A 57,671-nucleotide genomic window follows, 5' to 3' on the forward strand; every position below is an offset into this window, starting at 1 on the left:
TAGAGGTCGTCGAGCTGGCTCGGCAGCGGAGGAATTAGGTCGAACTGGGATTCCGATGGTTCCCCGAGGCATCGGCCAGACAGTCCTGAGCGGAGATCCCGGAGGCGGTTCCGTTGGTTTTCCAGAGTCGCTATCTGCTGATTGATGGCGTCTTCCGTGGCCTGGAGTTCCCGTGCTACATCGATACCGTCATCCGCGATGAGGTTCTGGATTGACGCGAGCGACAGACCCGATCTGCGCAGGTGACGTATCCTCTCGACCCTGATGAGATGTTCGAGGCCGTAGTCCCGGATGCCAGCCCCATCGGGTACGGGGAGCAGGCCTATCTGGTGGTAGTAGCGGATTGTCCGCACTGTTGTGTCGGTGTATTCGGCCAGCTCCTTCACTCTCATGGCTCAATGGAACACTGTGACGCTACGTCACTGTCAAGAGGCCGAGAACAATGTGATGAAGCAGGCAGCACGTTAGATGGCGGTGGAGCAGGATGAGCTAAAAGAAAGCCCCATGTTTCACGTGAAACATGGGGCCCTCGGTGCTGGGTCTATCGCCGCGTTGCGGCTTTCATGCCCGCCGTGAAATCACGCAGCTCCCCGAGGAGAGCCGGGAGGTTGTCGACGGTCCGGGTATCCGGGGAGGTACCCACGCAGTGGTTCTCGATGATCCGCGTGATCGCCGAACCGGAGATTGCGCCGGCTGCACCTGCGTCGATGGCAGCCCGGACATGATCGGGAGTGGAAATGCCGAAGCCCAACAGGGCGGGTGCTCCACCAAATCTGCGCAGGTTCGCGACGACATCAGCCAGCCCGTCGGTACTCGAGGCAGTTTCGGTTCCGGTCACACCCACGCGGGAGACTGCGTAGATGTATCCCCGGGAATGGGCCGCGACCCCGGCGAGTGTCCGCTCCGAAGCGTGGGGCGGGGCGATGAAGATTTGGTCTATTCCAGCAGCCTCCGCATCGGCGGAGAACGCCGCCCCCTCCCGGACGGGAACGTCAGGGATGAGCACCGAGTCGGCGCCGGCTTCCGCGACAGCGGCATAGAATTCGCGGCTACCCCGGGCGAAGGGGACATTGCCGTAAATGAGCAGGCCAATGGGGAGGTCGGGCCAGGTGTCACGAACACGACGGATGATAGAGAATGCAGAGTCCACATCCACGCCGGCGTCGAGCGCACGGATGTGTGCCGCCTGGATCGTGGGGCCGTCGGCGACCGGGTCGGAGAACGGCACACCCAGTTCGAGGGCGTCCGCTCCGCCGTCGACGAGCGCACGGATGATCTCGAAGGAGGTCTCCGCGTCCGGATCGCCGAGCATCACGAAGGGGACGAAGGCTCCCTCTCCGGCGGCGGCGAGGCGCTGGAACAGTGCGGGATAGCGGCTCATCGGTTGTCCTCCATGACGAGTTCGGGGTGATCGGCGAGGGTACGGCGGACGTGATCGACATCCTTGTCCCCTCGTCCGGATAGTGAGACGAGAATCGTGATCTCCCGACCGTCCTCCTCGGCGGCTGCGGCACGCTTGAGGGCGTACGCGAGTGCATGGGAGGACTCCAGGGCGGGGATGATCCCCTCGTAGCGGCTGAGCATCTGTAATGCCTCCAGCGCTTCGGCATCGGTGATGCCGACGTAGGTGGCGCGACCCGATTCATGTAGATATGCGTGCTGTGGGCCGACACCCGGGTAATCCAGTCCGGCGGAGATGGAGTAACTCTCCTCCACCTGACCGTCCGAGGTACGCATGAGGTACGAGCGTGCGCCGTGGAGAATACCGATCTTCCCGGCGTGGATCGGCGCGCCGTGACGTCCTGAATTGAGGCCCTCCCCCGCCGGCTCCACGCCGACGAGTTCCACGGAGGGTTCATCGATGAAGTCGGCGAACATTCCGATGGCGTTCGATCCGCCGCCGACGCAGGCCGTCACCACGTCCGGCAGCCCGCCGGTCCGTTCGAGCATCTGGGCCTTCGCCTCGGTGGAGATGATCCGGTGAAACTCACGGACGATCGTCGGGAAAGGATGGGGCCCGGCGGCGGTCCCGAGCAGGTAATGCGACTCGTGGAACGTGGCGGTCCAGTCCCGCAATGCCTCGTTGACGGCGTCCTTGAGCGTGCCAGCCCCGGAAGTCACGGGAACGACCTTCGCGCCCATCAGCTCCATCCGGTAGACGTTGGGCTGCTGGCGTCGGACATCCTCGGCACCCATGTAGATGACGCACTCGAGGTCGAGCAGGGCGCACGCGAGCGCCGTGGCCGTGCCGTGCTGGCCGGCACCGGTTTCCGCGATGATGCGGGTCTTGCCCATCCGCTTGGCCAGGAGCGCCTGGCCGATGACCTGATTGGTCTTGTGGGCACCACCGTGCACGAGATCCTCTCGTTTCAGGAAGATCCGCGCCAGGCCGCGCCCCTTACCCGCCAGCGGAAGGTTCGAGCATTCCGTCAGCGGAGTGGGGCGGCCGAGATAGTCGCGGAGATAGTCGGCGAGTTCCGTCCGGAACCCGGGGTCATCCATCGCGTCGACGAAGGCCTTCTCCAGCTGGTCGAGCGCCGGGATGAGGAGCTCGGGTACGTACTGTCCGCCGAACTGACCGAAATAGGCGGGCAGAATGGTCGCTCCCCCGGATGTGTCCGGAGTGGTCGAATCGTGATCGGGAGGGGTCATGACGCTACCGCCTGTTCGTTGTTGAAGGTTCGTATCATGGTGAATGCCTGCCCCAGTCGGGCGGTGTCCTTGTGGCCGGACCAGATAGCCGCATCCGGCCTGTATTCGAGTGCCGAATTCAGGTCGACTCCCGCGCAGCCGACGGTGAGGGCAGCGTTGAGATTTTCCACACCGATTCCCCCGGCAAGTAGTGAATGCCGCTTCACGGTCTCCGGGATCGTCGACCAGTCGAAGGATGTGCCGCTGCCCCCCGCACCGGAATCCAGGACGAATCGGTCGACGGGCGAGTCCCCGTCCACGAGTGCCGCGAGGGTGTCGGCAGCTCCGGGCGTCGACATGGAGAATGCACGCCACAGTTCCACGTGGGCGGGTAGCTCACCCCGGAGGCGTCGAACCAGTTCTGCTTCCTCTTCGACCGTACCGAGGGGGCAGTGGACCTGCACGGCTGCCACACCGTCGAGGCACAGGGCGTCGTAACCCGAGCTGCGCCGACTGACCGCGACGTATTTCAAACCGGGTTCGGCCGCGATAATCGCGGATGCGGTGGCGGCGTCCAGCGCGCGAGGTGATGCCTCTTCGAAGATGAGCCCACCGTAGACCGCACCGGCGGCCCGAGCGGCCTGGGCGGCATTCGGCGTCCTCAGTCCGCACACCTTGTTCGGACCGTAGACGAGCTCCCGCGCGGCAGTGTCGATGTCGGGTTGGCCGGTCAGTTGGGAGCCGACGAGGAACCCGTTGACATGCCGCCCTATACGACGGACGGTGGAGTTATCTCGGATTCCCGATTCAGCGATCAGGACGGCATTCTCCGGGGCGAGGGGCGCGAGTTCCGCGGAGCGGGAGAGATCGATGCTCAGATCGTGGAGGTTGCGGTGGTTGATCCCGATGATTCTCGCACCGAGGTAGCGGGCACGCCGCATCTCCTCCTCGTCGACAACCTCGGTGAGGATATCGAGCCCGAGTCGGTGTGCTTCCTGCGCGAGGCGGGTGTAGGTCTCATCGTCGAGGACGGACAACATGAGGAGGATGGCGTCGGCCCCGAAATAGCGGGCTGCGTGGATCTGTACTTCGTCGATGATGAAGTCCTTGCACAGGACCGGCAGGTGCGTGGACATTGCCACGGTGGCGAGGTGGTCGTAGTCACCGCCGAACCTGTCAGGCTCACAGAGAACGGAGATGCCTGAGGCGTAGCGGGAGTAGATCCGCGCGATGTCACCGGGCTGGTAGTGCTCACGGATGAGCCCCAGTGACGGAGAGGCGGACTTGCACTCCATGATGAAACGGTTCACTCCCCTACCTCGGCCGGGTAGGTCCCCACCGAGGCTCGCGAAGAGACTACGCCTTGAGCGGGGCAGTGCCTCCGGGTTCACGTGGCTGATGCGGTGGCGGATGCCCTCGAGGTGCCCCCTGCGGGCGGTGACTATCCCCTCGAGGACCGTCGGCATCGAATGGGCGTCAGGCATAGTACGCCTCCTCGTGAGTCGCGAGCCAGGTCTCCACCGTCTTGTCGGCGAGAAGCTGCTTCGCCCTCGCCACACCGTCGGCGATGGTGTCCGTGTCACCGTTGAGGTAGAACAGCGCACCGGCGTTGACGGCGATCGCGTCTAGGTGAGCCTCGGGACCGGTGCCAGCAAAGGTGGCCCTGATGTGTCCCGCGTTTTCTTCGCCGTCACCTCCCACAAGATCCTCCAGCGGGTGCGTGCGAACCCCGAGGCCCTCTGGGGTGAGTTCGTGGGAGGTCACGGAGCCGTCGCGCAGCTCCCAGACGGTGGTGGGGCCGTGGACGGCGATCTCATCGGTCCCCGACCCGTGGACGACCAGCGCCCGGCTGCGGCCGAGCTCGCGCATCACCTCGATGATCGCTGGGCCGAGTTCGGGACGGGCGATGCCCATCAGCTGAAGGTGCGGCTTAGCTGGGTTGAGCAGTGGACCCAGAATGTTAAAAATCGTGGGTACCTTCAGCTCCTTCCGTACGGGCATCACGTGGGCGATCGCCGGGTGATACGCCGGTGCGAAGAGGAAGGTGAAGTTGGAGGCCCGGAGTTGGCGCTCCGCGCGCTCGGGATCGAGGTCCAGGGGGATGTTCAGGGCCTCGAGAACGTCGGCGGAACCGGATCGCGAGCTGACGGAACGGTTACCATGTTTGACCATCGTCACTCCCCCGGCTGCGGCGACGAGAGCCGCGGCGGTCGAGATGTTGATGGTGTTTGCTCCGTCGCCTCCCGTACCGCAGGAATCCATGACGCCTTCTCCGCTGATGGGGAAGGGACGGGCCGCACTGATGAAGGCCTGAGCGGCTCCGGCGATGTCGGCGGCGGTCTCCCCGCGGGTGCGCAGAGTCGCCAGGAGTGCGGCGATCTGGGTGGCCGAGTAGGACCCGGTCGTCAGCGGATCGAAGACGGCACGTGCTTCGTCAACCGACGGCTCGCGGTTGTCCAGGTAGGCGGTGAGTAGCGTGCCGGGGTCAGTGTGCGTCATCGTTGATTCCTTCTCGGGTCTTGGTGAGCAGCGTCTCGACGCTGCGGGTGAGGATGTGGGGGCCGGAGGGACTGAGTACCGACTCGGGGTGGAACTGCAGCCCGAGGGCGGTCCCGTCGGTGGTTCGTGCGGCCATTGTGACCTCCCCGATCTCGGAGTCGCAGGTCGCCAGGGACACCATGCCCTCCGGGATCGTGGTGCAGCCGAGTGAGTGGTATCGGGCGATGGGGACCTTGCGTCCGGTGACACCGGGAAGGTCCGGTCCCGCGTCGACGGTGAGACCGCGGAACACGGGACTGTCGAGGCCCTCGTCCGTCAGGGTCATCAGGTCCGACGTGCCGTGGACGGGTCCGCAGGGCTCGACCCTGCCCCCGTGGTGGTCCAGGAGGGCCTGGAATCCCAGGCAGATCCCGAGGAGCGGAATCCGCCCCAGAACGGCGTCGATCAGCTCCATCATCGTGCCCGCGTCACGGGGATGCCCGGGCCCGGGTGACAGGCAGATCAGGTCGGGGTCACTGTCGAGGATGGTGGCCACGGGCACGGTGTTCCGGTAGACGGTGCAGTCGAATCCGGCGACGGCGAAGGCGTCGACCAGGTTGTAGACGAAGGAGTCCTGGTTGTCGATGAGGACGATGTGGGGTTGCGTGTCAGTCACCGGATGACCTCCAGGTTCGCGTCGGCGGCGATGGCGATGGCGTTGAGGACGGCGAACGCCTTGTGCAGTGATTCATCGGCTTCGGCCTGCGGCTTACTGTCACGGACGACCCCGGCCCCGGCCTGGACCACGGCCTGGCCGTCGCGGACGAAGGCCGACCGGATGACGATGCAGGTGTCCATGTCGCCGTTACCCCGCAGGTACCCCACGGCACCACCGTAGGAACCCCGCCTCTTTCCCTCGGTCTCCCTGAGGAGCTCCATGGCGCGCAGTTTCGGTGCCCCGGTCAATGTGCCCATGTTCATGCAGGCACGATATGCGTCGAGCGCGTCCAGTGTCGGGTCCAGATCTGCGGTCACGCGGCTCACCAGATGCATGACCCTGCTGTACCTGTCCACCTGGAGGAGATCGGCGACCCGGCGGGTGGCGGGTACAGCCACGCGGGCGAGGTCGTTTCGTGCGAGATCGACGAGCATGGTGTGCTCCGCGATCTCCTTGGCGTCGGTGCGAAGTTCGAGTTCAGCCCGGATATCGAGCTCGTCGTTGACGCTGCCGTCGGGGTTGAGCCCTCTCGGTCGGGTTCCGGCGATGGGGTACAGCTCGACCTGACGCGTGCTCGCGGTGAACTTGAGGTTCGATTCCGGGGATGCACCGAACAGCTCGTAGGACTCACCGTTGGCCCGGCCCCGGACGTAGAACATGTACGGGCTGGGGTTCGTTGCCCGCAGTGCCCGGTAGGCGGCGAAGGCGTCGGGACAGGGGGCGAGGAAGCTCCGCGCCGGGACCACCTGGTAGATGTCGCCGACCTCGATGTTCTTCTGCAGGCGGGCCACCTGGCCCCGGACCGTCGCGTCGTCCGTGTCCGCGGTGATGGTGAGGGTGTCGGTGGGATGGGCCGTGGGTACGTAGGCGTCGGCGTGGTCGGGTTCCGCGGTTGCGATCGCTTCCGCCAGCTCCGTGAGTTCGTGGGCGAGGCGGGCGGTCTCCGTCTCGCCCACACTGACGCCGACGAGTTCGGCGGTACCGGACTGGTGGTCGATGGTGAGGAGGACTTCGGCGACGAGGAACTGGTAGTCCGGGTAGGTGTTCTCACCGTCGGCGACCGCGGGGAGGTTCTCGAAGGTCTCGATGTAGTCGAAGGCGAAACCCCCGGCGATGAACGGCAGGGCACCTTCTTCATCGTGATACCCGGGGTCCTGCTGGAGGCGGCGCAACGGTTCGATCGTGGAGATCTCGGTGAGCCTGCGGCGCTCGTCGAGTTCCGTTCCCGTAGGGAAGCGGAATGAGACCAGACTCGCTCCCCTATCGGTCGAAGAGTGCTCGACCAGTCGGTCGGACAGCGTCTCCCGGAGACGTTTCACGTGAAACATTCCGGATTTCGTGAGTGGTTGGGCGCAGACCGTATTCCCGCGACACGTGACACGAACCGAACCGCGGAGCACCGCAACCGATGTGAGACCCTGTCTTGAGGTGATGTCAGCGCTCTCGAGGAGCACCGAATCGTCGACCGAGGTGCCGCCGAGGAAAGCGAAGAGGGTCGAGGCGTTCTCGTGGTAGCGCACAGGGATGCGGTGGATGGTGGCGCCGGGTACGGGGGCCGGAGCGGTCGTCCCGCCGGTTGTTGCGTCGGTGTCAATCACCTCGAATGGCCTTCCTGTGTTGTTGGGGTCGGGAGGTTCGGCCGCGTCACCCCGGGCGTTCTTTCTCCGGCGGGTACCGGCATGAAGAAAGGCTCGCTGCTTGGGGTTCAAGCGGGCGAGCCCTCGGGTGTTCGATTCTGACGGTGAAAAGACCGTCGCCTACATTCCGCGGCTCGCCTCGACAGCGTGCCACCACCACTGGGTGTGAAGGGTTACGGAAATGTTGGACATGGAGAACAGTTTAGCACCGCAGGCTCGTTCGCGTGCAACCGTTCTCGCTGGATGCTCCACCCCTTGACGGGTGTAAATCGTCTCTCGGAGAGCGGCGCGGGAAGCGTTCGGTGTGGCGGTTTCTTCGTTTATTTCGGTTGCCGGGGTGTGGTCCCCGGGGTATGGGACACATTAACGTCGGTGACGTAAAGATGGTGTTCAGAGTACACTGATACTGATAAACTGAAAGAGAAATACGGGGATACGAACTCTGTCCGGTTTCCGGTTCGGATCTGATGAGCCTCCCCCGTCACCCCAGGAGAAAGGTGTTCACCGTGGCAACAACCGATTACACGACAGTGCTGGAAGAAGCGGGCGTCGGCAATCAGCACATCGTCGACTTCGTGAACGAATGGGCTGAGATTCTGCAGCCCGATTCCATTGAGGTCATCTCTGCTGAGGATGATCAGCGACTGATCGACTCCGCATTGGCCGACGATGAGATCCAGCCCGCCGGTGAAGGCCGCTACTACTCGCGCAGCTACCACAAGGACACCGCTCGCACGGAGGAAAAGACCGTCGTGGCGACCCACGATCCCGCAGATCGCGGTGAGTACAACAACTGGCGCGACGCTTCCGAAATCACCGCCGAGCAGAAGGCGAAGATGGCTGGGGCGTACCGGGGTAAGACGATGTACGTCCTCCCCTATCTGATGAGCCCGAAGGACTCGCCCTTCGCTCCGTGGGCCGCCGGTGTCGAACTCACCGACAACCGGACCGTCTGCCTGCACATGATCCGGATGGCCCGGGTCGGGATCGACTACCTCAGTGACCTCGAGGACCCGGACCATTTCGTCCGTGCCGTCCACGTCACCGGAGACCTCGAGAACCTCGGCCAGGGAACGGATGACGACCAGCGTTGCTTCGCGACGGTCGCCGACGAACGGACCATTCTGCACTACGGTTCCTCCTACGGTGGAAACGCCCTGCTCGGGAAGATTGCGCACGGCCTGCGTCAGGCTTGCTATGACGGTTGGGCCTCGGGAGAGTTCCTCGCCGAGCAGTTCATGCTCATCGGAATCCACGACAAAGTCACCGGTGAGCAGCGCTACATCTGCGGCGGGTTCCCGTCGGCTTCCGGCAAGACGAACCTCGCCATGATGCTTCCTCCGGACGGCCTTGGCGACCGCTACGAGGTGTTCTTCTACGGCGATGACATCGTGTGGCTTCGGGTGGGTGTCGACGGCCGACTCTACGGCATGAACCCGGAGTTCGGTGCCTTCGGTGTCGCCCCCAACACGAACCGCAACACCAACCCGACCGCGATTGATGCGATCGCCGAGGGAACCGGCACCCTGTTCACCAATGTTGCCTACAACACTAAGACGCACCAGGTCTGGTGGGAAGGAATGACTCCGGACTTCCCTGAGGATCTGGACGGATGGCTGGACTGGAAGGGCGAGGCTATCGCTGACCGGCCTGCGGAGCGTCAGCGTTCGGAGGAGAAGGGGGATGAGTGGGCGCACCCGAACTCCCGTTTCACCACTACCCTCGCGAACGTTCCGAACGTAGCACCTAATTACGAGGTGCCCGGTGGTGTTCCTGTTGACGCCATTATCTTCGGTGGGCGGGTGCGGGACCGCGAGCCGTTGATCCGTGCTTTCCGTGATCCCGCTGAGGGAGTTTACGACGGATTGACACTCGGCGCGGAGGCGACCGCTGCCGCCGAGGGCAAGGCCGGACAACTCCGCTACGACCCGATGTCGATGCGGCCGTTCATGGCGTACCCGGAGGGCCGCTACGCACAGCACTGGCTGAATATCTTTGATAAGGCGAAAGAAATCGGCGGAGAGAGTGCGCTGCCGGTGTTCGCGCATGTCAACTGGTTCCAGCGGGGTGCGGATGGTCGCTACATGTGGCCGGGTTACCGCGACAATCTCCGTGCTCTTCTGTGGCTGCTGGACTTCAAGGACGGCAAGGTTGAGGGAACTGAAACCCCGGTCGGCCTAATCCCGAAGCTCGACGAGCTGGACCTCACCGGATTCACCGGAGACAGGGACGATCTTGAGACGATCCTCACGATTGACCGGGATCTTTGGCTCCGGGAGATGGATTCTCGGGCGGAGCACCTGGGACATTTCGAGGGGCTTCCAGAGCGGATCTGGGAAGCACACCGTCGGGTGGAGAAGAATTTGAAGGATTCGGAGTAGTAGTCCGGAGCGGTTATCGCTGAGCTGTACCGAATAGTACAGCTAGTAGCAACGGGTGGGTTGTCTCCAATGAGATAATCCACCCGTTATCTAGTTCTGGTCGACGGGGACGACGATGGGACGCCCAGAGTGGGGATCGGTGATGAGGTCGCAGTTCAGGTTGTAGACGTCGTGGATGAGGTCGGGGGTGACGAGGTCGGTGACCGGACCTGATCCGACGATCTGACCCTCCTTCATCATGATGAGGTTCGTTGCGTAGCGGAAAGCGAGGGTCAGTTCGTGGAGGACGGCGACGATGGTGACGCCTTCGCGCTGCAGATTGCGTGCGAGATTGAGTACTTCGATCTGATGGGTGATGTCGAGGTACGTGGTGGGTTCATCGAGTAGGACGATGGGGGTTTGTTGCGCGAGCACGAGGGCGATCCAGACGCGTTGCCGTTGTCCGCCCGAGAGTTCGGCGACGAAGCGGTCCGCGAGATCGGTGACGTTTGCTCGTGACATCGCTTGTTCGACGGCTTGTTGGTCGCTTGCTGACCATTGTCGGAACATGCCCTGATGGGGGTATCTGCCGCGCCCAATCAGATCTTCAACGAGGATGCCGTCGGGTGCGTGAGGTGATTGAGGTAACAAACTCAATCGGCGGGCGACATCTTTAGGGGGGGTATCGCTGATGGGTGTGTCGTCGAGGTGAACGGCTCCCGTCGTCGTGGGCAGCATCCTGGCGAGGGCACGAAGGAGCGTTGATTTGCCACAGGCGTTGGGGCCGACGATCACGGTGAATTCACCGTCGGGGATCGACACGTCGAGGTTTTCCAGGATTACCTTATCGCCGTATCCGACGGTGATGTTTCGTGCCTGAAGACGCGCCGTCGGTGTGCGGTGGATGGACTCAGCGGTGGGTTCGGGGGTGCGGGGTGTGTCATTCATGTTCGGTCCTTTCGCCACTCCCTGGAGAGTAGCCAGATCAGGTAGATACCGCCGAGGGAACCGGTGACGACTCCAACGGGAAGCTGTGTGGGGGCGAACAGTCGCTGGGAGATCACGTCTGAGGTCAAAACGAGGAAAGCGCCCATGAGTGCGGCTCCCCCTAGACCGGGTCCACTGGTGCGGGTCAGTCGTCGCGCGAGCTGAGGTGCGGCGAGTGCGATAAACGCGATGGGACCGGCGGCTGCGACGGTGACGGCAACGAGGCTGACGCCGATGATGATCAACTGGATGCGCCGGGTGTCGACCGGGACTCCGAGACCGACTGCTAGATCAGGTCCGGTCAGCATGACTCCCAGGGGGCGGGCGAGGAGCAGGGAGGCTGGGATCAACAGCGCCAGCACGGCTCCGAGGACGATGGTTTCTCCCCAGGTTGTGGCGTTGAATGATCCTGCAAGCCACTGGGCTGCGGTTTGTGCCGCAGTCAGGGATGCCCGGACGATGAGGAGGCCGTTAACGCCCTGCAAGATCGCGGCGACACCGATACCGATGAGGACGAACCGGGTGCCGGTGACGCCACCTTGACGGGACAGCAGATAAACGGTGGCTCCGGTGGCGAATCCGCCGAGTAGTGCACCTAGTCCGATGGCGAGCGGACCTCCATTGAACACGATGATCTGGAGAAGTGCTCCGGTTGCGGCGCCGACGGTGAATCCGGTGATATCGGGGCTACCGAGGGGATTTCCGGTGAGTGCTTGGAAGATTGCTCCGGAGATTCCGAGTGCGGCACCGACGATCAGTGCCATGACGACGCGGGGGGCGCGGAGATCACGGACGAAGAACTGGGTGAGGGGATCATCATTGATCCCGAGGAGTGAGCGGATAACCTGCGTTGCGGAGATCGGGTAGTCGCCGAGCATGAGTGCGAACACGATGACGATGCAGGTTGCCATCGCGATGATCAGACCGGCGAAGAAGGCCCGCCGTTCGATCCGTAGGGTCCAGGGTCCGCGGCGGATGAGGAGGTGCCGGGACCGGGAGGTTTTTTGGAGAATGCGCTGGTTGTTCACAGTGACTCGATCCGACGACGGCGAACGATGGCGATAAAGAAGGGTCCGCCGAGAATTGTGGTGACAATCCCTGTCTGTAGTTCTTGTGGTGCCATGATGATCCTGGCGATGATATCTGCGGTGAGAAGAACAACTGGAGCGGATAACGCGGAAAAGGGTAGTACCCAGCGTTGGTCGGGTCCGCAGATGAACCGCGCGATGTAAGGCACGCCAAGACCGATGAACATGATAGGTCCGACTGCGGCGGTTGCTGCACCGGCAAGAAGTGTCACGGCAATCATGACGAGGGTGCGGATTAGGCCGACTCGTACTCCGAGGGAGCGTCCTTCTTCGTCGCCGAGGGCGAGGGCGTTGAGACTTGGTGCGGTCGCGAAGGCCAGGAGAAGGCCGATGATGATGAAACCACTGACTGCGATGAGTACTGGCCAGCCGCGCCCTTCCACTGATCCGGTCGCCCAGAAGCGGAACTCGTTGAAAGCGTGCCGGTTGGAGAGGATGACAACCTGCACGATGGATGAAACGGCCATCGTGACTGCGACACCGGCTAGTGCGAGTCGGACGGGAGTTGGCGCGGATCGGCCTGCGCCGCCGAGAACGTAGACGACGACGGCAGCCAGAGCTGCACCGATGAAGGCGAACCACAGGTAGAACCAGATGCTCGTTATTCCGGCGACGGCTACCGCAAGAACAACGGCGAGTGAGGCTCCCGCGTTGACACCGAGGACACCGGGATCAGCCAGCGGATTTCGGGTAAGGGACTGCATCAGGGCGCCGGCGCAGCCAAGTGCGGCGGCGACGATGATGACGACGATGGTCCTCGGTACTCGTTGCTCGTGAATCACAGTGGATTCGAAACTTGTATCTGGACTGATCAGCAGGTGCAGCACATGAGACACGGGGATCGGGTTAGATCCGATCATCAGTGACGCAATGATGAGGACGAACAGCAGGGCTGCGGAGACGAGGAACCCGATTCGACGACGGGACCGGTACATCGCTAGTTGGTGCTGTCAGGACGGTTGCGGTTGGTGTACAGGTAGGCACCCACCCCTGAGAGACCCACGACCAGGATTGCACCGCCGATCAACATACCGACGATGGGAGCCTGTCCGTTTGCCGCCTGGGCAGTCTGTTGGACGGGAACGTAATCGTAATAGACGTCGCCGTCCTCACCAGATTCCATGACCTTGTCACCTGTGGTGCCTGATCCACCGGCAGATAGCTTTGACTGCTCCAGTGGTTTCTTCGCGGCTCCACCGCCGGCCGGGCGGGATGCTCCGCCGTTGGCCGGGCGGGCTGCCCCGCCGCCTCGTTGGGCACCGCCAGCTGCAGGTTCATCGATGACGCGGGTGATGGTGGAGCGCTGGCCACCACCTCCACCTGTTTCGCGGTTGCCTCGCGAGCGGCTATTATCTCGAGCCGCCTCGGTGCGGCGCGCTCCACCACTGTTGTCGCGAGCAGCGTTGTTGGCTCCGGCACCTGTGCCACCGGTGCCCGCGTCGGTACCGCTGTCGGAATTACTATTCCCCGAGGTCACGGTGAAGTAATCACTGCGGTGTGAGTATCCGAGAACTCCGAGATCACCGTCGCCGCTGACGGGTTCGTTCGCCAGGAACCTAAGCCAGTGCTGTCCGCTATTGATGCTGCAGGGAATGTCGACGGAACCTGAGGCGCTACCATCGGAGCCGATAACCTGCGAAGCGACGACACCGGTGCCGTGGGTTGACTGGTCGAAACCCGCGCCGTCATCAATCTTGATGTTCAGCGTTTCGCCGGCGGGGAAACCTGATACTGAGTAGCTCAGGGACTCACAGGGTTCGATCGTGGTCGGGGAGATCGACGAGGAGGTTCCTGGGGTGTTAGGGCTGGCCCCTCCCGGGGGCACCGCCCAGGCGGTGGGTAAGGTGATCAGGAAGGCGGTAGAGAGAATGGCGCCTGCGGTAGTGATGCGTGATGTGAAGGTATTCATGTGTGCTCCAGGAAATCGGTGGGTTGAGAGCTGTGCGGAGAGGAAGTGGCGTAGAGGTCAGCTTCGGCGGCGGGTGAGGAACATTGCAGCAAGCATCGCCAATTGGGCGATGGCGAAGGCACCAAGGATGAATGCCCAGTCGGCGCCCGTCATGAGCGGAGCAGTTGCGGCGACAGACTTCGGAACAGATGCTTGTTGTGCGTCATATGCTGCGGCTCCACCGTGAGAAGATGTTGTCGCTTCGCCCCCGGGGACATCAACCCAACCGAGAAGATTCTCTGAAGAATCAACGAGCGCGACCTTATAGTTATCGCCGCTGAGCCCCGAGACGTCGAGAAGCATCTGCTTGTTCTCGTCGAGCTGCGCCCAGCCGATCGCCTCGGGCTTAGGACCGTAGGTAAAGAGGTATACCCAGTCTCCGGCCTTCAGATCGGGCACAGTTAACGTGAGTACACCCTCGTCGTCGATGGCGGACTCTATGTTTCCCTGACGGCGTGGAGTCAGGTTGGCGATGTTGAGGACAGGTGGTTTGGGAGTGTTCTCCGGCTGGGCCGGATAGCTGGCCGGAGTCTGTGCACCCTGGGCTGCCCCACCTCGGTTACCGGTTACCTGCCCGCCACCTTCTGCAGCAGTGGAACGTCGCCGTATGACGGTGACGACGCTGTCACCAGGATCATCATTGCGCTGGCTATCAGTTTCGGATTCGCGCACACCGTCAGACGTTCGATTGTCGGTGTCAGTACGTTTGGTGTTGTCCTTCTGTGGGGCGAGACCATTCAGTGCGCGGGACAACTCTGTTAGTTTTCCCGAGAAGCCGTCGATCGCAGTCGCGATGGGGAGGATACTGAAGATGAAAGCCATCTCGTCCGTCGAATCCCCGGGACGTTCTTTCAGCGTGATAGGCGTCCAGCCGAACAGTTCACCGGTATGCCCCTGGTTCCCGGACTGCAGAACCAACTTCAGTGGCCCCTCTGGTATGTCGATGTCAGTCAGTGGGAGAAGGACCTGACCCGAATCGGTCACGGTGTACCAGTTGTCGTCCCACGGCAGACGGCGCGAGGTGTCATCAATGTAGGCACTGGCGAAGATCCAATCACCTGGCTGGGCGCCTGGAATCGTGACGGCTAGCTGGTCATTATCTCGTGTGGCGGAGATCCCACCGCGGAGTGCCTCCGTGAGGTTCTCTGTATAGTGCAGCGGTTCGGGAATCCCACTCGGACGATAGTCGCCCACCACGAATTCTGTATCCTTGCTGCCGCGTTTCGGCAGAGTCCTGGTTTTGTCTCCTTCTTTTAGGGTACCGGTGAGAATCCGAATGGTGTGGGCACCGGTGGTGAAGGCGGGATCGGAGCCATAGGGCCCACTGGTCGTGCCGTCCGGAAGCGTGAGGTCAATCGTGAAATCACCAGTGTGATCATCCGCTTGGACGATAGCCCAGATGGTGTCGTTGTCGTGTACCTTGTGCCCGGAAACGTGTTTGTACAGACCGTCGTCGATCTTGATGGCGATTTTCGAACCGCCGTCGGTGGGATGGCAGAAGCCGGTGCCCGATATCTTCAGGGTGCCACCGGGTACGGCCGTGGGGGCGACGGTGACCAGTGCTTTGTCGGTGCTCGGCGTACAGGTGATGGTGTCACCCTTGTCCGGCTCAACCCACTCGACACCACTGATTTTCAGCGGGTCGAGAACCAGCGAACGTTGTGCGTCGGCACTGCTCGCTAGGCCACTGGTCACGGTGACACTGAGTTTTTGGCCGGGTTCAAGATCCTTGGGAAGGTCGAGGTCGATGCTGAAGGTGCCATCATTGTCGGCCTTGAACAGCTTCCAGATTGTCGGTTCGGGATTTCCGTTCTTGGGATGGTTGACGACATTATCGCCGGTGCGCTGGTACGTACCCTTCTCGCCATCGGCGAGCTGATAGTAAAGCTTGACTACAAGTGTCGACCCGGTACTTCCGTCCGTTGATTTCCAGTTCTCACCAGTGAGTTTCACCGTTTCCCCGGGTTCCACAGAGTAGGGTATCTCGACCGACGCGCCATCCTCGGTCGTGCCGGAGACGGTCTCTTCCTTCGTGTCGGTCAGGAGTAGTGGAGCAAGGAGGCCTGTGACGTCCTCGAACTGGTCAGATGCACTCTCGGCTTCGGAGGCATCGGTATGGTCACCACTATCGTCCGGAGACGGGGCGGTGAGGGGGGCCTCCACGGTCGTGTCGCTCTTGGGTGCGGACATCGTCGTCGAGGCTGTGGTGCTGGGATCATCGACCGCCGTGGCGAGAGGTAAGCCGAGGAAGTGTGGGGTTATGAGGGCGGTGACGGCGAGTGCGCCGACCCGGTGGAGTCGACGGCGGGAAGACGGATACACGACTGGTCCTTCAGTGGAGGGGATGTAGTGGGTCACGATGCGAGCTGTGCCACGTCATCGACGATGTTGTTCATGAGCAGGGGACCACCGGTACTGGTCCATAGATCACCGGCGACGGGAATGATCGTACCGTCCCGGTATGCCTTGAGATCGGTAAAACCGGGTACTTCCTCGGCTTGGGCGAGAGCGGATTGAGCTTCCTCGAGGTTCGCGGCACCACCGGCAGAGGGGTTGTTGACACTGGACCCTCCAAGGGTTCCGAAGAAGATGTAGTCTGCGTCGATGTCCCGAAGGTTCTCCTGGGAAACTGGCTCCGAGTGACCTCGCCCCCGTCGGTCTTGGTTTGGCGGCCTATGGAGTCCTAGATCTTCGAGTGCGGTTCCTGCGGGCAGTTCCTTCAGGATCAGAGCAGCGGAGTTGCCTTGCCAACGCACGATGGAGAATGTGGAGTCTCGGTAGTCAGACAACATCGCTTTCACTTCTGCGACGTGGGCGTCGTAATCAGCTATCACATCCTCAGCGGCATCCGACATATTCATGGCATCGGCAATATGTCGGAAGTTGATCCGCCAGTCGCCGCCAGCGTAACCGGTGTAGACAACGGGTGCGATCGCCCGCAGCGCCTCGATCACCGGGGGATTATTGTTGATGCTTGTGCCGTCGACGAGGATTAGGTCAGGTTTGGCAGCACCGATAGCCTCGAAGTTCGGTTGAGCGACGTTACCGAGCAGCGGTACGCCCTCAGCCATGGGGCGAAGGTAACCGGCGATGTCATTTTGCCCACGGCCGGCGACTGCGCCAGCCGGGGTAACACCAAGAGCGAGAAGACCGTCCAGTGTGGGTTCAGACAGCGCGACAACACGCTGGGGTGAAACCGGAACGTCGACACTCGTCCCCTGGACATCGGTGATGGTGCGCGTTTCCGTTGTGGTCTGCGAAGCGGTACCCCCGTCTCCCGTACAGGCGGTGAGACCGAGTGCTGTGGCACAGGCAAGTGCCGCAGCACGAAGGAAATCGCGACGTTTCATTTGTTGAACTCCTCGTTATCGGTGTTCTGTAGTTATTCGGTGGCCGAAGATGCCGATTCCGAGTGGCAAATACTCTCGGTATCAGCTCACCGGCCACCCGATGAATGGCACCAAACCTGGCCGGAGAGCAGAACCCGATTTTGTAGGTTCAGCTGTTCCGGCCAGGTGAGGTTAGTCAGCGGATGGAATGGTGGCGTGGATCAGAGGTGCAGAAGGTGACGGAGCTGGACCGGCAGTACATGGACCGGAATGATTCCGATCTTTGCGAGGAAGCCGAACAAGGCAGCTAAGCCGCCGAGGACACCGAATGTCACCAGGAATCCGGTCAAGAGCTTCGGTAGGCGCGGTGCCGGTGTGGACGAGGTGGTCGTCGGTGCCGGTGTGGACGAGGTCGTCGTCGGTGCCGGTGTGGACGAGGTGGTCGTCGGTGCCGGTGTGGACGAGGTGGTCGTCGGTGCCGGTGTGGACGAGGTGGTCGTCGGTGCCGGTGCTGTCTCGACGGGGGTGAATCGGAAGAACCCGTCCTTGTTAGCACCGGTACGGCTCACCTTGTTGGTGACGAAGATCCGGCCCTTGTTATCAACCTCAAGATCATTGGGGTAGATCCCGGCATCGAGGTTCGCGACCTTTTCGTTGGTCTTGGGATCAATGACGGTGACGGTGCCGGCCGTACGGTTGGTGGTGTAAATCCGCTTGGTCACGGGGTTGTACACCACGGACAGAGCCTGGTCACCGGTGGGAATGTCAGCGACAACGGCTTTCTTTGCCGGGTCGAAGACCACCACGTTGTGGGTGTCCTGGCTGGCGATGTAGAGGTAACCGGTCTCCGGATCGATGGCCAGCCCGGATGCGCGGCCAACCTTGTCCTCGGGGAGATCGTACACCGTGACGGCCTTGGTCCGGACGTTCACCTTCACTGCCTTCGGAGCACTCTGGGAGACGCTGTAGAGGTCTCCGGTCTCCTGATCCAGACGTAGTGTCATCGCGCCGGAGAAACCGGGGGTCGGAAGCTGCTCGTAGGTCTTGGTCTCAGCGTTGAACACGGTGAGGGACTCGGCATCGGAACGCGGTGAACCGACGTAAGCGAGGCCAGTGCTTTCGTCGATCACGACGTCACGGCCATGAGAAACGACATCGGCAGGGAACTGGTGAATCAGATTGAGGTCGGCGTCGTAGACCGCGACGGAGTCGGCTGTCGAGTTTGTGGTCCATACACGATCACGCTTCTGATCAAGCCCGACACCGAAGACCTGGGCGTTATTGTCGCCGGTCGCCTTGGGCTCGATCTCCTTCTCAACCTTGAGGGTGTCCGGATTGACGATCATGAGGCGCGTACCGGCCTTGTTGGAGGAACGGTCAGTCCGGGCAACATACAGCTTGCCGTTGTTGTGGTTGAACCGAACTTGGTACAGGCCGGGGTCGAGTTCAGCCTTTTCCACGGTGTACTTATCCGTGCCGAAGAGGGAGTTGTCGGGTGTGACGGTGTAGTACGTTTCGGAGGTGCGCTCATTTCCATCAACCGTGTACTTGATGGTGATCGGTTTGCCGAGTAGGTCCTCGTTCCCGGGAATCTTCACGTCCGTGATCTCGGCGAGGGAATCATCGTTGGAGACACCCTTCTGATCGCCGGTCAGGAAGTTGGTTTCACCGACACCGACGAAAGTTACTGATGCGTCCTTGGGGAGGCCGACAACCTGAACCTTGACGGTGGAGTTCTGAGCTGAGTCATCGAGGCCATCAACGGTGCTCGAGAGAATCTTCACCGACGGATTAACGATGACCTCATTCGAGACGGCGCTGGTCTTATTCTCATCCTTGGCCTGGACCTTGACAACAACCGGAACACCGGCGTTCAGCCCCTCCTTCGATGAAACGTAGGCTGTACCTTCGGCCGTACCGTTCTCATCAGTGGTGATGGTCTTTGACTTATGTCGACCCGTTGACCACTTCGCTTCCGTATCATTGACGAAGGGTATGAGATCGGTGTTTGCCGGGAAACCGGTGATCTTTACAGGAATCCTGATGGAACCACTGCGCGAGGACTTGTACCCGTTCTCTGCGGTAACGGTGGGCTGAGTGGCCGGGGTTTCACTGGTCTTTTCGGTGACGGTGAACCAGACGAAGTTGGAGACTTTAGCGCCGCCGTTCTTGTCACCGCCCAGGACACGGAGCCAGTAATCGCCCGGTGTCAGATTTTCCGGAACAACGATATTGAAGCTAAGTGAACCGTCATCACCGGGAAGTTGGTCGCCGCGAAGAATCCCCGTGCCATCTTTGACAATGGCCAGACCGCGGTCACCCTGTTCCCCGATTGCGATCTTGCCGTCATTGATCTTGACGGCCATCTGATCGTTGTCGGGACGCTTGGCGAATCCGGTGCCGTCGATATGGAGGACGCCTCCCTGTTCGACTGTTCCGGCGGTGAGGGTGCCGTCGCCAGTAATTTTTCCGCCGCCACCGGGCTTATCACCGGTCACCGATACACGGGGAGTTTCACCGGCATCGTTATCGTCGCTACCCGGCTCAACGACCTTCATCCACGCGTAGGCTGAGACGGTATCAGCACCGGTATCTTCGTCGTCCGAGCCTAGTACGCGGATCCAGTGGTACCCGACCGGCAGATCCTCGGGGAGACGCAGGGTGACGGTGAAGGTTCCATCATCGCCAGGAAGGTTCGAAGTGAGTTCGCCCCATCCACCAGAGACCTTGTCGATGGTGGCTCCGGTTTGATCATCGGGGAACCCATACTGTCCGGTAGCGGGGGCGGGCTTGTTATCACGACCATCATTGATCTTGAAGGTGAGGGGATTTTCGCTCGGACGCTTCTTGAACCCTGTCCCCTGGACCGTGACCAAACCACCCTGAGTGACGGTCTCTTCTGTGACGGAGATCTTCCCACCCTTGTGCTTATTTGGAGCAATGGGGGTTTTGCCGGTCGCTGACTGCGTCGGTGCTTCTTCAGCGGCGAACGCGATAGTCGGGGCCACTGTGGTGACACCGGTTGTCAGGAGGGATACGGAGAGCATCGCGGCGATGGCGCGCTTTCCGATGGTACGAGAGTGATGTTGCTTCATGAATGCACAGGCTTCCTTGGTAGAGGGGCGGGCCGGGTCACTCATGGCCGATCAAACCGTGGCCTCGCTATGTGGGATAAGCCCGCCCAGTGAATAAACTAAGCGATGCCTACCTTAGGTACGCCTTGCCTGTATTACAAGTGGATCTGTGGATTTTGCGATGATGCATGAGCACAGTTGACTGAAGCAGGAGCGATAATTGTGCACAATGTGGCACATCTAGTGATCTGTGCTGTGTGTTTCATCGTGCGGGGTTCATTTCCACCCCCACTCGTTCCTACCCTCGAATTCCACCCCCACAACCAGCGTCGTCCGCAGATAATGTGAAGACGTGGAGCCCGAATTGAGAGCATTGGGGTGTCCCAGTTGGTCGCAGGTCGACGTTTGGCTTCTTGAGGTTAGCGTCTGGTGGATACAGCTGTGCGTGAGGCCCGCAAACCGTTGATGATGATGACGATCTCAGCTACTTCATGGATAAAAACGATCATTGCGAGCCCGAGTACGCCGGTTAATGCCAAAGGTGGAAGAACAAGAATCACGGCCAGCGCGAGTGCGATGTTCTGGTTCATGATGCGCCGTCCGCTCCGCGCGTGGGCGAGTGCCTGTGGAAGCAGGGTGAGACTGTGCCCAGTGAAAGCGATGTCAGCGGACTCAATTGCTGCGTCAGTCCCCGTTGTTCCCATCGCTATCCCAATGTCGGCCGATGCGAGAGCGGGTGCGTCGTTAATGCCGTCGCCCACCATGGCCCAACCTGACCCGCTGACTACCGCAGCCTTATCTACAGGCAGGAGTTCGGCGCGAATGTCCCGGATCCCGCAGTCGGTGCCGACGGCGGAGGCGGTGCGGAGATTATCGCCGGTAAGCATCGTCACCTGCATACCCATGCGGTGCAGCGCGGTGATCGTGTCCGGGGCTTCGTCACGGAGAGAATCAATGATGCCGATGATGCCGATAGCCGCATCATCGGCGCATACCACTATGACTGTCCGTCCATCCGACTCGAGCTCGTCCACCCTGTGCTGCAGTGCACCAGGTGGGTTGAAGCGGGGGCTGCCTACGGTGATGCGGCGTCCGTCGATATGCCCACTGATTCCTTGTCCAGGATGTTCCTCAATATCCTGCGCATCGGGGATATCGACCTCTGCTACGGCTGCCGTGACCGCTGCGGCAAGCGGGTGGGTGCTGTGTTTTTCCACTGCGGCGGCGAGAGTGAGAAGGTCCGGGGGGCCATCGACGGACACCACGGTCGGTGTGTTGCGGGTGAGTGTGCCCGTTTTGTCGAAGGCGATGCGGTTGACGGCACCGAAACGCTCGAACGCGGCACCAGACTTGATGATGACACCGAAGCGACTGGCCGCTCCGATTGCGGAGATGACGGTGACCGGTACCGCTATGGCGAGTGCACAGGGTGAGGCAGCGACGAGCACGATCAGGGCGCGTTCGATCCAGACGTCCGAGTCGCCGAGCAGTGAGCCGATGGCTGCGACGGCCACCGCCATGAGTAGGACACCGGGTACGAGAGGTCTGGCGACGCGATCCGCCATGCGCGCGCGGGTGCCTTTCTCTGCCTGGGCGCGGGTGACGATGGAGACAATCGTGGTCAGGGAGTTATCGGTGCCTGGGGCATCCGCGTGGATGTCGAGGGGTGATCCGACAGCGATGGAACCGGCAGGTGCTGGATCTCCCGGACCGACGGTCATGGGAATGGACTCTCCGGTGACGGCCGAGGTATCCAGGGCACCTTCACCGCCGACCACGGTGCCGTCGGTGGGGATGCGTTCCCCTGGGCGGACAATCACGGTGTCACCGACGTTGAGTGCGGTGATCCCAATTGTCTCAGTAGTCGTGTCGCGGCGCACGGTCACTGTTTCTGGAATGAGGTTAACGAGGCTACGCAAGCCGGCCCGGGCCTTCTGCATTGCTCTTTCCTCGAGCGCCTCGGCGATGGAAAACAGGAACGCCAGGGCAGCGGCTTCCCCGACGTAGCCGAGCGCGACCGAACCAGTAGCGCTGATGGTCATCAAGAGGCTGATGCCGAGTCGTCCGCCGGGCTGGCCGGTGATGAGTTTGCGCATGGACTGCGGGATGAACCGTGATCCGCCGAGTATCAGCGCGATCCAGAAAAGTCCGGGATGGATGAGGTGTCCGAGGAGCAGCGCCACCCCGGAGACCAACGGCACGAGAAGCGCCGGGTCCCGCCACCACGGGGTTCCCGGTTCGTCCCGGGCGGCGAGTAGCTCACCGGCTGGCCGTTCTGTTGTGGTGTCTTCGCCACCGCAGCATGCGTCGCTCATCGGCCCGCCTCCGCGGGGGTCTCGTTGAGACAGGTCTCCGGATCATCACACACGGTCAGGACGATGTGGGTCATGTTGCGGAGGCTTTCTGCGAGTTCGGGTCCGGCGAGGACGTAACGGACCTTTCGGCCTTCGGGATGGGTGCGGACGAGACCGCAGTCCCGCAGACAGGCGAGGTGATTGGAGACGTTCGCCCGGGAGAGCTCCAGCTGTTCGGCGAGTTGCGCCGGGTAGTGATTACCGTTCAGAATTGCGAGGAGCATTCTGCAGCGGGTCGGGTCGGCGAGTGCGCGGCCCAGGCGTACGAGCGCCTGTTCGTGGGCTTCGGTATGGCTCATCCATCAAACAGTACACTGAATGATGAACTATTGGGAAGGGTGACCGATCCGGGTAGGCCCGTTGTCGAGTGCCGCGGTGATCGTCTGCCTGAACCTCTCCGACAGTTCAGGCAACCTATCGACGGAGAACCAGTGGGCGTCGGTGTTCTCGTCGTCGGCCGCGTGCGCACATCCGGGTTCTCCCACCACCCGGCACAGAAGTGCGGTGTCCATGTAGGAGGCTACGTTGCCGTTCGGGTAGGTTACCGGACCCACGGCCCATACCCGTAGTACCCGGTTGACCTTGGCGTCGACGCCGGTCTCCTCGGCAATCTCACGGACTGCAGTGGCGTCGGGTTGTTCACCGGGATCGACTATCCCGGTGACGGGCGTCCACGCACCCGTGTCGGCACGACGCACAAGAAGCACCTCCGGAGGTTGACCCTGCAGCGGTCGCGGGACGCAGGACAACGGCGGTGACTCCCGGTAACCATAGTGGCGCATGCTCTATCCGCTCACGCAACTCGAGGATGAAGTCCGGGGTGGGCATCGCACCGTCACTTAGTTTCCGTCGGCCCGGCTGGCCGCTCGTCGTAGGGCGTCGAGGTCAACGTCCGGTGACGCTGGCTGATCGTCGGTGCCGCCACCGCCGCAGCATTCGCCGCCTACCGAGCACCCACCGCTGGCCTCCGCATTCTGGTTGGCCGCGACATCCGCCGCGGCCGCGATCCGCGCACCGAGGCCCGCGCCCGCCCCCACGAACACGAGACCGGCGATCGTGGCAATCGCGGGTAGGAGCCACATCCAACCCGACGCACCGATGCTGGTGACGGTGCCGACGAGAGTGAGCGTGCCGCCGGCGATCCACAGCGGACCGGCGGCTCGGTGTGCGAGTGTCCAGACTTCCTCGGATTTCCGGACCTCGGCCACACGGATACCCAGGACCGGGTTTCCGGGGAGTTTCCCAGTCCATCCGAGCACACCAGTAACGAGGATGAGCAGCGCGAGAACGAGCAGGACGATGGAGATCACGATCATGGCTCCAAGTCTAAACCCCAGGTGTGCAGAACCATGATGATCTCTCCGCCGCAACGACATCTGGGGCGTGCCCAGTGGCGCCCTGGCCGACGCCGGACACCTGAAATATGCCGGCCCGGGAGAAAAACATTGGTGTGTGCTGGACCTGATCCCGTATCGTAAGTATCAGATGTCGAAAATCTGTGGCTTCACACAGGTCCGACTCAGCCCACGCCTGTGTATCCCCGGTCGGTTCCGCCGCCGGAGTGGTCGCCGGCGTCGGAATCCTCTATCCGTCCCGTATCTCCGTGAAAGCCCGGCTATACGGTGCACCGGAACACCCACCGACCTAGGTAGAACACATGGACTTAAAAAGACTGTCTTCTTCACTGCTGTTCAAGATTATCGTCGCGATCATTCTCGGCATCATCTGTAGCTTCTTCTTCCCGGATTCGCTCGCCCGCGTCTTCGTCACCTTCAACGAGCTGTTTGGCAACTTCCTCGGATTCTTCATTCCGGTGCTGATCTTCGCCCTGATCACACCCGCCATCGCGGGCCTGGGTCGGGGTGCCGGCAAGTGGCTCGCCGTGACGACCGGCATCGCCTACGGCTCGACGGTCTTCGCAGGTCTGCTCGCGTTCGGGGCATCCTCGCTGCTATACCCCTCTCTGCTTCGGAACCAGGGAATGGTTGATGCGGTGGACGTCGGTGAGGGAGCATTGAGTAGCTACTTTACGATCGACATGCCGGCGCCCTTTGGGGTCATGACGGCCCTGCTGCTGTCCTTCACCCTCGGTGTCGCAATGACTGCGGTCAAGAGCGATACCCTCTACAACACGGTTCGCGACCTCGAGCGCGTGATTATGCGGGTCATCGCGCGATTCATCATCCCGTTGCTGCCCATCTTCATCTTCGGTCTGTTCCTTTCCATGGGCATGAACGGCAACCTGACCTCCACGCTGACGTCCTTCGGCACCGTGCTGATCATCGCCATCCTGATGACCTTCATCCTCCTGGTCATCCAGTTCGTCATTGCCGGTGCTGCCGCCGGCCGGAATCCGGTGCGGGCGTTCCTCAACATGCTGCCCGCGTACGGCACCGCTCTCGGAACCTCCTCGTCCGCCGCGACGATCCCGGTTACCTACGCCTGCACGAAGCGCAACGGCGTCGCCCCGACGGTCGCCGGTTTTACCGTCCCGCTGTGCGCTACCACGCACCTGTCGGGTTCCATGCTGAAGATCTCACTGTTTGCCTTTGCGATCATGTACATGAACGACATGCAGCTGACCTTCCCGATGGCGATCGGCTTCATCCTGATGCTCGGTATCACGATGGTCGCCGCGCCGGGTGTTCCTGGTGGCGCGATCATGGCCGCCACTGGGCTGCTTGCCTCCATGCTCGGCTTCAACGATGAGCAGGTTGCCCTGATGATCGCCGCCTACATCGCGATCGACTCTTTCGGGACCGCCTGCAACGTCACCGGCGACGGTGCGATCGCCATGGTCGTGAACAAACTCGCCAAGGGTCAGATCTCCCGCTCCGAGCAACAGGAGACCCTCGGCTACGAGGTGGACATCATCGAAGAGGAGGAGCTCGAATCTAAAATTTAGAAGATTCGGGCACTCGCCCGTTGCCCTCAGTCTCGCCCGCCCGACGTCCCCGTGGACTCCGGGCGGGCATCGGCTTTTGGGGTATTTCACGTGAAGCATCCCCGGAGTCCGGTTCCGACCCGTATTACCGTGCTTTCGACCTATCATGTGTCGGGTGACCAAGACTCGAACATTATTAGCATCGCTGCTCGCCGCGGCCTGTGGCGCTCTGGTGGCCCCGAGTGCCGACGCGCTAACACTCAACCCGTGGGCGGTGCCGGACCGGACCGAGATCAGTGTGCGGAACGTCGATGGGACGGTGTTCAGCGTCCGGGGTGACCGTCCCGGCCCCGCACTCTCGCTGGCGAAGCTCTATCTGGCGTACGGTGTTCTCGCCGCCGGGGATCCCGCGGACCGCGACGCCGTGACCCACATGATCCGGACCTCCGACGATCTGACCGCCTCGCGGTTGTCCGCGAAACATCCGACCGCGATCGCGGACACCATCAACCGTTTCGGTCTCCGCCAGAGTCATGCCGGCCCCAACTGGGGATCCGGTGTCACGACCACGGATGACGTCGTCCGGTTCCTCACCGCGGTGCGCGACGATCCGACGGCCGCCCCGATCGTGGGCGCCATGGCGACCGCGAGTCCCTTCGCCGCGGACGGCTATCACCAGAACTACGGGACCGCGACGCTCCCCGGTGCCTGGGCCACGAAGTTCGCTTGGTCCGACGACGGCACCGTCAATGCGACCGGAACATACGGGAACGGATGGACCGCCGCGGCCCGCACCTACGGCCCGCCGGATCAGCTCACCCGGGACGTCCATGCCGCCGTGGGTGAATCCCCCGCTCCGCAGGCACCGGAGCTCGCGGGACCACCGCCCGGATCCAGTTCGTGGGCCATCACCGGGGAACAGCTGAAGCACCAGGTCCGGTGCGTGGATCCCCTCAACCTGCGATACGGGGTACCCGACACGGTACTCATCCCGAGGATGCTGGCCTCTGCGTTCCCCCGCTGCTGACCGCATCCCGGGTACCGCGCACGACCGGATCCCGGGTACCGCGCACGACCGGATCCTGGCCTGTGCTGATCGGCATGGCGGGCGGCTATAGACTGTGCCCTATGACTACACCGAGCGAGACTCCCGCACACCGTTACACCGCGGAGCTGGCGGGCAGCATTGAACGCACCTGGCAGAACCACTGGCGTGAACACGGTACCTTCAACGCGCCCAACCCGGTCGGCGACCTCGCCCCCTCCGACGGTAGGGCGCTACCGGAGGACAAGCTCTTCGTCCAGGACATGTTCCCCTTCCCTTCCGGGGCGGGGCTGCACGTTGGGCACCCGCTCGGGTACATCGCCACCGACGTCTACGGCCGCTACAACCGGATGCTCGGCAAGAATGTCCTGCACACCCTCGGATACGACGCCTTCGGGCTGCCTGCCGAGCAGTACGCGATCCAGACGGGAACGCACCCCCGGATTAAGACGCAGGAATCCATCGACAACATGGAGCGCCAGCTCGGCCGCCTCGGCCTCGGCCACGACCGTCGCCGCGTGATCGCCACGACGGACACCGACTACTACCGCTGGACGCAGTGGATTTTCCTGCAGATCTTCAACTCCTTCTTTGATCCTGCGCAGAACAAGGCCCGCCCGATCGCCGAACTCACCCCGCTGCTCGAATCCGGCGAACTTCCCGTGCCGGCTGAACTGGCGGAAAAGTTCGGCACCTCCGAGTTCACCACTCTCGACCGGGTGCAGCGAGCCGAGGTCGTCGACGCCTACCGCCTGGTCTACCGCTCGAACTCCACCGTCAACTGGTGCCCCGGACTCGGCACCGTCCTCGCCAACGAGGAGGTCACCTCCGACGGTAAGTCCGAGCGCGGCAACTTCCCCGTCTTCCGCAAGAACCTCTCGCAGTGGATGATGCGGATCACCGCCTACTCCGACCGCCTGATCGACGATCTGGATCTGCTGGACTGGCCCGAGAAGGTCAAGTCCATGCAGCGCAACTGGATCGGCCGGTCCCGCGGAGCGGAGGTCACCTTCGACGCCAACGGTCACGCCATAGACGTATTCACCACCCGCCCGGACACCCTCTTCGGTGCGACCTACGTCGTGCTCGCCCCGGAGCATGAACTCGTCGATGTTCTCGTCGCCGAGGGAACCGGCTCCTACGAGGGGATCGACGAACGTTGGACCTACGGCCAGTCCTCCCCCGCCGAGGCCGTCGCCGCCTACCGCGCAGCGATCGTCGCCAAGTCGGATCTCGAGCGTCAGGAGAACAAGGAGAAGACCGGTGTGTTCACCGGTTCCTACGCCACGAACCCGGTCAACGGTGAGCAGGTTCCCGTGTTCATCGCGGACTATGTGCTGACTGGCTACGGAACAGGTGCGATCATGGCGGTTCCGGGCCACGATGACCGAGACTATGAGTTCGCCACCGTTTTCGGGTTGCCGATCCTTGAGGTTGTCGCCGGCGGTGACCTCACCGAGGCCGCCTTCACCGGCGCAGGAACGGCCGTGAACTCCGCGAACGGCAACGGTCTGGATATCAACGGCCTCGGACTCGCCGACGCGAAGGCGACGACCATCGCCTGGCTCGAGGAACAGGGCACCGGCCGGGGCACCATTCAGTACAAGCTCCGGGACTGGCTCTTCGCCCGCCAGCGGTACTGGGGCGAACCCTTCCCCATCGTCTACGACGCCGACGGTGTCGCACACGCCCTGCCCGAGTCGATGCTCCCCGTCGAGCTGCCGGAGGTGGATGACTACCGCCCCGTCTCCTTCGACCCGGAGGACGCGGACAGTGAACCACACCCGCCGCTCGCCAAGGCTGACGACTGGGTCGAGGTTGAGCTCGATCTCGGTGACGGGCCGCAGACCTACACCCGGGACACCAACGTCATGCCCCAGTGGGCCGGATCATCCTGGTACCAGCTCCGGTACATTGATCCGACGAGCTCCGGGGCGTTCTGTGCCCCGGAGAACGAGGCCTACTGGACCGGTCCCCGTCCCGCGGAGCATGGTGCGAAGGACCCGGGTGGTGTCGATCTCTACGTCGGTGGCGTGGAGCACGCCGTGCTCCACCTGCTGTACTCACGGTTCTGGCACAAGGTGCTCTTCGACCTCGGCTACGTCAGCTCCGTGGAGCCCTACCGGCACCTGTTCAACCAGGGGTACATCCAGGCCTACGCCTACACGGATGACCGTGGCGTCTACGTGCCCGCGGCCGAAGTCGAGGAAATCGACGGCGAGTTCTTCCACGACGGCCAACGGGTCAACCGGGAATACGGCAAGATGGGCAAGTCACTGAAGAACTCCGTGTCCCCGGACGAGATCTGCGACAACTATGGCGCGGACACGCTGCGCGTCTACGAGATGGCGATGGGCCCCCTTGACGCTTCCCGGCCGTGGGCCACGAAGGACGTCATCGGTGCGCACCGGTTCCTGCAGCGCCTGTGGCGTCTCGCGATCGACGAGAACACCGGCGCCGTGATTGTCGCCGACACCGCACTCACCGACGATGACACCCGGGCCCTGCACCGCACCGTCGCCGGTGTCCGCGAGGACTATGCCGAGCTACGGGACAACACAGTGGTAGCCAAGCTCATCGAGTACGTCAACCACCTCACCAAGGTCTACCCCGCGGGAGCACCCCGTGCTGCCGTCGAACCCCTCGTGCAGATGGTCGCGCCCATCGCCCCACACATTGCCGAGGAACTCTGGAAGCGCCTCGGACACACCGAGACCATCACCTACACGGACTTCCCCACCTTCGACGAGAAGTGGCTCACCGATGACACCGTCGAACTCCCCGTACAGGTCAACGGCAAGGTCCGCGGTCGGGTCACCGTCGCCGTGGACGCCCCGAAGGAGGAGATCATCGCCGCCGCGAAGGCCGAATCCAACGTGGCCGGGCACATCGACGGCAAGACCGTGGTCAAGGAGATCATTGTGCCCGGTCGTCTGGTCAACCTCGTGGTGAAGTAGTCGGCAGGGCCTTTTGGAGCGACGCAGGCCCCGGGGAATGCCCCACCCCGGAGTCGACCGTGTCGGTGCTGGGGCCCTAGTCGCTGCCGCCGAGAAGCGAGGCGAACGTCCACTCCGAGTTGATCGCGTGGGCTAGGTACTCCATCAGCCGCCGGAGGTAGAGCTCCTCGGGACCGTGGTCAGGCACCCTCTGTTCAATGACCCGGAGTGCTACCGTCAGTGGCGTTCCGTCGCTCGGTACCTGCGGCAATGCCTGGCCTCGGTAGGCCGCGAAGAAGAAGTAGGGGTCGCAGCGGGTCAGATCGGTGACCGTCGGCCACACCCGGGGATCCGCGAGCTGGGCGAGGAACGTACTGGCCGTATCCGTCAACCAGGGCTGCGAGGTGGGGCTTCCGGTGAAGAACAGATCCAGCTTCCCTACCGGATAGAAGCTCAGGCACGGATCCCAGCGCACGGCGTCCCGGCACGGAACCAGGGAGTCGAACAACTCCCCGAACTGGAAGGGAAGTTCACCGCTGACGGCGACCTCCCAGGGAACGCCCAGCTCTCCCCGTCCCATGATGTAGGTCTGGCCGTTGATCCGGTAGTCCATGCTGCCCTCGTCATTGAAGATCAGCCAGAACAACAGGCGCTGTTCGAAAAGGACCCCGGACAGCGTGAGACAGAACACCCGCAGTTGCTCGAGGGCGGAGTGAGTGCGGGGTGCGTGCAGAGCCGGAACCCCCGAAGCCGGATCGGTGGCGAGCAGCTCGTCAACGGCCCACAGGTGCAGCAGACCCTCCTCGAGGCAGGTCACCGGAACGTGATGCCCCGTCGTCGCCAGAGCGAGGGCGGCCTCGCCGCGATCCGCTCGGGCGGGCATCGCCGCGAGTTCCTCACGATCGAGGACGGGCCAGTTCTCGAGTGGGTCCCTGCCGGTGGCGAAGAGCTGCATCGCACCGTGGAAGGTGGGACCGGCGGTGAATTCCAGCATCCAGTCGATGTCGCGGGGAACGATGATCACGGTGGGTCCGTTCTTGGGTCAGGCCCGTCCCGGAAGGAGTGGGAACGGATCCGGGGTGGCGGGTTGGTCCGCTGCTCGTCCACTGGTTTATCCAGTGAAAAACAGTGAGAGGAATCACTAACTTCTCCCGATTAAATTAGCGGACCCTTGCCTAAGTTCCAAGAGCTCGGGCGGAATTGACGGAAAAATTGTCAGGTGACGCTCTAATTGTCGGTGGTGAGAGCGTCTTCTGGTCGAATCCTGCTCCGACTAGAGGTGCTCCCCCAATGCCAGCAGGGCCGCACGTGAGGTCGCTTCCCCGGGCAGCAGCGGCAGTTCGATGACCGGTGCATCCGGCAACCGTGTGCGTAGCAGTCGCACGAAACCATCCTCGAGTTCGGCACGGGCGGCGAGGAAATCCCCCTGATCCCGTGGTGAGCGACGGTTGACCACGCATGCGGCGACCGCCACCCCGGTACTGGTCAGTTCGGCGTGGAGTTCCACCGTCTCGAGGACAGGCATGCGTTCCGCGGTGAGGACGATGACGAAGGAACAGATGTTCGGGTTGGTGAGAGTGTCCCGGAATCGTCCGAACAGCCGCCTGCGCGCCTCCAGGATCTCCCGCAGGCGTTCGTTGCGGCGGCGTACCGGATCCGTCGAGCTCCCGGTTGCGCCTCGGGAACCGAGGAGATCGCGATCACGCCGTGATACGGCTCCCAACGCATCGGCCGCCTCAGCGAGTTTCTCCGCCTGCGCCCGTCGGCCCAGTAGCCCATCCGTCCATGCGGCCATCATCTCCGGTAGCGCCATCAGCCTCGACGTGTGCCCGGAGGGGGCGGTGTCGACGATGATGTGGTCGTAGTCCCCCACCGAACCATCCACGATGCGGGCGATCCGTTCGAGGATCGCCGCCTCGTGGGTGCCGGGGGACGCCGCCGAGAGCTTCAGGTGTCGGGAGACCTCCGCGTGCAGATGCCGGGGCATCATTTCGTGCATGGTCTCCTCGACCCGTGCGAGGTGTGCGGCGGTGGTCGCAGCCGGGTCGATCTCCACGGCCGCGAGCCCAGTGGCCAGATCGGTGACGGAATCCCCGATCCGTGTGTTCCATAGGTGGCCGAGGTTGTGTGCCGGATCGGTGGAGACGAGCAGCACCCGCCGACCGCGCCGGGCGAGCGCCGCCGCCGTCGCTGAGGCGAGGGTCGTTTTGCCGACGCCGCCCTTTCCGCCGAAGAACACCACCCGTCGGCGGTCGATGAGTTCTAGCAGCACGACAGGCCCTCGACAGGTGAGCGTTCCATCCCCATGCGCCGGTGCCAGTCGTGGAAGCGGTCGTACATGACCGGAAGGAGCTCGAGGGTGTGGTAGCTGGCGGGGTTCGGTACCCCGAGTGCCTCCCCCATGACGAGCATCATGAACAGGTCATCCTCGTCCCGGGCGGCCCGTTGGAATGCCGCCCGGTACGGGCCGGCGTAGAACTCGGACAGTCCGTCGGACAGTGCGCGCAGCCGGACACGCAGATCGCCGATCCAGGTCACGTCACTGCACCTGTGCGGGGATGTCGGTGCCGTCCGTGACCTCGGTGGCTTCGTCGAACTCGGTTTCGGTGATCGCCGGTGAGTTCACGGCGCTCCGCATGGCCCGGACGGATTCCGCCACGACCCAGACCGCGGCGACGAGAATGATGACGTCGAGGATGAGCAGCATCCAGCTACCGGTGTTGTAGAACGTTCCGAGCTGTATGACCAGGGCCCACACGGAGACGATCATGACGAACACCATCGGGACGAGCACAACCTTGTAGGGCCTGCGGAGGCGGATCAGGATGATGCAGATGATGCAGAGCGTCAGGGCGGCCATGAGCTGGTTCGTCGTGCCGAACAGCGGCCAGATCGCCAGCCCGCCGGAACCGTCGCCGCCGGAGGAGAACGTTAGGCCGAGGGCGACGGCGAGGACGATGACCGTGGCCGCGATGTTCGACAGTTTCACGCCGAGGTGCCCGCCGATCTCCTGGACGACGAGACGCTGGAGCCGGACACCAGTGTCCATGGTGGTCGCGGCGAAGAGCACTGCCATGGTCGCGAGGATCGTGGCAGACAGGGAGGACGGCAGACCGAGACCGGCGTGGATAATACCGGATCCGCCCTCGACGAAGGCCCCGACGCTGCCCTTTCCGAATGCAGAGTAAACCTCACGCCACTGGGTGACCGTCTGGTATCCGGCGCAGGTTGCGATGATCGCCCCGAGGGCGAGCAACCCTTCGCCGACGGCACCGAAGTAGCCGACGAAACGTTCATCGGTCTCGAGGTCGATCTGCTTGGACGAGGTACCGGAGGAGACCAGCCCGTGGAAGCCGGAGATCGCGCCGCAGGCGATGGTGACGAAGAGCAGCGGGATCATCGAGGGGGTCCCCTCGGGAAGCTGGGTGTTGAAGGTGGGGGCGACCACGGTCGGCAGGGAGATCGCGACCGAGCCGTAGAGGATGATGAGGCCGACGAACAGCTGCAGTCCGTTGATGTAGTCGCGTGGCTGTAGGAGCACCCACACCGGTAGCAGCGAGGCGACACCGGCGTAGAGGAAGAGAACGACGATCCAGAAACCGTTCGGATTGAGTCCGAGGATGGTCTCCGGGAGGATGACCGGGACCGAGTCACCGAGAACCATCAGTGTGTAAAGGGCGATGACTCCGACGGCGGAGACCAGCGGCAGATTCCACTTCAGGCGGTAGATGGCCTGACCGATGAGCAGCGCGACGATGATCGCCCCCCAGGTGGGGATGACGGCGGTGGGTGTAGTGACCAGTAGTTTCGCGATGACAACGGCGAACGCGGCGTTGACCATGAGCAGCAGCAGGAAGATGATCACCAGGAAGAGGTTGCGGCCGTTCCTCCCGATGTACGTGCCCGACAGGGTTCCGATGCTCTGCCCACGATGTCGGACGGAGGCCCACAAGGCCCCGAAATCATGCATTCCGGCGATGAATACGGTGCCGATGGTGACCCACAGGAAGGCTGGTACCCACCCCCAGATCACAGCGATGGCTGGGCCGACGATGGGTGCTGCGCCGGCGACTGAGGTGAAGTGGTGGCCCCAGAGCACATACTTATTGGTGGGGACGTAGTCGACGCCGTCCTCCATCGTGTGTGCGGGGGTCCGGAACGACGCGTTGAGCTTGTAGATCCGGGATCCGAGATACTTGGAATAGAGGAAATATCCGCCGAGCATCATGGCGACGCCGATGACGGCGAGGAAGAGTGCGTTCATGGTGGAGGTCTTTCCCTTTCGGTGCAACCGCTCTCAGGGAGCGGCCGCGTGGTTGGTTTGTGAGGGGTGACACCCCCGGGGGATAGGGTGCATTAGATCACATCCGACGAATGCGGAACAGACCTCACCGGAAAAACAACACGACGGGGGTACTTCACCGGACCCTCCGAGATCCGGTGTTTTCCCGGGGTCTCCAGGCGCGCGATCGACGGTGTTGGTGCACGACTCATCGTTGGCAGCGGGGGCACCAGAACAGGTTGCGTCCCTCCAGGACGGTGCTCTCCACCGGCGTGCCGCAGACGTGGCACGGTTGTGCGGCCCGGCGGTACACGTAGACCTCTCCCCCGTGGTCGTCCTCGCGTGGTTGCCGGTGCATCGCCTCCGGGGTGTGCTCCGGCCGCACGGTGTCGATCCGCCCGTCTCGCACCCCAGTGGCCATGAGGTCGACGAGGTCCGCCCAGATGGCGTCGAACTCGCTCCGGGCGAGGTTCTTTCCGGGGGTGCGGGGGTCGAGGCCGAGGCGGAAGAGCACCTCTGCACGGTAGATGTTTCCGACACCGGCGAACAGCTTCTGGTCCATCATGAGTGCTCCGATGGACTTTCCCGACCGGTGGACCCGGGTCCAGGTAGGTTCCGGGTCGGCGTCGGGACGCAGAGGGTCGGCTCCGAGTTTGGCGACGGCTGCGTCGCGATCGGCGTCGGTGATCAGTCGACACCATTGGGGTCCGCGGAGATCGGCGGCGGTGATTCCGTCGGTGATGCGGAGTCGTACCTGGCCGGTCGGGGCGGCATACGGGGTGAACCTCAGCCCCCCGATGAGTCCGAGATGGATGTGGACGATGTGCTCTGGGTCGTCGTGGTCCACATCGATGAAGAGTTGTTTTCCCCAGGCCTCGGCCAGCTCGATGCGGTGACCGTTCAGGCGTGCGGCTTCCTCGGCGAAGCGGCCCTGGGGTGAGGAGAACTCCAGCTGCCTGTCTCCGAAGGTTGTGGCGAGGCGTTCGGCGAGCCGGTGGATGACGTGGCCTTCAGGCATGATTGTCCGTTTTCGTTGGCGGGGAATCTCGTCCGGATCATTCGACTCTGTCAGGGCTGAACGACGCGTCGCTCCGAAGATCACTGACAGCGCTGATCAAAAAATCGAGTACCCCCATGATTGGAGAGTAAGTATTATCGATTCTAAATAATTGAGTCTCCAACCTACCTACTGGCCGTTTTCTGGTCCGCGAAAACACACACGACCAGGGCGCAGATGGTGACGACAACGGCGAACGCCACGAGACCACGCACCAGCATCCAGAGGGAGAGCAGGAAGAAGGCTGCCCCGGTGAGCCACAGAACAGCCCGCAGATGTGGCACGGTGGGCATCATCGGATGCGCGGACGGTCTCAGGTAGTCGGTGGCACCCTGGTACCCCGCGAAGAGGGTGCCACCGAGGAGAACGACCATGGGCAACAGCAGAGGGTCCATACGGTGACCCTACCGAATCAACCGCGCTCCTTTCCTAGCCGCCAGTACCCGGAGAAGAAGATGGTCTTCCGGTCCATCCCGCATTCCTTCGTCAGATGGCGGCGCAGGGAAGTCGCGATCGACTGCTCACCGCAGATCCACGCATACGTGAGGTCCCCGACGTCGACGGGGAGCGTATCGATTGCCGCGATCCCTGCCCGGGGCGCGTCGGCGAGGGGATCGGTCAGCCGGGTATAGGACGCGATTCCGGACACGATTCCGTCCAGTCCGGGGTCCAGGAGGTCATCCGACTCCGCGATGACGATGGCGTGCGTCTGCGCACGTGCTGGTTCGTCGAGCGATTCGATGATGGCGGACAGCGCCGGAACCGCGGTTGCATCGGCGACGAGGAGCTGGGGTCCGGTGGGCAACCGATAGGCCGCGGAGAGGAACCGGACTCCGACCTCGTCGCCCTTCTCCGCGCCGATGGCCCAGACGGACCCCGGGCCTGAGTCGCCGTGGGTGACGATGTCGATGACCATTTCCCCGGTGCGGGGCCGCAGCTCCCGGATTGTGTAGTACCGCATGGAGGGGCGGACATCGTCATCGACGGCGGCGAGGGCGGCGCGCGGATTGATGATCGTCGGGTCCGGCATCGTGAGCTGCTTGCCGGGCTGTGGCATGATGAGTGCGACGTACTCGTCCGGCCCCGCGCTCTCGAGGCCCTTGAACTCGGGGGCGCTGAGGGTGATCCGCCTGAGGTGCGGCGCGAGCAAGGTGGCGTCCGCGATCGTCGCGCGAACGAGTTCCTCGCGGATTCTGGGGTCGGTGGGCATCGCCATGGTGCGTCTCATCACCGCCGACATGGTCTTCATGGTTGTCAGGTAGAGGGTGTTCTTCCACGACATGGCTGTTACGGGCCTTTCTCATCGGGGGCGGGAACACGATCGACGCGGTCGCCTGGGTGAGCTAAGGCTATCTGATAATTCAGAAATGTGCAGGGGGTGTGCAATAGTTCCGGTGGGGAGGCGACTAGACTGCCACGCGTGGCCATCAGCAAAATTCTCCTCTTCTATCGCTTCACGCCGATCCCGGACCCGACGGCGGTGATGCTGTGGCAGCGCACGCTCTGCGAGTCGCTGGAACTGACCGGGCGGATCCTCATCTCACGACATGGCATCAACGGCACCGTCGGTGGCGAACTGACGGCTGTCAAGAGGTACGTCCGGGCCACCCGGGCCTACCCGGGCTTCCGAGAAATGGAGTTCAAGTTCTCCGAGGGGTCCGCTGCCGATTTCCCGAGGCTGAGCGTCAAAGTCCGCGAGGAGCTGGTCGCCTTCGGTGCCCCCGATGATCTGGACGTCGATGAGAACGGCGTCGTCGGCGGCGGGGTGCACCTAAAACCCGAGGAAGTGAATGATCTGGTCGACACCCGCGGAGACGAGGTCGTGTTCTTCGATGGTCGTAATGCGATGGAGGCCGGGATCGGCCGGTTCCGGGACGCGATCGTCCCGGATGTCGAGACCACCCACGATTTCATCGAGGAGATCGAATCCGGCAAGTATGACGACCTGAAGGACCGCCCTGTCGTGACCTACTGCACCGGTGGTGTGCGTTGCGAGGTGCTCAGTGCGCTGCTGAAGAAACGGGGTTTCCGAGAGGTGTACCAGATTGATGGTGGGATCGCCCGATACGGGGAGACCTACGGGAACGACGGCCTTTGGGAGGGCTCCCTCTACGTCTTCGACCGACGGATGCACCTGGAGTTCGGGGACGTGACCGACCACAACTTCGTGCAGCTTGGCCGGTGCATCCACTGTACCGGGGGGACGAACACCTACCGGAACTGCGCGAATCAGGAATGCCGACGGCAGGTCCTCATCTGTGACGACTGCGCGGTGACGCGGTCCGGTTCCCACTGCACCGACTGTCGGCGCGCTATCTCCGTCGGCGCCTGATCGCCTTCCCGCGATAAGCGGTTCCGCGGGTTGATGACTGCACCGGTGCTTCATGTCCTGCGTGGTGCGGTTTCCGGGAGTAGGTTGGTGAGCATGAGCATAATAAAGATCAACGCGATCACCGTCCCCGAGGGCCAGGGTGCTGAACTGGAGAAGCGCTTCGAGGCGCGGAGGCACACGGTTGACAACTCTCCCGGCTTTGAGGGGTTCCAGATGCTTCGTCCAGTTGCGGGCGAGGACCGTTACTTCGTGATCACCCGTTGGACTGATGAAGAATCATTCGTCGCATGGCGCGATGGGGACGCCCGCAAGGCACACGCCGCCGAGAAGAGAGAAACGGTCGCGACCAGCGCCGAGCTGCTCGAGTTTGAGATCGTTCTCGAAGCCACGCCCTAGGGTCTAGGACGAACCGATCACGGCCATGGTCCCCACCCCCGTGGTCCAGGCGAGGGTGAACAACATGAGTGGCCAGAGCGCGGCCAACCAGGGGCGCCAGCGTTCGTAGCGCGCCCAGCGTCGGTAGGTGATCCAGGCGGCACCGAGGGTGCCGCCCAGCGTCACTAATCCCGGTATGACCGGGAAGAGGATCTCGTAGGTGCGGGAGCAGATCCAGTCTGATGTGCCGGCATCGCACAGCGGTCCGCTCTGCGTGCGGGAGATCATCGCCACGACGAATGCGGTGAGGAATGTCAGTGGGGGGATCGAGAAAGCGTAGATGATCGCCTGCCGGGTTGACGAGTTGTTGCGCTCGAGCCGCAGTAGTGGATCTGCCTCGTAGTCCAGGGCGGAAGCGCCCTTCCGTGGTGCATAATCAAGAACCGGATCGAGCTGAATGCGTCGATCCCGATCGTCGCCACCTGCCCCCTTTTGGGTGTCACTCACTACGCTCTCCGCCTTCCGATCGTCTGGTCATGCACCCCCGACGATAGTCCCGTTCAGCCGTTCCGTGTGTTCGGGTGGGCTCCCTGACCGTGTGCGGGCTGAATGATCGCCGGAACCCGGGAGTGACGGAGGATCTCATTCGTGCTCGATCCGATGAACACCCGCTCCAGTGATCCCATGAGGGTTGACCCGAGGTAGAGCAGATCGCCCTTCTTCCACTTCACGGACTCGACGGCACCCGACCAACCCCACCCCGAGCCGATCTCGGTGTCGACGGTGATCTCCGGATGCCGGTCCAGGGCGGCGTCGCGGGCCTGGTCGAGCACCGCCAGGGTGTGTTCCTGCCACTCGACGAGAATCTCCGACTCCAGGTCGGTGGTGCTCTTCACCGGCGAATCGGCGACCCCCTCCGGGGCGAAGGAGACGATGCGCAGCGGCACCCCCCAGCGCCACGCGAGATCGGCGGCATCGGTGAGGAAACTCCGGTCGTTCTCCGTGTCGATGAATGCACAGTTGATGCGGGTCACCCCGTGCCGGGAGAGCTTCGGAGCGCGGGGCGTGAGACCCAGGGGCCGGGATGAGGAGTGCAGGAGGACATCCGCGGTCGAGCCTGCCATGAAGCGTCGCTTCGGTGCCGATCCGTGCGAGCCGAGGAGAACAACGTCGGCGTCGAAATCATCGGCGGCCTGGGTCAGAATCGCTGTTTCCGAGGGGCCGTCCGCGAAGACGGAGACCGTCTCGTCCCACATTGATTCGGGTAGTTCCACTTCGGACAGTGCCTTGCGCACCCGGGACTCACACGCCGCTGCCTCTTTCCTGCGCCACTTCTTGTACTTCCCGCCGAGCCGGCTCAGGGAGGAAGACGGCCAGGGGCGGGTAAACGCGGTGACCGCTCTGACCCGGATCGGAGTGGTCCTGGCCAGCCACGCGGCGAACTCTACAGCTTCCGTTCCCGAGGTATCGGGGCGCCACGCGACGAGAACGCGAATCGGCGGGGAGGTTTCCTCCGGTTCGGCGTTCTTCTTCGACATGCGTTGGTACGGTCCTCGTTCTCGGTCCACGGCGGCGCGGGGCAGCCCGGTTACTCAGGTGCGGGAAAACGATCAGGCGTTCCTCTGCTCCGCGGAGTAGCGTTCCGCCAGTTCAGTGATGACCGGTACGACCTGTTCAGCGATCTCAAGCTTCTCGGGGCTGAGGGAGGACAGCATCTCGGCGAGGTACGTGGTTCGCTCATCCCCTACCCGCTTGAGCTCTGTCCGACCGAGCTCGGTGAGCTGGACGCGCACGCCACGGCGATCGCTCGTGTCACGGATACGCTCCACCATTCCGCGGTGCTCCAGCTGGTGCAGGGCGTTCGATGCGGTGGGCATACGAATCCCCTCCTGCCGGGCAACCTCACTGATACGGGAGGCGCCGTGTTCGGCGAGGCGGGTCAGGATCGTCAGCTGCGGGCCAGTCAGATCGGACTGCTCTGCCATGCGGAAGTAGGTGACGTAGAGTTTTGTCATGGCCGGTCGGATCTGGGCGGCGATATCCATCGGGGTTGCAGCAGTCATGCACCCAATCTTAACTGCTTTCCGAGACCGCTGTACAACCGTGATTTAACCGCTCTACGCTGCGATGTCCGCGTAACGCATCTGTCCGCGCTGGTCCCGACCCTCAGTACGGAGCAAAAGTTCATTTATTTGCAAAAGTAGCGACTGTGTCACGCCGCCGAATTTGAAGTTATTGCGGTCGTTGTGGCGGTGTATCGGGGATTTCGGCGGCGATGGATAGACTGGCTCTGTGGTCAGGTATTCCGGCGAGGTGAGTCACCAGTGGGCGCGTCGTCTCCTGCTGGGTGACTGGCGAGCCGGGAGGGTCTCCCGGGACACAGTGTGTGACGGGGATTTCCGGCTGCTCGCCGCCTCCCGTTTCCACGGGCGGCGGGCCGGGCGTCCCTGTCCGATCTGTGACGGTGATGACCTCCGCATCGTTCTGTGGATATTTGGCGACTCATTAGGGAAGATGTCATCTAGCGCCCGTAGCGCGGAGGAGATCGAGCGTTTCGCTGACGCCGGCCGGGAATTTACGGTGCACACCGTCGAGGTCTGCCCCGACTGTCACTGGAACCATCTGCTCAGCGCCCGGGAGGTCGGACCATGAACCGACCACAGCCCGTGGCACGTGAAGTAACCAGACTCAATCCGATGGAGTGGATACAAAGGTGACAAGAAACAAGCGGTCCGAGAACAACGACGGGGACGGGGTGGACACCCCGCGCGGTTCCCGTCGGCGCCGTTGGATTATCTGGTCCCTGGCGGTCGCGTTCATCCTGTTCATCGTCGCCCCGGTGGGGGCCATCTTCACCGCCTACGTCATGGCAGATGTTCCGGAGCCCGAAGAGTTGGTGAACAAACAGGTGTCCAACATCTACGCCTCGGACTCCACCACCGAACTCGCGCGGATCGTCCCTCCCGAAGGCAACCGCGAGCAGGTCAACCTCGACCAGATCCCGGAATCGCTCCGCGGAGCGGTGCTCGCGGCCGAGGACCGCGAGTTTTACACGAACCCGGGCTTCTCCATCACCGGTTTCGCCCGCGCCGTCAAGGGGCAGATCACCGGTGACGAATCCGCGGGTGGTGGGTCGACCATCACGCAGCAGTACGTGAAGAATGCGGTCGTCGGCAACGAGCGCTCCTACGAGCGGAAGCTCAAGGAACTCGTGATCAGTGCCAAGATGGCCAACGAGTGGTCCAAGAACGACGTGCTCGAGGCGTACCTGAACACCATCTACTTCGGCCGCAACTCCTACGGGGTGGCAGCGGCCGCCGAGGCCTACTTCGGTAAACCTCTCGCCGAGCTCACCCCCGTGGAGGGTGCTGTCCTCGCCGCTTCCATCCAGCGCCCGAGCCAGCTCGATCCCTGGACGAACCGGGAGGAGGCCGAACAGCGATGGAATTACGTCCTGGACGGGATGGTGGCCACCGGCTACCTCTCCCAGGCCGAGCGGGACATCGCCGTGTACCCCCAGGTCGTCGACCCGGCCCTGAATCAGGCATACGTCGAGGCAACCGGGGCGAATGGTCTGATCAAGAACCAGGTCGTCGCCGAGCTCGAGCGGATCGGTATCACCCAGGAGGACCTGGATACCCGGGGCCTGCGGATCACCACCACCATTGATATCCGGAACCAGAATGCAGCCGTCGACAACGTCAACCGGATCTTCGACGGAGAGGATGAGAAACTGCGCTCTGCCGTGGTCTCCATTGAGCCGTCCACCGGGGCGGTACGCGCCTACTACGGCGGGGACGACGCTGCCGGCTGGGACTACGCCAACGCCCCGATCCAGACCGGCTCGACCTTCAAGATCTACGGGCTCGCCGCTGCGCTCCAGCAGGGTATACCGCTGGCCACCATGTACTCCTCCGCGCCGGTCACCACAGGCAACGTCACCGTCACCAACGTCGGTGGCGGCGGCTGCGGCTACTGCACTATCGCCGAAGCACTCAAGCGCAGTCACAACACCAGCTTCATCCGCCTTGAGCAGGACCTGCAGAACGGCTCCCAGGACGTCGCCGACATGGCCCACGCCCTCGGCATGGCCCGTTCACTGCCCGGATACCCCGCGACCCTCACGGAGAACGGCGACCAGCCCTTCGACGGGATCATCCTCGGCCAGTACGAGTCCCGTCCCTTCGACCAGGCGATCGCCCTAGCGACACTCGCCAACGAGGGCGTCTGGCACGAGCCCTACTTCGTGGAGAAGGTCGAGACCTCAAACAAGGAGGTACTCTACGAACACACGCCCACCACCGGTCAGCGCCGCGTCGCCGCCAACGTCGCCAACAACGTGATGAGCGCGATGGCTCCCATCGCCGCCTGGTCCAACCAGAACCAGCTCGCCGGTGGGCGGGCGTCCGCGGCCAAGACGGGCACCACTCAGCTCGGTAACACGGGTTTCAACAAGGACGCCTGGATGATCGGCGCCACCCCGCAACTCGCGACGGCCGTGTGGGTGGGCACCGTCGACAACACCCCGTTGCGCAACTACTGGGGCGGAAACATGTACGGCGCCGGGCTGTCCGCCCAGATCTGGAAGGCCACGATGGACGGCGCCCTGGAGGGTAAGCCCCTCGAGTCCTTCCCCGAGGCGCAGCCCCTCGGATTTAATAACGCTCCGGCACCGCAGTACGTACCTCCGGCACCGAAGCCCGTCACACCCGTGAAATCTGATCCGGAGGATGAGGACCCCGACGCTGAACCCAGCGAGGATGAAGCCGTCGGCATCGACGGCGGAGTCCCAGAAATCCCCGCTGATCCCGCCCAGGTGCCGCCCCCTCCGGAGCAGGTGGAGATCCTCCCCGGTATCACCATCCCGAACATCTTCAATTGACCAGCACCGCCCCGCAGGGGGGGCCGTTGATACGGTTCCGCTGCGGGGCGGTTGGCACCCGGGGGCCCGTGGGCGACAATGAATGAGACCGACGTTCCGACGACCAGGCATGAATGAGGACGATGAGTACCAGACCGAAAAGCCGGAGGTCGACCAACGTCGACCGTGACCTGGACCGAGTCCAGCCCGGTCGCACAGAGCCGTTCGCGCGAGGCTTCATTGAGTTTCTCGGTGGGCCATTCGGCCGGTTCGGCGCGCCGGGAACCGCCCGAATGCTGACTCCGTTACGGGTGATCATCGCCCTCTCCCTCGTGTTCCTAGCACTGGGGTGGTTGACCAAGGCCAACTGCATCCAGGGAACCGTCGGGGATGACGGGATGGTAAACCTCAACTGGTCTGGTAGCCGCCAGTTGATCTCCGCCTGCTACAGCGACATGATTCCGTTGTACGGCGCCGAGGGACTCAAAGACGGGCACTTCCCCTACGCCTATTCCTGGACCGAGGGTGACGGCACCGTCCGCTACATGGAATACCCGGTGCTGACCGGCCTGTTTCAGTGGGTGATGGCCCAGATAACCAGGACCATCTGGCCAGCAGTTCACGCCGTGGCGGGGTCGGTGCCCGAGGTTGCGGTCTACTTCAGCATCTCGGCGACGTTCCTGGCCCTGTTCTGGGTGCTGGCTGTGCGGTGCGTGTACTCGATGACCGGTAACCGCGTGTGGGACACCGTCCTGATGGCCGTCTCGCCGCTCGTTGTGGTGCACGCCTTCACCAACTATGACACCCTTGTCATCGCAGCCGCTTTGGCCGCGATGCTCGCGGTGGCGCGGGGTAGACCCGGGGTGGGTGGGATGCTCATCGGGCTGGGCATCGCCTTGAAACTGTGGCCGCTGTTCATGTTCGGGGCCTACTTGGTGCTTGCGGTGCGGACCCGACGGTTCCGACCGTTCCTTGTAATGGTTGCGTCAGGAGCTGGCACCTGGCTCGTGGTCAATCTTCCCATCATGCTGGCGTTTCCTGAGGGTTGGCGTGAGTTCTTCAGGCTGAACACCGACCGGGGTTGGGAATGGTCCACGATCTATGCCATCGCCGCCCGGAACACCCCTTGGAATGGCTGGGACGAACCTGGGACGGAGCCGGTAATCCTGAATGCGATCTCGCTCGCACTCTTCCTGATCGGTTGCCTGGCCATCGGTGTTCTTGGTGTGCTGACCAGACGGCAACCGAGGGTCGCGGAGCTGGTGTTCCTCATCGTTGCGGTGTTCTTGTTGACCAACAAGGTGTGGAGCCCCCAGTATTCGCTGTGGCTCGTGCCGCTCGCGGTGCTTGCGCTCCCCCGGTGGCGTCTCCTCCTGGCCTGGGGGTTGGCTGAGGCCATGGTCTGGCCGGTACTGATGTGGCACATGGCGGGTGACGACGCCAAGGGAGCCCCGCCGGAGCTGTTTGATACCGTCCTGGTCATTCGTGGGGCGCTCCTCATCACCATTATTGTGCTGGTCGTGCGTCAGATGCTCGGACGTTCCGTCGATCCAGTCCTCGAGACGAACGGGGGCGTGGATCCACTCGCAGGAGGTTTTCTCGTTCGACCGGGTGCGACGTACCGGGGATTCATCGGTACGGGGGCTCGGTCTGCGGAGAGCAATACGGGTGAGAAGCGAGATCCAGCGCTGTCGCAGGAAGAGGGCGCAGTATCGAGCGCTGTGGGAAAGAGCCGATCAGATCGTGGATAACACCGCAGTGATCATCACCATGGCGAGTGTCTTCATCGGATTCCTGCTTTTCGGGGGTTCCTACGCGAGCTTCAGCTATCGGCGCAGTCCGAAGCTGACCTGGACCCTGTTCACGTTCGCGATCTTCTTCATCACCGTCATCCCGACTGTCATCGCCGTCTTCTGGGCGACCCTGTTCGCTGGGTCGGGAGCCGGCTGAGAAGTCCTGGAGAGGCATCGGGCACCGGCCTCCCCCGGGACCGGCCGGTGAGGTTCCGGGAACGACGGTTTTGCGTCGGCTTCCGGGTGCCCATGCGCCTGGTGTAGGCTAGTGGGGTTGCTGACGCAACGAACCCTCCTGCCACACCACAAGGGTGTGGCCGATCCAAAACACTAGACCACAGGAGGTGATGAGGTCCGTGCGTCAATACGAACTCATGATCATTCTCGACCCCTCCCAGGACGAGCGCACTGTCGCCCCGTCCCTGGACAAGTTCCTCGAAGTCGTCCGCAAGGAAAACGGCACCGTGGAGAAGGTTGACATCTGGGGCAAGCGTCGCTTGCAGTACCCGATCAACAAGAAGGACGAGGGCATCTACGCCGTCATCGAGCTCACCTGTGAGCCGGCGACCGTGCAGGAACTCGACCGTCTGCTGAACCTGAACGACAGCATCCTGCGCACCAAGGTGCTGCGGGCTGACCGTTAAGCAGGGACACTGGTAGGGAAAGCTCTTTTCCCACACGCAGGCCCACCACCAGTGGTGGGCGGTGAACCCCCAGTACACGAGTCATAAAGGAAGGTCGTTCAAGGACATGGCACAGGGAGACACAAACATCACTGTGGTCGGCAATCTCGTTGCCGACCCGGAACTGCGGTTCACCCCCTCGGGGGCGGCCGTCGCTAATTTCCGTATCGCCTCGACCCCCCGCCGTTTCGACGCTGAGTCGAAGCAGTGGGTGGATGGTGAAGCCCTGTTCCTGACCTGCAACGTCTGGCGTCAGGCCGCTGAGAATGTCGCGGAGTCCCTGAGCAAGGGAATGCGTGTCATCGTCACCGGTCGACTCCGTCAGCGCTCCTACGAAACCCGCGAGGGTGAGAAGCGCAGTGTTTTCGAGGTTGAGGTCGATGAGGTCGGCCCCTCCCTGAAATACGCGACGGCCCAGGTCGCCCGCACCCCCAGAGGTGGCGGCCAGGGTGGCGGAAACTTTGGTGGTGGCGGCAACGCTGGTGGCGGAAACTTCGGTGGCGGTAACGCCGGCGGCGGTTTCGGCGGCGGCCAGAGCACCGGAGGCTTCGGTGGCGGTAGTGCCAACCGTGCCCCCGACAACGACCCGTGGAACAGTGCCCCGCAATCCGGCGGTTTCGGTGGTTCAACCGATGACGAGCCCCCGTTCTGACCCTAGGGTCCGTAGAACGCGGGTACGTCCCAGCATCAATCATCCACATAATTCCCGTTCACGTGATGCCACGCAGGTGGTGTCGGGCGACCGGGAAGCAGAACGAAAGGCAGGGATCATGAAGCTGATCCTCACCGCCGCCGTTGACAATCTCGGTGTCCCCGGAGACATCGTCGAAGTCAAGGCTGGCTATGGACGTAACTTCTTGCTTCCGCGTGGCTACGCCATCGTTGCGAACCGCAACGCGGAAAAGCAGATCGAGGACATCAAGCGTGCCCAGAAGGCCCGCGAGATCCGCGATACCGACCACGCTCGCGAGGTCAAGGAACAGCTCGAGCAGCTCACCGGTGTCTCCATCGCAGTGCGCACCTCTGACAAGGGCAAGCTCTTCGGCTCCGTCACAGCAGACGACGTCGTCTCTGCGGTGAAGAAGGCCGGCGGCCCCACCCTGGACAAGCACAACGTCAAGCTGGCCAAGGGCACGGTCAAGTCGACCGGTACCTACCAGGTGGACGTGAAGCTGCACGGTGACGTTACCGCGCCGATCAACTTTGAGGTCGTCTCCGCCTAAGAAAGGTGGCAAGACGGCGGTCGGCACACCGTGCCGACCCAACGACAACAGCAGCCACGGCCCCCGCGCCTCTGCCCACTGACACGTTCGTCGTGTCCTTGGGAGGAGGAACGGGGGCCGTGGTCTTTGTTGGGCGGGGCATCTTCCGGCGCTGGATCAGTGCCCCGGTGGCGTGGTGTGGGAGCTGTCAACGGATGATGTTCGGGTGGTGGAATGTCGCGGTTGCTGCCCATGTGAATATAGTTCCCGAATTGTGGATAACTCCGCTCCCCGAACATGCAATACGACGCCCTGACCGGCGAAAACCGGCCTAACTCGCGACCCCCTGCGATGTCAAACTGGCTGGTTAGCGATAGTTATCCACGGTCTGCAGCCAGTTACCAACACCCCATTTATATGCTATGAGCAGGGACTTTAGACAAAATTCAGGAGGATTTCGGCCAGTAGTCCACAAGTTATCCACACCCCGAGTAGGAAATCCCCAGCCCGAGAATGATCTTTCCCGACCTTTGTGCACAGCCCCTGTGGATAACTTGACCAGTTGGGTCGGGAAACGGCGGCTCGGAACCCCTCGAAACTGAGGGGCTTCGAGCCTTGCGTGGACACGCGACTCCCCGGGGGAGGGAGGCTTCCGTGAGGTGTGGCGAGAGATGCCGTTGGCGGTACTGTTGGCTCTGACGCGTACCGGCACGAGCCGGCCATGTTCCAGCCAGCGTTCCCCTGCCCCGCCGCCGGGGTGCGACACGCCCGTCCGGGGTAGGGCAGGGAGATCTTCCAGACAGTGAAAGGTGCACCGCAGTGACCTCCGGTTTCAGTGACACCAGCTTCGACGATGACTACGTACCTCCGGAGGACCCGACCGACGACGGAGGCGGAGCGGATTTTGTCCCCTTTGACCGGGCACGGCGGGATCGACCCAGGTTCCGCTCAGAGTCGGGAGAGGCCGCGGAGAAGAAGTTCGGGAGGGTTCCTCCGCACCATCTGGAGGCCGAGCGGAGTGTTCTGGGCGCCATGCTGCTCTCCACCGGCGCGGTTACCGACATCGTGGAGGAACTCACACCCGAGGATTTCTACCGGCCAGCACACCAGATCATCTATTCGGTGATCCTGGATCTGTTCAGTGAACAGAAGGAAGTCGACCCGATCATCGTCTCGGGGCGGCTGGACCGGCAGGGTGATCTCGACCGGGTTGGTGGCGCCCCGTACCTGCACACGCTGATCTCATCTGTACCGACTGCGGCGAATGCCCGCTACTACGCGGATATCGTCGCGGAGAAGGCGCTGTTGCGTCGGCTCGTCGATGCGGGCACCAGGGTCGTCCAGTTGGGTTATGAGGGTACGGAAACTGCTGAGGCGGACACGGTACTCGACCTCGCCCAGCAGGAGGTCTTCGCTATCGCGCAGCGCAAGACCACCACCGATTACGCGATCCTGTCCGACGTTCTGGAACCGACGATGGAGGAGCTCGAGGCGATCGCCACGCACGGTGGTCTCGCGGCCGGGATTCCCACGGGGTTCGTCGATCTCGACGAACTGACGAACGGGCTTCACGGAGGGCAGATGATCATTGTTGCGGCACGCCCCGGTGTCGGTAAGTCGACCCTGGCGCTGGACTTCATGCGGTCCTGCTCAGTGAAGCACGGCAAAGCTTCGGTGATTTTCTCGCTGGAGATGTCGAAGTCTGAGATAGTCATGCGCCTGTTGTCCGCCGAGACGGAAATCAAGCTCACCGACATGCGGTCGGGCAAGATGACCACGGAGCAGTGGCAGCGGATCGCGGAACGGGTGGGCAAGATCGCTGATGCCCCACTATTCATCGACGATTCCGCGAATCTCACGATGATGGAGATCCGGTCTAAGGCACGTCAGCTGAAGCAGAAGCACGATCTACAGATGATCGTGGTGGACTACCTCCAGCTCATGAGCTCGGGCAAGAAGGTCGAGTCCCGTCAGCAGGAGGTCAGTGAGTTTTCCCGCCAGCTGAAGCTGCTTGCCAAAGAACTCGACGTGCCCCTGGTCGCCATCTCCCAGCTGAACCGTGGACCGGAATCCCGGACGGACAAGAAGCCGCAGTTGGCGGATCTCCGTGAGTCGGGTTCGCTGGAGCAGGACGCCGACATGGTCATGTTGCTCTATCGACCGGATTCCCAGGACAAGGAGGACCCGCGTGCAGGTGAAGCCGACATCATCATGGCGAAACACCGCGGTGGTCCAATCGGGACCATCGCCGTGGCCCACCAGCTGCATTACTCCCGCTTCCGGGATCTGGCCCGCGGTATGGGCTGAGGGGTACCGAGATCATGTGGTCGTACCGGAGCGGGTGCATCCGCGCCACCAGGGAACCGGGAACACGATGACAGCGGGGGCGAGACCTGTGGGTGCCGCCCCCGCTGTCCGCTGTCGCTGGGTGTGTTCGTCAGTTAGCGGAACGTCCGCAGACGGAGGGAATTGGTGACGACGAACACCGAGGACAGGGCCATCGCTGCGCCGGCGAGCATCGGGTTCAGCCACCCCATCGCCGCGACGGGGATCAGGATGATGTTGTAGCCGAATGCCCAGAACAGGTTGCCGTGGATCGTCTTCAGTGTCGCGCGGGACAGCCGGATGGCATCCGCTACGCCGTCGAGTCCGTCCCGCATGAGGGTAATGTCCCCCGCCTCAATGGCGACGTCTGTGCCGGTGCCCATCGACAGTCCGAGATCGGCCTGTGCGAGGGCGGCTGCGTCGTTGACACCGTCGCCGGCCATGGCGACGGTTCGTCCCTCCCCCTGCAATCGGCGAACCTCGGCGACCTTACCTTCCGGAAGAACACCGGCGAGGACATCGTCCGGGTCGATCCCGACCTCCCGTGCCACCGCCGAGGCGGCACCCCGGTTGTCGCCGGTGAGTAGAACCGGGGTCAGACCGAGGTCTCTCAGCGACCTGATCGCAGCCTTGGACGAATCCCGGACGCGGTCGCGGACCGTGAGGACCGCGGTCGGGGCCCCATCGACGTGAAGGATCACAGGGGTGGCACCGTCCGACTGGGCGTCCGCCACCACGGAGGCGAGCTCCTCCGGTAGCTCGTCCCCCGGGCGGAGCACCGAGATGTCCTGCCCGTCGACGGTCGCGCTCACGCCGCTACCGGCGTGTGCGGTGAAACCGGAGAACTCCGGCAGCCCCCCTTCCCCCGCTTCCGCTGTCGCTGCGGTGACGATCGCCCGCCCCACTGGGTGTTCACTGCCCTGCTCCACGGTACCGGCGAGACGGAGCGCCTCGCCGCGGCTCACCGCCGGGGTAGTGGTGACGTCGGACAGCGCCATCTCGCCCGTGGTCACCGTGCCGGTCTTGTCGAGCACGATCGTGTCCACCCTGCGGGTCGACTCGAGAACCTCCGGGCCCTTGATCAGCAGACCCATCTGGGCGCCTCGGCCGGTTCCCACAAGCAGTGCGGTGGGGGTTGCCAGCCCGAGGGCACATGGACACGCGATGATGAGGACTGCGACTGCCGCGGTGAAGGCCTCCGCGGTGGTCGACCCCAGAAGAAGATGGGCGAGCAGCGTCACCAGCGACACGGCCATGACGACGGGGACGAAGACCTGTGAGATGCGGTCCACAAGCCGCTGGACCGGGGCTTTCCGGGACTGCGCGTCGGTGACCATCCGACCGATCCGTGCGAGGGTGGTCTCCCCGCCGACCCGGGTCGCTCGGACCACGAGTCGACCTGAGTTGTTCACCGTCGCACCCGTCACCGTGTCACCCGGGATGACGTCAACGGGCATGGATTCCCCCGTCAGCATCGACTCGTCGACCGAACTCGTACCCGAAACGATTACGCCATCGGTGGCAACCGTTTCTCCCGGTCGGACGACGAATTCGTCGTCCACTGAGAGCCGATCGACCGGTATTTGCTGCTCCCGGCCATCGATGAGGACGGTGGCCTCTTTCGCCCCGAGGGTGAGCAGGGCGCGCAGCGCCTGTGAGGAACGCCCCTTGGCGCGGGCCTCGAACCAGCGGCCGAGTAGGAGGAACACGATCACCATTGCGGCGGTATCCAGGTAGATCTCGCTCAGCGCGGAACCACTGTCAGCGCGGAAGTGGAAGTGCATCGTCATTCCGGGGCGCCCTGCGTCGCCGACGGTGAGCGCCACGACAGACCACAGCAGCGCCGTTGTGGTTCCCATGCTCACGAGTGTGTCCATTGTGAACGCACCGTGCCGCAGATTCGTGATCGCGGCGCGGTGGAATGGTAGCCCGCCCCAGAAGAACACGGGCACGGTCAGTGCGAGCGCGACCCACTGCCAGTGATCGAACTGGAAGGCGGGGACCATCGACAGCAGCATGACCGGCAACCCGCACACGGCGGACACGATCAGCCTGCGGCGCAGGTCGGCGATCTCCTCCGCGCGGGCCGCATCGGCCGCATCCGGCGCCGCCCCCCCGCCATCCACACCGTCGTCGGTTTCGGAACCGGCGGGTGCCACGATGCTCGCACCGTAGCCGGTCTGCTCCACGACTGACACGAGATCATCCGGAGTGATGAGATCGGGGTTGAAGTCAACTGACGCTGTCTCGGTTGCGAAGTTTACTGTGGCGGTGACCCCGTCCAGCCGGTTGAGTTTTCGCTCGACCCGTCCCGAACAGGAGGTGCACGTCATCCCGGTGACCGCAAGATCGGTATGTGCGGTACCGGCTGTGGCGGGGAAACCTGCGGATTTGGTCGGATTATTCATGGGTACTCCTGTTTAAGGGGAAACGTCGTCCCGTTACCGGGGAAAGACAACGCCGCCCGGCCGTCGAGACAGCGGGGCGGCGTGGTGATTGAAAGCTCTGGGTGTGGCCGGGTCAGTCGACTACCTTGTAACCGGCCTCTTCAATCGCTGCAGAAATTGCCTCGTCGGTGAATCCATGGCCGGTTACCGTCACCACGCCCTTGTCGAGGTCGACGTCGACGCCCTGGGTTCCCGGAACAGCCGACACCTCCTTGACAACGGCATTGCTGCAGTGCTCGCAGGTCATTCCTTCCACACGGTAATTTTTGGTCATCGTTCGTCCTGTCCTTTCGCGTTGCCGTCACACCTGCCGACTGCCTCCCGGAGGGTTGACCCGGACGGGCCGGGGATTGCTTCGGGTACCGTGACGGTGCGGTCTCGTCTACCCGCACAAACTACCCCAGTTCACCCGGTCCTCCGCAACGTGACGGGAATATCATTCGGGCTTTCGGTGTTGAGCGGGGTGTACCGTTCTCAACCAAAGAATCCGGAGTGATTATTCCATGGCCACGATTGATGTAACCGAAGCCACATTCGAAGAGATCGTCACGAAGGGCGGAATAGTTCTCGTCGATGTCTGGGCATCCTGGTGCGGTCCCTGCGTCCGTTTCGCACCGACCTTCGAGAAGGTCTCGGAAGCCCATCCCGAGGCTGTTTTCGCCAAGCTCGACAGCGAGGCCAACCAGGGGCTCGCCGCCGCGCTGCAGATCCAGTCGATTCCCACCCTGATGATCTTCCGGGACGGAATCCTCGTGTTCCGTGAATCCGGCGCGATGTCAGCTGCCGCGCTGGAGGATCTGTATACCCAGGTCAGCGAACTCGACATGGAGCAGGTCCGGAGTGAGATCGCGAAAGAACAGCAGTCCGAGTAGCGGGTTCCCCGTTTTATCTCCCCTCCCGAGGCCGTGCGAGCATCCCTGGGAGGGGATTTTTCCGGTTTCGGTCCGAGAATCGGGAGATGGGGCTGGTCAGCACGGCTAGACTGGTGGTTAGTACAGGAGCCGTTTAACGCGGCGTCGCCACGGTCCCCGGGAAGAGAGTCGACAGAAGATCATGGCCAACACATTCGCGAAGGGATGGAAGTACCTCATGGCATCCCTGGATAAGAAGATCGACGAGAACGCTGACCCGAACGTGCAGATCCAGCAGGCTGTTACCGCAGCGAAGGAGCGACACGCGAGCATCACCCGTCAGGCCGCATCGGTGATCGGAACCCGTAGCCAGCTGGAGATGAAACTCAACCGGTTGCTCGCGGACAGAAGCACCCTGGAGGAAGAAGCACGCAACTCACTGCGGGCAGCTGATGCTGCCACCGAGGCAGGGGAATCCGCCCGCGCACTGGAGCTCATGGCCACCGCAGAGGTACTCTCCACGCGTCTCGTCGTGGTGGAGAACCAGATTGAGGAGACTACCGCGCTCCATGGTCGGGCCGTGAAGGCAGCGGAGCAGGCAGCGGTGCAGGTTCGTGAATCGGAGGCCCGGTTGCGGGATCAGCTCGACCAGATCCGGGAGTTGCGTGCCCAGGTCGACCAGACCGCGATGCAGGAAACCGTCAACGATGCCGCAGGCTCCATGGACGGTATCGGCGAACCCGATTCTGCCGTCCCCACCCTGGACGCCGTCCGGGCCAAGATCGAACGGCGCTATGCGGAGGCCCTGGGATCCCAGGAACTGCTGGAGACCTCTGTTGCTGAGCGGATGACGGAGATCAAGAACACTGGCCTCGACATGAAGGCCACGGCCCGTCTGGACCAGATCCGGGCAGAGATGAGGAAGCCCGAGATCACCGATGGATCTGGGGCCTAGAGCCTGAAGAAACATCGTGATTCGCCCTCGTCCCGCCCCGGGCGGGACGAGGGCGAATCACTTATCTCCGGTCGTCGTCCGTCAGCGGCGGGAGATGTGGAGTAGGACACCACGTATTCCGGAGTGGAATCCGTCGCGCAGGTTCACCCGTTGTGATTCGGTGAGGGTGTACTCGTGCAGTGTCTCGCAGGCGAATTGCAAGAGAGGACGGTCAATTTCCGGGGGGAGCCCACCTCCGCACAGCTGGTGGGCGTTGTTGCGCTGTTCTCCGGAGGCCGCGTTGTCGTACCACCAGCTCGCGTATTGCTGGCCGACGTCGAAGGGGGTCTGGGAGCCGTCGGAGACCCAGACCTCGCTCGGTAACGGCACGTATCGGGAACGGAGTTTCCGCCGCGGAGCCATCATCGACGGGTTGGGAACCGGGCGGGGTTTCTCCGCCGCGTCTGCCTGCGGAGCCTGATCCGTCCGGCCGGGGGCGGTATCCTCCGCCTGCTCCCGGGACACGGTGGAGGTTTCCCCGGTTTCGTCTGCGTCAGCCGGTGCAGTGGAGGCTTTGCGGAGATCGCCGGTTTCGGGGCTCTCCGCGGTGACGGGTTCGCGGGGGTATTCGGCTCCGGCATGCGTCGACGGTGATGCCGTCTGGCGCATTGCTGGTGCGCCGGGACCGCGGTCCTCGGCGGGAGGTTCGGGTACATCGACCCGATGGTCACCGGAACCGCGGAGCTGCGCTTGGTCGCCGGTGCCGGGTGCTGGTGTGGAGCGGTGCTTTCCGGAGTGCCCGTTGTGGTTGTCGTCCGGAGTACCTGACTGCTCAGATGCCGGCGGGGTGGTTCCACCGGGGTTCGGTACGCTAATTGGCCCCGTTTCCTCGATGGGTTCGGCATCGCCGATCGGTTTGGTTCGTACCACCGGCGGGAGGGGGCCTTCGAGAACCTGCAGTTGCATGCATTCCGCGAAGTCCTCGCGGGGGTCGAGGATGGTGGTGGAGTCACACGCGTAGCGGAGGGCGGAGGACATGGAGTCCCAGCCGAATCCGTAGAGATGGACGCGGAGCCCAGCGGCGGTGGCCTCCTGGACCCCGGGCAGCATGTCTGCGTCGCCGGAGACGAGGACAATGTCGGAGCACTGGCCCCGGACTCCAGTGAGCACCATATCGGCGACCAGGCGCGTGTCGACGGCCTTCTGGGTACGGCGTTCGCCCCATTCGATGAGCTGGCCCGCGCGGAGCTGCACTCCGTCGCAGGTCCGGAGTGCACGCTGGTAGCGGTGGGGGCCGGAATCGGGAATCCCGTCGTACCACATCTGCCGCTGGATGGGTTGGTCCAGTTGGTTCCGGATCATCGTGCCGAGGACGGCTACGACCTCGGGGAGATCGATCTCTAATTGGGCACGCGCTCCTGTCTCCCACGAGTTGTAAAAGCTCGCGAGCAGGTAAGACGTATCGACGAATACTTGTGTGCGTTCAAGCATGGCTCCTAATTTCCGTTCATTGTCTTGCTAAATCCGTTTAGTCACTGGTGTCCAGCATGCCTGAAACGGTCGGATTACGTCGATGTCCCGGGGAGTTCGTGTGATCAGCTTCTGTTCTGGGTTCCCTGTCCCGCCAGCACAGCCTGGGGATCAGGGAACGTGCTGACGTTTTCGGGTGCTGTCCCGCACCCGTTTGGGGGGTGGTTGGTCGAGGTTTGCACCCCCGTACCTGTCCGGTTCCGTCGGGCATTGCGGGCCTCTCGAACTAGTTATATGGTTAGTTACACAAGTAGCCAACCAACGAACCGGCCGGGACGGTTCAAGAACGGAGAGTGGGCCATGGAGGAAACCACCCTGCCGCTGTTCCGGCAGATCGCCGCACTGGTCGAGGACTCAATCGTCGACGGCTCCCTCGTTGCCGGCGAACGGGCCCCGTCGACCAACGAACTCGCGGCGTTCCACAACATCAACCCCGCCACGGCCCGCAAGGGCCTCACCCTGCTCGTGGACACCGGGGTGCTCGAGAAACAGCGCGGGATCGGCATGTTCGTCACCGCCACGGCGCGGGAAGCCATTCTCTCCCGTCGCAGGGAGGCCTTCGCCGCCGGTTTCCTCGCCCCACTTATCGACGAGGCCGTCAAACTCGGGATGACCCGGGGAGAACTGCACACTCTCACCGACCAGGTAGCGGAAAGCCGAGGACTCTACTCATGAACCACAACGACAACACCGTCATCCACGCGGACAACGTCACCATCGCGTATGGGAAAACGCCCGTGCTCACCGATTTCACCCTCACGATTCCGGAGGGTGGCATTCACGCGCTCGTCGGGCCCAACGGGTCCGGTAAGACCACGCTGCTGCGTTCCATCGCCGGCCAGCACGAGACGAAGGGCGGCAGCCTCACGGTGTTCAACGCCCCACCCTTCGACAACGCCGAGGTGATGGACCGCGTCGTGCTCATGGGTGCCGATGTGCCGCTGCCGCGGAGTTGGAAAGGGCGCAGGCTCCTGGAGATCGGTGAGGCACGTTGGGCCACTTTCGACATGACGCGCGCACGCGAGCTCGCGGAACGGTTCGACCTCGATCTGGACAAGAAGTACTCGGCGTACTCAACTGGACAGAAGTCCATGCTCCAGGCCGTCATTGGGCTTGCGGCCCGCTGCCCCGTCACCCTCCTTGACGAGCCTTATCTGGGGCTCGACATCGAGCGTCGCCGGGTGCTCTACACCGAGCTCCGGGCCGATGTGGAGCAGCATCCCCGCACGGTGATCCTCTCCACCCACCAGCTTGACGACGCAGCGGCCGTCATCGACTCCGTCATCGTCATCGGTTCACGGTCTCTGCTGTTCACCGCCGAGGTTGCCGACCTCAATGAGGGAGTGCTCTCCGCGACCGGTCCGGCGTTCCGCATCGACGCGCTCGTCGAGGCGCTCGGATCCACCGGTACAGTGCTCATCCGCGAGAAGCTCACCGGGCAGGAACGGGTGATCCTCGACCTGCGGAGCGCTACCACAGACGCCATTGACTCCCTGTGGGCGAAGGCGCGTGAACTCGGTGTCCGGGTCCAGGCCGCCGACCTCGAGGACGCCGTCACCGCCCTGGCGGCTGATGCCCGATGACTCCCCACGTGCCCCCGGGCGGCGACGTGGACCGCCGACTGATGCTGACACTCGGTGACTGGCGCCGCGCCGGTCTGATCCTCGCCTTCGTCCTCGCCGACTACGTGCTGCTCACCGGTGTGCTGATGGTGTTCATCGAGGACGGAGGCCGATGGAACGTCCTCTACGTCGGACTCGTCCTTCTCTCCTGCACACTCGTGTGGCTGCGTACCCCGGCCGACGGCTACCGGGCCATGAATCTCACCCGGGTGACCTGGAGAAGACACCACATCGTGCGCTCCGCTGTGTTCACGCTGATCACCGCCCTCGTCGTAGCCCTCGTGGTCGTCGCGCCCGGCTTTCTTCCCCCGCGCGCCCTCGTGCCCGTCGGCGTCATTCTCGTCGCGGCGTTTCTCGTGCAGGTCTGGCGGGGACGGTCGATACCGGAGTCCGGGGCCCGGGCCGACGACGGGAAACCGTGGTGGTTGACGGCGGACCTCGGCATGAGCCGTGGAACGCTGATCGGCTCCTCCCCCACGGCCCAAGTCATCCGCGACCCGGTCCTCCGCTTCACGGTGATGGTCTGGGTCGGGGTCCTGGTCTACCTTCTGATGCTCCGCCTCCTGCCGTGGGGCGCCGACCGGGAGGCTGATGACCTTGGGTTCATCACGATCATGGTGCTCTCCTTCTGTGGGAGCATGGCGTCCCTGGCTCCCCTGGCCGCGAGGACATGGCGGGCGTACGGCTGGCCGCGACGGGACTTCGTCCGCGGGTGGAACATCACGGCGCTGCTCAACCTCCCGGTGGCGCTCCTGGTCTGGACCGCCGCGTGGGCCGTGGCGTTCCGGGGCGAGATCTCCTTCCACGAGGGGATCCCCGTCTTCCTCGCCGCCGGACTCCTCGCCGTCGGCGGAATGGTACTTGCACCGTGGGCCATCGGGCGGAATGCCTGGTGGTATGCGAGCCTGGTGGCGGCGTACCCCGTCGCCTTCGCGACAGCCTCCACGGACGTCCGTGTCATGTCCGGATCGCTGGCGGTACTCACGATCTGGACGCTCATCCTGCTGTTCGTGATCTCCCCGCGACTCGCTGGAACCACCGACCTCAGCGGGGCGACGTTCCAGGAGCGGTTCTCCGGTAGTCGACGATGAGGAAGGGCATACCGACCGTGAAAACAATGGGTGGTTCACCAACCGCGATCCTGCGCCACGCGAACCCATGGGTCCTGCCTGTCCTGGTGACCCTGATCTCCGCCGCAGGTCTCTACGGGTACCTCTTCACGGGATATCGGCCGCATGCGTGGCCCGCGTGGGTCGCTGTGGCACTCGGTGCGGTGCTTTTGGCATCCACCGGTGGCGCGGACACCTACCGGGCCTTCAACCTCGACCACGCGACCTGGCGTCGCCACCATCTTCTTCGGGTGGGGCTGTACACGGCCATCCTCTCCGCCTGTGCCCTGACCAACTGGTTCGTGCGCGGCGAGGGCGTTGTTCTGGTGAGCGTCGTGTTCTGGGTGGTGGCCGCCATCATCCAGGTCCGCAGCACGCGGACTTGGCCGGAAGCGCCCCGGACGGCGACGTCGAGGTCGGGAGATCCGGCGATCAGCGGTGGTGGCCCGCGCCGGGCGTGCCGGGCGATCATCGCCGGCAACGTTGTTCCGCGGAACCTCATCGGCTGGGGACTCACGGCCGTCGCTGCGGTCATCATCGGTCTCACAGGCATTCGGGTGAACTGGTCGATCCTTCCGCTGGTGATGGTGATGACGGGTCTCACATCCGACGAACGGCCGGACCGCTGGATGGCCTTCAACGGTCGTCGACGGACCTGGCTGCGGGAACGGATGCGACTGGCGTTGCTCCATCCGGTCATGGCTGCGGTCGCGTCATTGCCGTCCCTGCTGATCGTGAACCCGGATGACCATCTGCTCACCGGGATCTGCAAGTGGATCGCGGTGGGATTCCTGATTAG

At 63.2% G+C, this 57,671-nt stretch carries 49 protein-coding genes and 3 pseudogenes (2 of these 52 cut by a window edge); 20 read left to right on the forward strand and 32 right to left on the reverse strand.

The features are described 5' to 3' along the window. The 7 genes from JDV76_RS02445 to JDV76_RS02475 all read right to left on the reverse strand — a co-directional run. On the reverse strand, positions 1 to 392 hold the 5' end (the start) of the coding sequence (locus tag JDV76_RS02445) for a MerR family transcriptional regulator (protein ID WP_198735252.1). Its footprint begins 493 nt before the window's first position; 392 of the gene's 885 nt are visible here — the first part of the coding sequence; the start codon lies at positions 390 to 392; its stop codon lies beyond the left edge, outside the window. A 149-nt stretch (positions 393 to 541) separates the two neighbouring features. Beyond that, positions 542 to 1,381, reverse strand: a complete 840-nt coding sequence (gene trpA, locus JDV76_RS02450) for a tryptophan synthase subunit alpha (protein WP_198735253.1) — start codon at positions 1,379 to 1,381, stop codon at positions 542 to 544. Then, positions 1,378 to 2,652, reverse strand: coding sequence for a tryptophan synthase subunit beta (gene trpB / locus JDV76_RS02455; RefSeq protein ID WP_198735254.1), 1,275 nt, complete (start codon positions 2,650 to 2,652; stop codon positions 1,378 to 1,380). The genes trpA and trpB overlap by 4 nt, the downstream gene beginning before the upstream one ends. Then, entirely contained in the window at positions 2,649 to 4,115 is a 1,467-nt protein-coding gene (gene trpCF, locus JDV76_RS02460) for a bifunctional indole-3-glycerol-phosphate synthase TrpC/phosphoribosylanthranilate isomerase TrpF (protein ID WP_232958725.1), read from the reverse strand. Before trpCF ends, trpB begins: the two co-directional genes overlap by 4 nt. Further along, positions 4,108 to 5,130 (reverse strand): anthranilate phosphoribosyltransferase, encoded by a 1,023-nt coding sequence (gene trpD / locus JDV76_RS02465; RefSeq protein ID WP_198735255.1) that lies wholly within the window; start codon positions 5,128 to 5,130, stop codon positions 4,108 to 4,110. The genes trpCF and trpD overlap by 8 nt, the downstream gene beginning before the upstream one ends. Beyond that, positions 5,117 to 5,785: an anthranilate synthase component II gene (locus JDV76_RS02470; RefSeq protein WP_198735256.1), complete on the reverse strand. Its 669-nt coding sequence runs from the start codon at positions 5,783 to 5,785 to the stop codon at positions 5,117 to 5,119. The genes trpD and JDV76_RS02470 overlap by 14 nt, the downstream gene beginning before the upstream one ends. Next, a complete protein-coding gene (locus JDV76_RS02475) occupies positions 5,782 to 7,362 on the reverse strand; it encodes an anthranilate synthase component 1 (RefSeq protein ID WP_248140763.1) in 1,581 nt (526 codons plus the stop codon). The genes JDV76_RS02470 and JDV76_RS02475 overlap by 4 nt, the downstream gene beginning before the upstream one ends. Before the next feature lie 608 nt (positions 7,363 to 7,970). On the opposite strand from JDV76_RS02475, the gene JDV76_RS02480 reads away from it, so the two are divergent. Further along, positions 7,971 to 9,845, forward strand: a complete 1,875-nt coding sequence (locus JDV76_RS02480; RefSeq protein WP_248140743.1) for a phosphoenolpyruvate carboxykinase (GTP) — start codon at positions 7,971 to 7,973, stop codon at positions 9,843 to 9,845. Positions 9,846 to 9,935: 90 nt separating this feature from the next. Here the strand turns inward: JDV76_RS02480 and JDV76_RS02485 are convergent, their stop codons facing one another. The 11 genes and pseudogenes from JDV76_RS02485 to JDV76_RS02535 all read right to left on the reverse strand — a co-directional run bounded on the left by JDV76_RS02485 (position 9,936) and on the right by JDV76_RS02535 (position 23,920). Then, a complete protein-coding gene (locus JDV76_RS02485) occupies positions 9,936 to 10,772 on the reverse strand; it encodes an ABC transporter ATP-binding protein (RefSeq protein ID WP_198735258.1) in 837 nt (278 codons plus the stop codon). After that, positions 10,769 to 11,839 carry a FecCD family ABC transporter permease gene (locus JDV76_RS02490; protein WP_248140745.1) on the reverse strand — a complete coding sequence of 357 codons (1,071 nt, stop codon included), beginning with the start codon at positions 11,837 to 11,839 and terminating at the stop codon, positions 10,769 to 10,771. The genes JDV76_RS02485 and JDV76_RS02490 overlap by 4 nt, the downstream gene beginning before the upstream one ends. Then, the gene (locus tag JDV76_RS02495; protein WP_198735259.1) at positions 11,836 to 12,834 is read right to left on the reverse strand and encodes a FecCD family ABC transporter permease; all 999 of its coding nucleotides are present in this window, start codon (positions 12,832 to 12,834) and stop codon (positions 11,836 to 11,838) included. Before JDV76_RS02495 ends, JDV76_RS02490 begins: the two co-directional genes overlap by 4 nt. Positions 12,835 to 12,836: 2 nt before the next feature. Continuing rightward, entirely contained in the window at positions 12,837 to 13,808 is a 972-nt protein-coding gene (locus tag JDV76_RS02500; RefSeq protein WP_198735260.1) for a hypothetical protein, read from the reverse strand. 57 nt (positions 13,809 to 13,865) lie between these two features. Next, positions 13,866 to 16,205, reverse strand: coding sequence for a hypothetical protein (locus JDV76_RS02505; protein WP_198735261.1), 2,340 nt, complete (start codon positions 16,203 to 16,205; stop codon positions 13,866 to 13,868). Further along, positions 16,202 to 17,197 carry an iron-siderophore ABC transporter substrate-binding protein gene (locus tag JDV76_RS02510; protein WP_198735262.1) on the reverse strand — a complete coding sequence of 332 codons (996 nt, stop codon included), beginning with the start codon at positions 17,195 to 17,197 and terminating at the stop codon, positions 16,202 to 16,204. Before JDV76_RS02510 ends, JDV76_RS02505 begins: the two co-directional genes overlap by 4 nt. Before the next feature lie 200 nt (positions 17,198 to 17,397). Continuing rightward, positions 17,398 to 20,271 carry a YncE family protein gene (locus JDV76_RS02515; RefSeq protein WP_198735263.1) on the reverse strand — a complete coding sequence of 958 codons (2,874 nt, stop codon included), beginning with the start codon at positions 20,269 to 20,271 and terminating at the stop codon, positions 17,398 to 17,400. A 398-nt stretch (positions 20,272 to 20,669) separates the two neighbouring features. After that, positions 20,670 to 22,565, reverse strand: a complete 1,896-nt coding sequence (locus JDV76_RS02520; RefSeq protein WP_198735264.1) for a heavy metal translocating P-type ATPase — start codon at positions 22,563 to 22,565, stop codon at positions 20,670 to 20,672. Further along, positions 22,562 to 22,903 carry an ArsR/SmtB family transcription factor gene (locus JDV76_RS02525; RefSeq protein ID WP_198735265.1) on the reverse strand — a complete coding sequence of 114 codons (342 nt, stop codon included), beginning with the start codon at positions 22,901 to 22,903 and terminating at the stop codon, positions 22,562 to 22,564. Before JDV76_RS02525 ends, JDV76_RS02520 begins: the two co-directional genes overlap by 4 nt. 27 nt (positions 22,904 to 22,930) lie before the next feature. After that, positions 22,931 to 23,432: pseudogene (locus JDV76_RS02530) on the reverse strand (NUDIX hydrolase). 11 nt (positions 23,433 to 23,443) lie between these two features. After that, positions 23,444 to 23,920 (reverse strand): SdpI family protein, encoded by a 477-nt coding sequence (locus JDV76_RS02535; RefSeq protein WP_198735266.1) that lies wholly within the window; start codon positions 23,918 to 23,920, stop codon positions 23,444 to 23,446. Positions 23,921 to 24,261: 341 nt separating this feature from the next. On the opposite strand from JDV76_RS02535, the gene JDV76_RS02540 reads away from it, so the two are divergent. The 3 genes from JDV76_RS02540 (at position 24,262) to leuS (ending at position 29,490) form a co-directional block, all read left to right on the forward strand. Continuing rightward, on the forward strand, positions 24,262 to 25,509 hold the full coding sequence (locus JDV76_RS02540) for a dicarboxylate/amino acid:cation symporter (protein WP_198735267.1): 1,248 nt from the start codon (positions 24,262 to 24,264) through the stop codon (positions 25,507 to 25,509). A gap of 154 nt (positions 25,510 to 25,663) precedes the next feature. After that, entirely contained in the window at positions 25,664 to 26,515 is an 852-nt protein-coding gene (locus JDV76_RS02545) for a serine hydrolase (protein WP_376993047.1), read from the forward strand. Positions 26,516 to 26,616: 101 nt separating this feature from the next. Next, complete coding sequence (gene leuS / locus JDV76_RS02550) at positions 26,617 to 29,490, forward strand: leucine--tRNA ligase (RefSeq protein WP_198735269.1); 2,874 nt, start codon at positions 26,617 to 26,619, stop codon at positions 29,488 to 29,490. Between the two features lie 76 nt (positions 29,491 to 29,566). On the opposite strand, the gene JDV76_RS02555 is transcribed toward leuS, so the two are convergent. The 7 genes from JDV76_RS02555 to JDV76_RS02585 all read right to left on the reverse strand — a co-directional run bounded on the left by JDV76_RS02555 (position 29,567) and on the right by JDV76_RS02585 (position 36,090). Next, on the reverse strand, positions 29,567 to 30,493 hold the full coding sequence (locus JDV76_RS02555) for a hypothetical protein (RefSeq protein ID WP_198735270.1): 927 nt from the start codon (positions 30,491 to 30,493) through the stop codon (positions 29,567 to 29,569). Positions 30,494 to 30,742: 249 nt separating this feature from the next. Next, positions 30,743 to 31,741: an ArsA family ATPase gene (locus tag JDV76_RS02560; protein ID WP_198735271.1), complete on the reverse strand. Its 999-nt coding sequence runs from the start codon at positions 31,739 to 31,741 to the stop codon at positions 30,743 to 30,745. Continuing rightward, positions 31,732 to 32,007 (reverse strand): cory-CC-star protein, encoded by a 276-nt coding sequence (locus JDV76_RS02565; RefSeq protein ID WP_376993048.1) that lies wholly within the window; start codon positions 32,005 to 32,007, stop codon positions 31,732 to 31,734. The genes JDV76_RS02560 and JDV76_RS02565 overlap by 10 nt, the downstream gene beginning before the upstream one ends. Before the next feature lies 1 nt (position 32,008). Continuing rightward, complete coding sequence (locus JDV76_RS02570) at positions 32,009 to 33,733, reverse strand: carbon starvation CstA family protein (RefSeq protein WP_198735272.1); 1,725 nt, start codon at positions 33,731 to 33,733, stop codon at positions 32,009 to 32,011. Between the two features lie 226 nt (positions 33,734 to 33,959). Next, positions 33,960 to 34,769 (reverse strand): Fpg/Nei family DNA glycosylase, encoded by an 810-nt coding sequence (locus JDV76_RS02575; RefSeq protein WP_198735273.1) that lies wholly within the window; start codon positions 34,767 to 34,769, stop codon positions 33,960 to 33,962. Between the two features lie 164 nt (positions 34,770 to 34,933). Next, positions 34,934 to 35,203, reverse strand: a complete 270-nt coding sequence (locus tag JDV76_RS02580; RefSeq protein WP_198735274.1) for a hypothetical protein — start codon at positions 35,201 to 35,203, stop codon at positions 34,934 to 34,936. Between the two features lie 17 nt (positions 35,204 to 35,220). Further along, the gene (locus JDV76_RS02585; RefSeq protein WP_198735275.1) at positions 35,221 to 36,090 is read right to left on the reverse strand and encodes a siderophore-interacting protein; all 870 of its coding nucleotides are present in this window, start codon (positions 36,088 to 36,090) and stop codon (positions 35,221 to 35,223) included. A 138-nt stretch (positions 36,091 to 36,228) separates the two neighbouring features. Here JDV76_RS02585 and trhO point away from each other — a divergent pair, with 138 nt between their 5' ends. Both trhO and JDV76_RS02595 read left to right on the forward strand, forming a co-directional pair. Further along, positions 36,229 to 37,140, forward strand: a complete 912-nt coding sequence (gene trhO / locus JDV76_RS02590) for an oxygen-dependent tRNA uridine(34) hydroxylase TrhO (protein WP_198735276.1) — start codon at positions 36,229 to 36,231, stop codon at positions 37,138 to 37,140. Positions 37,141 to 37,233: 93 nt separating this feature from the next. Beyond that, positions 37,234 to 37,536 carry an antibiotic biosynthesis monooxygenase family protein gene (locus tag JDV76_RS02595; RefSeq protein WP_198735277.1) on the forward strand — a complete coding sequence of 101 codons (303 nt, stop codon included), beginning with the start codon at positions 37,234 to 37,236 and terminating at the stop codon, positions 37,534 to 37,536. 3 nt (positions 37,537 to 37,539) lie between these two features. Here JDV76_RS02595 and JDV76_RS02600 read toward each other — a convergent pair whose 3' ends face one another. The 3 genes from JDV76_RS02600 to JDV76_RS02610 all read right to left on the reverse strand — a co-directional run bounded on the left by JDV76_RS02600 (position 37,540) and on the right by JDV76_RS02610 (position 39,578). Then, positions 37,540 to 38,022 (reverse strand): hypothetical protein, encoded by a 483-nt coding sequence (locus JDV76_RS02600; RefSeq protein ID WP_248140747.1) that lies wholly within the window; start codon positions 38,020 to 38,022, stop codon positions 37,540 to 37,542. Positions 38,023 to 38,075: 53 nt separating this feature from the next. After that, on the reverse strand, positions 38,076 to 39,053 hold the full coding sequence (locus JDV76_RS02605; RefSeq protein ID WP_198735278.1) for a universal stress protein: 978 nt from the start codon (positions 39,051 to 39,053) through the stop codon (positions 38,076 to 38,078). Positions 39,054 to 39,125: 72 nt separating this feature from the next. Beyond that, entirely contained in the window at positions 39,126 to 39,578 is a 453-nt protein-coding gene (locus JDV76_RS02610; protein ID WP_198735279.1) for a MarR family winged helix-turn-helix transcriptional regulator, read from the reverse strand. Between the two features lie 229 nt (positions 39,579 to 39,807). Between JDV76_RS02610 and JDV76_RS02615 the strand changes: the two genes are divergently transcribed. The 8 genes from JDV76_RS02615 to dnaB all read left to right on the forward strand — a co-directional run bounded on the left by JDV76_RS02615 (position 39,808) and on the right by dnaB (position 48,361). Beyond that, complete coding sequence (locus JDV76_RS02615; RefSeq protein WP_198735280.1) at positions 39,808 to 40,167, forward strand: DUF5318 family protein; 360 nt, start codon at positions 39,808 to 39,810, stop codon at positions 40,165 to 40,167. Positions 40,168 to 40,228: 61 nt separating this feature from the next. Continuing rightward, positions 40,229 to 42,397 carry a transglycosylase domain-containing protein gene (locus JDV76_RS02620; RefSeq protein WP_248140749.1) on the forward strand — a complete coding sequence of 723 codons (2,169 nt, stop codon included), beginning with the start codon at positions 40,229 to 40,231 and terminating at the stop codon, positions 42,395 to 42,397. 122 nt (positions 42,398 to 42,519) lie between these two features. Beyond that, complete coding sequence (locus JDV76_RS02625) at positions 42,520 to 44,127, forward strand: glycosyltransferase family 87 protein (protein ID WP_198735281.1); 1,608 nt, start codon at positions 42,520 to 42,522, stop codon at positions 44,125 to 44,127. A 19-nt stretch (positions 44,128 to 44,146) separates the two neighbouring features. Continuing rightward, positions 44,147 to 44,326: a hypothetical protein gene (locus JDV76_RS02630; RefSeq protein WP_232958809.1), complete on the forward strand. Its 180-nt coding sequence runs from the start codon at positions 44,147 to 44,149 to the stop codon at positions 44,324 to 44,326. A 199-nt stretch (positions 44,327 to 44,525) separates the two neighbouring features. Continuing rightward, positions 44,526 to 44,813 carry a 30S ribosomal protein S6 gene (gene rpsF / locus JDV76_RS02635; RefSeq protein WP_198735283.1) on the forward strand — a complete coding sequence of 96 codons (288 nt, stop codon included), beginning with the start codon at positions 44,526 to 44,528 and terminating at the stop codon, positions 44,811 to 44,813. Between the two features lie 106 nt (positions 44,814 to 44,919). Further along, positions 44,920 to 45,504 carry a single-stranded DNA-binding protein gene (locus tag JDV76_RS02640; protein ID WP_198735284.1) on the forward strand — a complete coding sequence of 195 codons (585 nt, stop codon included), beginning with the start codon at positions 44,920 to 44,922 and terminating at the stop codon, positions 45,502 to 45,504. 118 nt (positions 45,505 to 45,622) lie between these two features. Continuing rightward, positions 45,623 to 46,075: a 50S ribosomal protein L9 gene (rplI, locus tag JDV76_RS02645; protein ID WP_198735285.1), complete on the forward strand. Its 453-nt coding sequence runs from the start codon at positions 45,623 to 45,625 to the stop codon at positions 46,073 to 46,075. A gap of 798 nt (positions 46,076 to 46,873) precedes the next feature. Next, entirely contained in the window at positions 46,874 to 48,361 is a 1,488-nt protein-coding gene (dnaB, locus tag JDV76_RS02650) for a replicative DNA helicase (protein WP_198735286.1), read from the forward strand. A gap of 134 nt (positions 48,362 to 48,495) precedes the next feature. Here dnaB and JDV76_RS02655 read toward each other — a convergent pair whose 3' ends face one another. Both JDV76_RS02655 and JDV76_RS02660 read right to left on the reverse strand, forming a co-directional pair. Then, positions 48,496 to 50,787 (reverse strand): heavy metal translocating P-type ATPase, encoded by a 2,292-nt coding sequence (locus tag JDV76_RS02655; protein ID WP_198735287.1) that lies wholly within the window; start codon positions 50,785 to 50,787, stop codon positions 48,496 to 48,498. A 112-nt stretch (positions 50,788 to 50,899) separates the two neighbouring features. Beyond that, the gene (locus JDV76_RS02660) at positions 50,900 to 51,100 is read right to left on the reverse strand and encodes a heavy-metal-associated domain-containing protein (RefSeq protein ID WP_198735288.1); all 201 of its coding nucleotides are present in this window, start codon (positions 51,098 to 51,100) and stop codon (positions 50,900 to 50,902) included. Between the two features lie 229 nt (positions 51,101 to 51,329). Here JDV76_RS02660 and JDV76_RS02665 point away from each other — a divergent pair, with 229 nt between their 5' ends. Both JDV76_RS02665 and JDV76_RS02670 read left to right on the forward strand, forming a co-directional pair. Then, a complete protein-coding gene (locus JDV76_RS02665) occupies positions 51,330 to 51,698 on the forward strand; it encodes a thioredoxin family protein (RefSeq protein WP_198735289.1) in 369 nt (122 codons plus the stop codon). Positions 51,699 to 51,879: 181 nt separating this feature from the next. After that, positions 51,880 to 52,632 (forward strand): PspA/IM30 family protein, encoded by a 753-nt coding sequence (locus JDV76_RS02670; RefSeq protein WP_198735290.1) that lies wholly within the window; start codon positions 51,880 to 51,882, stop codon positions 52,630 to 52,632. An 81-nt stretch (positions 52,633 to 52,713) separates the two neighbouring features. Here JDV76_RS02670 and JDV76_RS12995 read toward each other — a convergent pair. Both JDV76_RS12995 and JDV76_RS13000 read right to left on the reverse strand, forming a co-directional pair. Further along, positions 52,714 to 53,070, reverse strand: a pseudogene (locus tag JDV76_RS12995) (NYN domain-containing protein); the annotation flags it as partial. 458 nt (positions 53,071 to 53,528) lie between these two features. Further along, positions 53,529 to 54,102: pseudogene (locus tag JDV76_RS13000) on the reverse strand (NYN domain-containing protein); the annotation flags it as partial. A gap of 339 nt (positions 54,103 to 54,441) precedes the next feature. Between JDV76_RS13000 and JDV76_RS02680 the strand changes: the two are divergent. The 4 genes in view from JDV76_RS02680 to JDV76_RS02695 are tightly spaced (at most 26 nt apart) and all read left to right on the forward strand, a layout consistent with a single transcriptional unit that may run on beyond the window. Continuing rightward, positions 54,442 to 54,816, forward strand: coding sequence for a GntR family transcriptional regulator (locus JDV76_RS02680; RefSeq protein ID WP_198735292.1), 375 nt, complete (start codon positions 54,442 to 54,444; stop codon positions 54,814 to 54,816). After that, entirely contained in the window at positions 54,813 to 55,724 is a 912-nt protein-coding gene (locus JDV76_RS02685; RefSeq protein WP_198735293.1) for an ATP-binding cassette domain-containing protein, read from the forward strand. Before JDV76_RS02680 ends, JDV76_RS02685 begins: the two co-directional genes overlap by 4 nt. Then, a complete protein-coding gene (locus JDV76_RS02690) occupies positions 55,721 to 56,854 on the forward strand; it encodes a hypothetical protein (protein WP_198735294.1) in 1,134 nt (377 codons plus the stop codon). Before JDV76_RS02685 ends, JDV76_RS02690 begins: the two co-directional genes overlap by 4 nt. A 26-nt stretch (positions 56,855 to 56,880) precedes the next feature. Beyond that, a protein-coding gene (locus JDV76_RS02695) for a hypothetical protein (RefSeq protein WP_198735295.1) crosses the window boundary here: on the forward strand, positions 56,881 to 57,671 show its 5' portion. The gene runs 262 nt beyond the window's last position; only the first 791 of its 1,053 coding nucleotides appear in the window; the start codon lies at positions 56,881 to 56,883; its stop codon lies off the right edge, out of view.

Origin of the sequence: Corynebacterium marambiense (assembly GCF_016342275.1) — a bacterium.
Lineage (GTDB): Bacteria > Actinomycetota > Actinomycetes > Mycobacteriales > Mycobacteriaceae > Corynebacterium > Corynebacterium marambiense.

Coding starts and splice junctions, on each gene's coding strand:
- trpA (WP_198735253.1), bottom strand. CDS start 1,381: ATGAGCCGCTATCCCGCACTGTTCCAGCGCCTCGCCGCCGCCGGAGAG.
- trpB (WP_198735254.1), bottom strand. CDS start 2,652: ATGACCCCTCCCGATCACGATTCGACCACTCCGGACACATCCGGGGGA.
- trpCF (WP_232958725.1), bottom strand. CDS start 4,115: ATGCCTGACGCCCATTCGATGCCGACGGTCCTCGAGGGGATAGTCACC.
- trpD (WP_198735255.1), bottom strand. CDS start 5,130: ATGACGCACACTGACCCCGGCACGCTACTCACCGCCTACCTGGACAAC.
- JDV76_RS02485 (WP_198735258.1), bottom strand. CDS start 10,772: ATGAATGACACACCCCGCACCCCCGAACCCACCGCTGAGTCCATCCAC.
- JDV76_RS02495 (WP_198735259.1), bottom strand. CDS start 12,834: ATGTACCGGTCCCGTCGTCGAATCGGGTTCCTCGTCTCCGCAGCCCTG.
- JDV76_RS02500 (WP_198735260.1), bottom strand. CDS start 13,808: ATGAATACCTTCACATCACGCATCACTACCGCAGGCGCCATTCTCTCT.
- JDV76_RS02510 (WP_198735262.1), bottom strand. CDS start 17,197: ATGAAACGTCGCGATTTCCTTCGTGCTGCGGCACTTGCCTGTGCCACA.
- JDV76_RS02515 (WP_198735263.1), bottom strand. CDS start 20,271: ATGAAGCAACATCACTCTCGTACCATCGGAAAGCGCGCCATCGCCGCG.
- JDV76_RS02520 (WP_198735264.1), bottom strand. CDS start 22,565: ATGAGCGACGCATGCTGCGGTGGCGAAGACACCACAACAGAACGGCCA.
- JDV76_RS02525 (WP_198735265.1), bottom strand. CDS start 22,903: ATGAGCCATACCGAAGCCCACGAACAGGCGCTCGTACGCCTGGGCCGC.
- JDV76_RS02535 (WP_198735266.1), bottom strand. CDS start 23,920: ATGATCGTGATCTCCATCGTCCTGCTCGTTCTCGCGCTGCTCATCCTC.
- JDV76_RS02540 (WP_198735267.1), top strand. CDS start 24,262: ATGGACTTAAAAAGACTGTCTTCTTCACTGCTGTTCAAGATTATCGTC.
- leuS (WP_198735269.1), top strand. CDS start 26,617: ATGACTACACCGAGCGAGACTCCCGCACACCGTTACACCGCGGAGCTG.
- JDV76_RS02570 (WP_198735272.1), bottom strand. CDS start 33,733: ATGAACGCACTCTTCCTCGCCGTCATCGGCGTCGCCATGATGCTCGGC.
- JDV76_RS02575 (WP_198735273.1), bottom strand. CDS start 34,769: ATGCCTGAAGGCCACGTCATCCACCGGCTCGCCGAACGCCTCGCCACA.
- JDV76_RS02580 (WP_198735274.1), bottom strand. CDS start 35,203: ATGGACCCTCTGCTGTTGCCCATGGTCGTTCTCCTCGGTGGCACCCTC.
- JDV76_RS02585 (WP_198735275.1), bottom strand. CDS start 36,090: ATGTCGTGGAAGAACACCCTCTACCTGACAACCATGAAGACCATGTCG.
- JDV76_RS02595 (WP_198735277.1), top strand. CDS start 37,234: ATGAGCATAATAAAGATCAACGCGATCACCGTCCCCGAGGGCCAGGGT.
- JDV76_RS02605 (WP_198735278.1), bottom strand. CDS start 39,053: ATGTCGAAGAAGAACGCCGAACCGGAGGAAACCTCCCCGCCGATTCGC.
- JDV76_RS02610 (WP_198735279.1), bottom strand. CDS start 39,578: ATGACTGCTGCAACCCCGATGGATATCGCCGCCCAGATCCGACCGGCC.
- JDV76_RS02625 (WP_198735281.1), top strand. CDS start 42,520: ATGAGTACCAGACCGAAAAGCCGGAGGTCGACCAACGTCGACCGTGAC.
- JDV76_RS02630 (WP_232958809.1), top strand. CDS start 44,147: ATGGCGAGTGTCTTCATCGGATTCCTGCTTTTCGGGGGTTCCTACGCG.
- JDV76_RS02640 (WP_198735284.1), top strand. CDS start 44,920: ATGGCACAGGGAGACACAAACATCACTGTGGTCGGCAATCTCGTTGCC.
- rplI (WP_198735285.1), top strand. CDS start 45,623: ATGAAGCTGATCCTCACCGCCGCCGTTGACAATCTCGGTGTCCCCGGA.
- JDV76_RS02655 (WP_198735287.1), bottom strand. CDS start 50,787: ATGAATAATCCGACCAAATCCGCAGGTTTCCCCGCCACAGCCGGTACC.
- JDV76_RS02660 (WP_198735288.1), bottom strand. CDS start 51,100: ATGACCAAAAATTACCGTGTGGAAGGAATGACCTGCGAGCACTGCAGC.
- JDV76_RS02665 (WP_198735289.1), top strand. CDS start 51,330: ATGGCCACGATTGATGTAACCGAAGCCACATTCGAAGAGATCGTCACG.
- JDV76_RS02670 (WP_198735290.1), top strand. CDS start 51,880: ATGGCCAACACATTCGCGAAGGGATGGAAGTACCTCATGGCATCCCTG.
- JDV76_RS02680 (WP_198735292.1), top strand. CDS start 54,442: ATGGAGGAAACCACCCTGCCGCTGTTCCGGCAGATCGCCGCACTGGTC.
- JDV76_RS02685 (WP_198735293.1), top strand. CDS start 54,813: ATGAACCACAACGACAACACCGTCATCCACGCGGACAACGTCACCATC.
- JDV76_RS02690 (WP_198735294.1), top strand. CDS start 55,721: ATGACTCCCCACGTGCCCCCGGGCGGCGACGTGGACCGCCGACTGATG.